This window comes from Flavobacterium sp. (assembly GCF_027483985.1).
GTDB lineage: Bacteria > Bacteroidota > Bacteroidia > Flavobacteriales > Flavobacteriaceae > Flavobacterium.
On sequence record NZ_JAIXTJ010000024.1, the window covers coordinates 1 to 57,671 of the forward strand.

Consider the following 57,671-nt stretch of genomic DNA (forward strand, 5'->3'; position numbering starts at 1 on the left):
GTAAGCAAATTTGAAGATTTTCTTACAAGTAGAGGAGCAAAGATGGTATCTAAAGAGGATTGGGGCTTAAAAAAATTAGCTTACGAAATCCAAAACAAAAAAAGTGGTTTTTACCATTTGTTTGAATTCCAAGTAGCTCCAGAAGTATTAATCGCTTTTGAAACTGAATTTAGACGTGACGAAAGAGTGATGCGTTTCTTAACTGTAAGTTTAGATAAACACGCAATATCTTGGGCAGAAAGAAGAAGAGAAAAACTTAAAGTAGCAAAAGCTTAATTATGGCAACATTACAACAATCAGCTTCAGGAAAAAAAGACGGAGATATCAGATATTTAACGCCTTTAAACATAGAAACTAACAAACAAAAAAAGTATTGTCGTTTCAAAAAATCAGGAATCAAATACATCGATTATAAAGATGCTGATTTCTTATTAAAATTCGTTAACGAGCAAGGTAAAATTTTACCAAGACGTTTAACAGGAACTTCATTGAAGTATCAAAGAAAAGTGTCTGTAGCTGTGAAAAGAGCTCGTCACTTAGCTTTAATGCCATATGTAGCAGATTTATTAAAATAATTTAAAAAACAAAGTTGTTGGTTTCTCGTAAAAAAGAACCTAACTTCTATAATAAGGACAACAACATGGAACTTATATTAAAACAAGACGTTCAAAACGTAGGATTTAAAGATGATATCGTAACAGTTAAAGCTGGATACGGACGTAACTTTTTAATTCCACAAGGATTTGCTACTTTGGCTACACCTTCTGCTAAGAAAGTATTAGCTGAAAACCTAAAGCAAAAAGCACACAAAGAAGCTAAAGTTATTGCTGATGCTAACAAAGTTGCTGATGCATTAAAAGCTCTTGAAATCAAAATATCTTCTAAAGCTGGTGGTGAAAAATTATTTGGTTCTGTTACCAATATCGACATCGCTGCTGCATTAGAAGCTGCAGGACAAACTATTGATAGAAAATTTATCACTAGTGGTGTTGTAAAAAGAACAGGTAAATATACTGCTTCTGTAAGATTACACAGAGATGTAGTTGTTGAATTACCATACGAAATTATAGCTGAGGTATAGTCCTAAGCTATTTTCATTCAAAAATCCCGAATCGTTTTAAAAGCGAAGTCGGGATTTTTTTTATCTTTATTTTAAATCTGAATTATTCGTATGACGTTATCTAACAAAGTTGAAGGATTGAATGTTTTATTAATTCTTGCTTCTTTAGTTCTTGCATTACTACTGCCATTTGAACTTTTCTTGTTTTCTTATGCGGTTTTAGGACCATTGCATTACTTAACTGAAATCAATTGGCTGAATAAGAATAATTATTTTATTAATAAGAGAAAATATGTTTGGGTTTTACTATTCTTTACTTTCCTTATTTCTTTTATTGTACTTTTTAGGTATTTAAAATTTGATTCCGATTTTGCACGCTATTTAAAGTATTATTCAAAGTTATTAATCAATATTTTGATTGCAACTAGTTTTTTCTTTTCTATTGGTTTAGTTCTATTTAAAGACAACAAAAGAATTGTAGTGTCATTAATTTTTGCATTACTTCTGGGCTTGCTTTTTCTTAAATTCGTGCCTTTTTCATTCCTAATTATTGGTGTTTTTCTTCCAACTATAATTCACGTTTACTTATTTACACTGCTTTTTATGGTTTCGGGTACACTAAAAAGTCGTTCAATTTTTGGAGTTGTTGCTATTGTTTTGCTAATATTAGTTCCGATTTTCATTGCTATTAATATGTTTTCATTCTCCGGTGAAACTTCTGATTTAGTAAAAAGTACTTTTTTAGAAACACGATTTAAAAATGTACTACTAGCAATTAATCAAGTTTTAAATGACGTTTATATAACTGATTTCAATTTTAATGCAGTTACAATTATAAAGATGCAAACCTTTTTAGCCTTTTCCTATACTTATCATTATCTTAATTGGTTTTCCAAAATCTCTATTATTAAATGGACAAAGGGTAGTTCTAAATCTTTTTTAGCACTTCTTTTAGTTTTATGGCTTGCTTCAATTGGTCTTTATTTGTACAACTATCGAATAGGTATTTTGACATTATATTTTTTAAGTTTATTTCACGTCATTGTTGAGTTTCCGTTAAATATTATTTCAATTAAAGCAGTCTTTTTTAATAGAAAAGGTTTCAGTTAATTTTCAAAATAATACCTTTGTCGCTTTAATTATAGCTTATTTATACACCAGTAATGAAGTACAAAAGACTAACCAAAGAACAGTTTGAAGCCTTACATCAAGAATTTGCTAATTTTCTTGCCTCACAATCTATCGATAAAAAAGAATGGGACGAAATAAAAAGTAATAAACCTGAAGTTGCCGAACAAGAATTAGATGTTTTCTCGGATTTAATTTGGGAAGGTGTTTTAACTAATGCCCAATTTTTAGAACATTTTTCTAAAAATCACATTTTCCTTTTTCATTGTCAACAAGATTTTATCCAATCAATGGTAATAAAATCATTGATTACTCATGTTGATTTTCTTACAAAAGACGGTTTACAATGGTTAAGTGAAAATCTGTTTACAGATACTGTTGAAATTCATATGGGTAAAAAGAATTATGAAACAGAACGAAATACAGCTATCTTTGATTTAATCACTCAAGGTGCTATTTTAAGTGATGGTCAATTGTATATTCAAATAAATACGATAATTCAATCTTAAATTTATGTTAATTACAAATATTTCATTATTTTAGTAGTGAAATTTTACTAGCTATTTTATGAATATTGAAAAACAACTTCAAGATCTAAGAGAAGAACTAAACGTGCACAATCACAATTATTATGTGCTTGACAATGCAACCATTTCTGATTTTGAATTTGACCAAAAATTAAAAGAACTTCAAGATTTAGAATCTAAACATCCTGAATATTTTGATGATAATTCTCCGTCACAACGTGTTGGCGGAACAATAACTAAGAATTTTCAAACGGTCGTGCACGAAAATAGAATGTATTCGCTAGATAATTCTTACTCGAAGGAAGATTTACAAGATTGGGAAGTTAAAATTCAAAAAGTTTTAGGTAACGTTAATTTACAGTTCACTTGTGAGTTAAAATACGATGGTGCTTCAATTTCAATTACCTATGAAAACGGTAAATTACTTAAAGCAGTAACTCGTGGTGATGGTTTTCAAGGTGATGATGTAACTAATAATATCAAAACTATTAAATCAATTCCATTGCAATTGAAAGGAAATTTTCCACCAAGATTTGATATTCGAGGTGAGATTATTCTTCCATTTGAAGGTTTTGAAAAAATGAATCAAGAGCTTATTGAAATTGGAGAAACACCTTATTCAAATCCAAGAAATACGGCATCAGGAAGTTTAAAATTACAAGATAGTGCCGAAGTTGCTAAACGTCCGTTAGATTGTTTGCTTTATTTTATTACTGGAAATAATTTACCATTTAATACACAATATGATGGCTTAGAAACTGCTCGAGAGTGGGGTTTCAAAGTTCCAAGTCAATCTAAATTGGCTAATAATCTTGAGGAAGTTTTTGATTTTATCAATTATTGGGATGTTCACCGTCACGATTTGCCTTATGAAACAGATGGTGTTGTTATTAAGGTCAATGATTTTAATCATCAAAACGAGTTGGGATATACTGCAAAATCGCCGCGTTGGGCCATTGCATACAAATTTAAATCAGAGCAAGTTACAACAACTTTAAACTCAATTTCTTATCAAGTTGGTCGAACAGGTGCCATTACTCCAGTTGCTAATTTAGAACCGGTGCAATTGGCAGGAACAATTGTGAAACGTGCCTCTTTGCATAATGCCGATCAAATTGAAAAATTAGATATTAGAGTAGGAGATGAAGTTTTTGTTGAAAAAGGAGGCGAAATAATTCCGAAAATTATTGGTGTTGCTAAAAGAGGTTCAGAACTAGAACCAACAAAATATATTACGCTTTGTCCAGAATGTCAATCAGAATTAATAAGAAAAGATGGCGAAGCGCAGCATTATTGTCCTAATTTTTATGGATGTCCTCCGCAAATTATAGGAAGAATTCAACATTACATTTCTAGAAAAGCAATGGATATTGAAGGTTTAGGTGGCGAAACGGTAGCGTTGTTATTCAATAATAATTTGGTCAAAGATTATTCTGATTTATATGAATTGACTGTTGATGATGTAATTCCACTAGAACGAATGGCGCAAAAAAGTGCTGAAAACTTGGTTAATGGAATTGAGAAATCTAAAGCAATTCCATTTGAAAGAGTCTTATTTGCGCTCGGAATTCGATATGTTGGCGAAACGGTTGCGAAAAAACTAGCCAAACATTATAAAACTATTGAAGCATTGAGTCAAGCGTCGATTGAAGATTTAATTCTTGTAGACGAAATCGGTGAACGAATTGCGCAAAGTGTCATTGAATTTTTCGAAAATGCAGAAAACCGAATTATTATCGAACGATTAAAATCTTTTGGTGTTCAATTTGAAGTTGTAGAAAAATTTAATCCAAAAGCGACTAATAAATTTGCAGGAAAAACATTTGTAGTTTCTGGCGTTTTTGAAAAATTTTCAAGAGATGATTTAAAAATTGCAATCGAAGATAATGGCGGAAAGGTAGGAAGTTCAATTTCATCAAAAACTGACTTTGTTGTTGCTGGTGATAATATGGGTCCAGCCAAACTCGAAAAAGCAAATCAATTAGGAATTCCAATTATTTCAGAAAATGATTTTATAAATATGATGAATGAAAATTGATAAACTAGCATTATACGGATATCTTACATTGTGTGTTGTGGCTATTTTAGCTAACTACTTTGATTCTTATGGGATTAAATTAATTTCCAAATCATTATTGATACCCGTTTTGTTTTTTTATTATATCGGAAATGTTGAAAAGCTCGATGTTTTGGCTTGCTTGTATTTGTTTTTTAATTTTTGTGGCGATTCTGTTGGTGTTTTTGAGCTAGATAATGAAGTCAACTATCTTATAATACCTTTTTTCTGTTCTAATATTGTGTTGATATTGATATTATTGAAAAAATTAAAAGATCTAAAATTCTCTATTTATAGTCTTATTCCAATTGTAATTATTATTTTGTTTCTAATTTTTCTTTGGTTTGAAGTAGTTGATATATTTACTTTTAGCCAGAATAACTTACAATTAAAAATAGGAATTTATGGCATTTCATTAATTGTGGCTGCCTTTTTAGCAGCATATGTAGTGGTCAATAAGGTGAATACGCCTAATTTGTATTTGCTATTTTGTGTTACGTGTTTATTGATTTCTGATTTATTTTACATTCTTTATAACTTTCAAGTTAAGTTGGTTGTATTAGATTCAATACATTTTTCTTGTCAAATTTTTTCTTATTTGTTTTTTGTAAAATTTATGATCAGTAAAGAAGAACTTAATTCAATTAATTTATAATCTGCTGTTTTGGAAAAATCAAACTCTTATAGATTTTTAGTTGTTCTTTTTATATTGTGTTCTAGTTTAGAAATTGTAGCTGAATTTTATCAAAATCAAGTTTTGTTAACGTTTGTCAAGCCTACTTTAATGCCGCTACTTTTTGGTATTTATTATGTTAGAACCAAAAATATTGACATCGTTTATTTTTTAGCTTTATTTTTTAACTGGCTTGCTAATATTTTATTTCTTTCAAAATCAGTTGACTTGTTAACTCTGGGTTCCCTTGTATTCTTTATAAGTAGGATTCTTATCGTTTATAAGGTTTATAAAGAAATTAAATTACCATCTATTTTTCCATTTGTTCTAGGTACCATTCCTTTTCTGTTTTTATTCATTTACTTGAATTTTTTAATTGTGAATGATGTCAATTCTCAAACTTTTATGATGACCATTTCACAAAGTATCGTGGTTTCAATAATAGGTGGAATTAGTTTAGGGAATTATATGATGAAAAATGATAAATCAAGTATTTTTCTCTTATTAAGTGCGGTATTCAATGCACTTACCATCGTCTTTTTAGGAATAAAATTCTATTACTTAGATTTATATTATTTAAAATCTATTGCTATGATTTTTTTCGTTTTAAGTCATTTTTCATTAGTGCAATTTATGATAATAACACATAAAAGTAAATTTAATTTAGTTAGTTAAAATAAGTAATTTTTTATATTTATTTAGTAACTTTACTACATGGGTGTAAGTTTAAAAAATAAAGCTTGTACAATTATTTCTCTTTTGTACTTCTTCAATGCTATCGTTGAAGTTGTAGCTGAAGCATATGCTCTTGATACCATTATTTATATAACAAAGCCATTAATACCAGGACTATTAATGGCTTTGTATTTTTATTCTTCAAAAAATGATAGCAAATTGTTTTATGTAATTATGTTTTTCTCTTTATTAACCAATTTGTTATTCATCCCAAATACTGAAACAGCTCTTTTTTATGGAGTAATTGCGTATACGATACACAGAATATTTCTGTTAGTATTGATTTTCAGAATTGTGAGAATTAAGAATTATTTGTTATTTATACTAGCAACTATCCCTTTAGGATTTATATTTTTCTTTATATTTACCTCTTCTGATGTGCCACAAAACTCTTACTATTTGATATTTTTTCACAATCTGATTGCAGCAGTTTTGGGTGGCATTGCCATCGCAACTTACATCTCAAATGACAATAGACAAAATTCTTATTTATTGATAAGTGTTTTATTATTTCTTGGCTTGCAATTGGTGATTTATATCGAAAAATATTATTTAGTCAATGCTATTACGTACTCGCTTAGACCACTCGCAATGTCATTAAACATTCTTGCGTTTTATGTTTTTTACAAATTTGTAATTTTATCAGAAAAAATTAAACTACAATAGATTTTCCTTGTGATTGAATTTCTTTGTTATTAGATAAATAAAAGTCAATACGACCTAGATTTAATCCATAACAACCAACTTGATTGATTAAAACATCTTTACCATCAAGATTTTTTTCAATTACTGGTTTATCCAAAAATGTGTGTGTGTGGCCACCAATAATTAAATCGATGTATTTAGTTTGCTTTGCTAAAATAAGATCACATACTTTATTTGGGTCTTCTTTATATTTAAAGCCGATATGCGATAGGCATATTACTAAATCGCATTTTTCTTCGTTTTTTAGAATGCGAGCTATATCAGTGGCAACCTCAATTGGGTTGTTGTAAACTGTTTCTTTGTAGAGTTTTTTATCAACTAATCCTTCAAGTTCAACACCAAGACCAAAAACACCAATTTTTATTCCATCAATGGTTTTGATTTTATAAGGTTTGACAATTCCATCTAAAACGGTATTTTTGAAATCATAATTTGCTGAAACAAAATCAAATTTAGCATTTGGTAACTGCGAGTAAAAGCCATCAATTCCGTTATCAAAATCGTGGTTTCCTAATGTTGCAATGTCATAACCCATCATGCTCATTAATTTGAATTCTAATTCTCCGCCATAATAATTGAAATAAGGCGTTCCTTGAAAAATATCTCCGGCGTCAAGCAATAAAACGTTCGGATTTTCTTTTCTAATAGCTTCTACCAAGGATGCTCTTCTTGCAACGCCACCCATATTTGGATTTCTAGGATGATCAGCAGGAAAAGGATCTATGTAACTATGAACATCGTTAGTATGCAGAATTGTGATGTGCTTTAAATCATTGCTTTTAAAACTACTTAAGGAAAGTCCAGTTAAACTTAATAATGCTGAACTTGCAACTGTTTTTTGTATAAAATCTCTTCTTTTCATTTGACTTGTCTAATTTGGGTTCAGTATTATTCTTTAATAATTCTAATATCAGTATTGATTTTTAACGTATCAACATCTTTAAAATAATCAATCATTATGTTTCTTAACTTGTAGTCAATATCATATTTTTGAATTCCTTTTTTGAAGAAATTCATATTGTCACCACCATTCGATAAATAGTCGGAAGTAACTACATAATATATTTTATCGTTTTCTAAAGGTTTGCCTTGTACAAACAATTTCGTAGCCTTTAAATCTTTGCTTACAGTAAAATTTAATCCTGCTAAAGGATGTGGTTTTTTTTCAGCGATGATATGATTGGCAAGTTCAATAATTTGTTCTCCTTTTAGCGCAACAATAATGGCACTATTTTCAAAGGGCATTACTTCATAAGCATTTCTGGCAGTAACATTTCCTTTTGGAATCATTGTTCTAATTCCGCCGTGATTTAATAAGCAAATATCAATAGTTTTATTTTCACGTTTTTGAAAAATTGGATTACTTTTTTCTAACGTAATGTCAGCCAAAAAACAACCAATGTTAGTTTGCCATTCTCCTTTCGATTTTTCGAGATTTTCAGGATTGAAAGCTAGAATTTCGCTTAAATCTTTATCGATGTGTTCTCTGAACGGTTTCACATAATTTTCAATTTCAACTTTGCCAACTTGACTCTCGCTGATGCCAATTTTTTTTGCTTCAATTTTAGTAACTTGATACTTTTGACTCGAACAAGCAACCAAGGAAATAAATGTTAATAATAAAACAAAATGTTTTAAAACAACGTTATAGTTTTTTAGATTTACCATCTCAATTATGACTAATTTTAATTAAATTTGTAACCAAGTAAAAGTACTATGTTTTTAAATAAAATAAAGGATTTTTGGACAAAAAAAATAGTTAAGAAAAGGTTATCTAATGTAAAGCATATAAATTCAGATAGTTCTATTAAAAAAGTTGGGATAGTTTTTGACGAAAGCTATTTTTATGAAAAAGAAAAAATGATTTTGCAACTAATAGAAAACGGAATTGAAGAAAAAAATATTGACTTTTTTGTGTTCAAACACCAAGTAAAAAAGAATGATTCTTTTGACTACAAAGTTTTCACCTATAAAAATAGTAATTGGAATGCTTCATTTGATGGGGTAGAAGTTAATGATTTTGTAAATGCAGATTTTGATTTACTGATTAGCTATTATGATATAGAAAAAGCTCCTTTATTATTGCTAACTAGTCTCTCGAAAGCTAAATTTAAAGTCGGATTTGCCTCAATTGACAAACGTTTGAATCATTTTATGATTGATACTAATGCTGAAAACTATAACGTTTTTATAAACGAATTATTTAAATATTTAAAAATACTAAACAAACTATAATATGCAATCACTTATTGGTACTGGAGTTGCACTTGTAACACCTTTTAAAAAAGATTATTCTGTAGATGTTGATGCGCTTTCAAAAATCGTGAATTTTCAAATTGAAAACGGAATTGATTATCTAGTTGTGCTCGGTACAACTGCAGAAAATGCAACCTTAAGCCAAGAAGAAAAGGAATTGGTTATTGCAACTGTAATTAATGCCAACAACGGTAGATTGCCACTGGTTCTAGGAGTAGGAGGAAACAATACTCGCGAAGTTGTTGAAGAATTGAAAACAAGAGATTTTTCAAATTTTTCGGCTATTTTATCAGTTTCACCTTATTATAATAAACCTACGCAAGAAGGTATTTACCAACATTTTAAGGCCATTGCTGAAGCGGCTCCAATTCCGGTAATTTTATATAACGTTCCTGGTAGAACTTCAAGTAATATGTTGCCTTCAACGGTTTTAAGATTAGCAAATGATTTCAAAAATGTTGTTGCTATAAAAGAAGCTGCAGGAGATATTGTTCAAGCAATGAAATTAATTCAAAATAAACCTGATGGATTTCACGTTATTTCAGGCGATGATATGATTACTTTACCAATGGTTTTAGCAGGTGGAAGTGGAGTTATTTCTGTAATTGGTGAAGGTTTTCCAAAACAATTTTCAGATATGGTTCGTTTAGGATTAGAAAGAAAAGTAGATGAAGCTTATAAAATTCACTACCAATTGGCAGAAGCAATTGATATGATTTTTGAACAAGGAAATCCTGCCGGAATCAAAGAAGTCTTTAAATCATTGGGATTGTCTGAGAATACCGTGCGTTTGCCATTAGTAAATGTCAATCAAGATTTGGCTGACAGATTGCATAATTTCTCCCAAAATCTATAAAAAATAACAATTGAAAAAAATCTTTCATAGTATCTAATTATTAACTAATTTTGCAGTTCGTTTTTTAAGAAGTGAATCCCTTTTAAAACCTGTATCCATAAAAATAAAAATGAAGAAAATAGTTTCTCTTATCGTGTTGGTTGTTCTTTTTTCGTCTTGTAGCGAATATCAAAAGGCTTTAAAGAACGAAGATGTTACAAAGAAGTATGATGTTGCTGCAAAAATGTACGATAAAGGTAAATATGCGAAAGCTATTCGCTTGTTTGAACAAATGGCGCCATCTTATAAAGGAAAACCTTCGGCAGAAAAATTGTTTTACATGTTTTCACAATCTTATTACAAAACAGAACAATATTATTTAGCAGGATACCAGTTTGAAAGTTTTGCTTCAAGCTATCCAAAGAGTGAAAAACAAGAAGAGGCAAAATTTTTAGGTGCTTTATGTTACTCAAAATTATCACCAGTATATAGTTTAGATCAAGTAGATACAGACAAAGCAATCGAGAAATTACAATTGTTTATTGATGAATACCCAAATTCAACGTTCTTGCCAGAAGCTAACAAAATAGCTATCGAATTAAGAAATAAATTAGAAAAAAAGGCATTTGAAAATGCTAAGCAATACAATACTATTTCCGATTTCAAAGCAGCACAAATTGCTCTAGATAATTTTATTACAGATTATCCAGGAACACCTTTTAAAGAAGATGCCTTGTATTATAAGTTAGATTCAGCCTACAAGCTAGCAATAAACAGTGTGCCTCAAAAAATGGAAGAACGATTGAATAGCGCAAAATCAGCCTACAACAGTTTGATAAAATTTAGTGCTAGTACAAAATATAAAAGTCAGGCCGATGATATGTTGGCAAGAATAAATAAAGATTTACAACAATTTTCTAAATAAATAAAAGTCATGGATTTAAAAAAGACCAGTGCGCCAGTAAACACAATAACATACAATAAAAATGTTATTGAAGAACCTACCGGGAATGTTTATGAAGCAATAACTATTATGGCTAAAAGAGCAAATCAAATTAACACTGAAATCAAAAAAGAATTGATTGAAAAGTTAGATGAATTTGCAACTTACAATGATAGCTTAGAAGAAGTCTTTGAAAACAAAGAACAAATTGAAGTTTCTAAATTTTATGAAAAACTTCCAAAACCGCACGCTCTTGCAGTTCAAGAATGGATGGATGGTAAGATTTATCATAAAGACACAAATAAATAGTAGTCGATAATGTCAGTTTTAAGCGGTAAAAAAATAATACTAGGTGTTTCTGGTGGGATTGCCGCATATAAAACCGCAGCATTAGTTCGTTTATTCATAAAAGCAGGTGCACATGTCCAAGTGATAATGACACCTGCTTCTAAGGATTTTGTAACCCCATTAACTTTATCTACACTTTCTAAAAACCCAGTTCATTCTACTTTTTATAATGAAGAAGATGAGAATGCACAATGGAACAATCACGTTGAGCTTGGTTTGTGGGCAGATTATATGGTAGTTGCGCCTGCAACCGCCAATACACTTTCTAAAATGGTAAATGGTACTTGTGATAATTTATTAATCGCAACTTATTTATCAGCAAAATGCCCTGTTTATTTTGCTCCAGCAATGGATTTAGATATGTACAAACATCCTTCTACAATTGCTTCTTTCAAGGCATTGCAACAATTTGGTAATACCATTATTCCTGCTGAATCTGGTGAACTTGCAAGCGGATTGTCAGGCGAAGGTAGAATGGCTGAACCTGAGAATATTATAGCTTTTCTAGAAGCTGATATTGAAAGCAAATTACCATTAAAAGGAAAAAAAATACTAATTACTGCTGGTCCAACATACGAAGCAATAGATCCTGTACGTTTTATAGGAAATCATTCGTCAGGAAAAATGGGTTTTGATATTGCAAATCAAGCCGCTAATCTTGGCGCAGAAGTGATTTTAGTTGCTGGTCCAACGCATTTTAAGGTTAAGAACAATCACATTAATTTGATAAGGGTCGTTTCTGCACAGCAAATGTATGAGGCTTGTCATGAGTATTACAACGATTGTGATGTAGCTATTGCAGCAGCAGCAGTTGCTGATTATAGACCGAAAAATGTTGCAGAGCAAAAGATTAAAAAGAGTGACGCTTGTTTTACTATTGAATTAGAAAAAACTAAAGATATATTAGCGTCTTTAGGAGAACTAAAGAAAAATCAATTTTTAATTGGATTTGCTTTAGAAACCGAAAATGAAATCGAAAATGCGAAGTTGAAAATTCAGAAAAAAAACTTAGATTTGATAGTTCTAAATTCGCTGCAAGATGAAGGTGCTGGTTTTGGGAAACCTACCAATAAAGTAACTTTTATAGACAAAAAATTTACTATTGAACCAATGGATTTAAAATCTAAAGAAGATGTGGCTGTAGATATTATAAATAAAATAATAAATCATTATGCGTAGTATATTAATTTTAGTTTTTATGTTTCTTTTTGCCAATGTGCACGCTCAAGAATTCAATTGCAAAGTGATTGTTAATTATGATAAAATTACTAATGTAAACGCTCAAATTTTTAAAAGTTTAGAAACTTCTCTAAATGATTTTGTAAATAAAACAGTTTGGACCGAAAAAACTTTTAAGGATAATGAAAAGATAAGTTGTTCTTATTTTATTACTGTCAATTCCTTTGAAAACAATAATTTTGAAGCAAGTATTCAAGTACAATCTTCGCGCCCGATTTATAATTCAAGTTTTTCAAGCCCAATATTGAATATTAATGATAAAGATTTTAATTTTCAATATGTAGAATTTCAAAATTTGTTTTATAATCCAAATAGTTATGATTCCAATTTAGTTTCTGTAATTGCTTTCTATAATTATATGATTCTAGGATTTGATGCTGAATCTTTCGCAATTGATAGTGGAACACCTTATTTTCAATCAGCTCAAGAAATAGTTAGTATTGCCGCACCAACTGGCGGAAAAGGTTGGTCTCAAACTGAAAAAACGCAAAACCGTTATTTTTTAGTTAACGATGTGATGTCAACAACCTTTCGACCTTTGAAAGAAGCTTTATTTCAATATCATTTTAATGGTATGGATGTAATGCACAAAGATTTAAAAACTGCAAAAGAAGAAATTGTTGCTGCAATCAATACATTATCTACAGTTCACAGTGTGCGTCCAAATGCTTATTTAACCAGAGTGTTTTTTGATGCTAAATCCGATGAGATTGTATCCATTTTTTCAGGTGGACCAAGCGTTGCTATTGACGGTTTGGTTGATAAATTATCCAAAATTTCTCCGACCAATTCTTCTAAATGGTTAAAAATAAAGTTTTAATATATAAGTTAAATCTTTACCAATGATTACATCATTATCAATCGAAAACTTTGCTTTAATTGAAAAATTATCTGTTAATTTCACAGATGGTTTTTCTGTTATTACAGGTGAAACAGGCGCTGGAAAATCAATTCTGCTTGGTGCTTTAGGCCTAGTTTTAGGAAAACGCGCCGATTTAACATCATTAAAGAATAAAGAAGAAAAGTGCATTATTGAAGCGCATTTTCAAATAAAAAACTACAATTTAAAGTCCTTCTTTTTGTCAAATGACCTTGATTATGAAGAAGAAACTATTATTAGAAGAGAAATTCTTCCGTCAGGTAAGTCGAGAGCATTTATCAATGATACTCCAGTTAACTTGAATGAATTACAAGAATTAAGCAATTATCTAATTGATATTCATTCGCAACATCAAACACAAGAACTATCAGACGATACCGTTCAATTTCAAATTATTGACTCGGTTGCTTCAAATTTTGATGTTTTAGCAGAATACACTTCAAAATTAAAAGAATATAAAAAATTCAAATCTGATTTAAAGACTAAAAAAGAATTGCTTGCAGCGGTTTTAAAAGAACAAGATTATAATTCATTTTTATTAGAAGAATTGTTTGCTGCACAACTAAAATCTGGAGAATTAGAAGAACTGGAGGCGACTTATGAAAAGTTGAATAATGTTGAATTTATTAAAGAAACCATTGTAAAATCGTTGGCTATCTCAAACGATGAGCAATTTGGAGTTTTGCAAAATTTAAAGGAGGTAAAATTATCTTTACAGAAAATTGCAGCTATATCTACGGAATACAATTTGATTTTTGAAAGAGTCAATAGTATATTAATTGAATTTGACGATGTAGAAAAGGAATTAAATCAAATTTCAGAAACTATTTTTTCAGATCCAGATACCTTAGATGCAACCAATCAAAAATTGCAATTGATTTATTCTTTATTAAAAAAACATCAAGTTAATTCAATTGAGGAATTGTTAGTAATTCAAAATGATTTGGATAACAAAGTATTGTCGGTTTCAAATTTAGAATCAGATATAGTAACTATTGAAAATCAAATCAGTTTAGTCGAAAATGAATTGAATATTTTAGCAAAAAATATTAGTGAAAATCGAAGTAAAGCAATACCGGTTTTAACTAGTAAGTTGGCAGTAATATTAGAGAATTTAGGAATGCCAAATGCTAGATTTAATATTCAGTTAGAAAATAAAGACGAGTTTTATAGTAACGGAAAAGATGAAATAACATTTTTATTTTCAGCCAATAAAGGTTCTGAATTTGGTTTACTTAAAAAAGTGGCTTCTGGCGGTGAAATGTCGCGAATAATGTTAGCCGTTAAAGCAATTTTATCGCAGTTTTCAAAATTACCGACCATAATATTTGATGAAATTGATACAGGTGTGTCTGGCGAAATCGCTCACAAAATGGCCGAAATTATGAAACAAATGAGTTTGAATATGCAAGTTTTTGCAATAACTCATTTGCCACAAATTGCAAGCAAAGGAAAAGATCACTTCAAGGTGTTTAAAGTAATTAAAGACAATCAAACGCATTCTGAATTAAAGTTGTTATCCAATGAGGAACGAATTAATGAAATTGCTCAAATGCTATCGGGTTCAGTCATTTCAGATTCAGCCTTAATTCACGCCAAGGAATTGCTTAACTAAAAATATAGAATTACATTTGTTCTATCAAAAACAAACTTAAAATAAACAATCAAAGCTATAGATTATGATTATAGAACCAAGAATGAGAGGATTTATTTGTTTGACAGCTCATCCAAAGGGTTGCGAGCAAAATATTAAAAATCAAATTGAGTATGTAAAATCAAAAGGAAAGATTGAAGGTGCTAAACGTGTATTAGTAATAGGTGCTTCAACCGGATTTGGTATGGCATCAAGAATATCTAGTGCTTTTGGATGTGATGCTGCTACAATTGGTGTTTTCTTTGAAAAACCTGCTACTGCTGGTAAAACTGCCTCGCCAGGTTGGTATAATTCTGCAGCATTTGAACAAGAAGCTCATAAAGCTGGTTTGTATGCTAAAAGTATCAATGGTGATGCCTTTTCAAAAGAGGTCAAACAACAAACCATTGATTTAATCAAAAGTGATTTAGGTCAAATTGATTTAGTTATTTATAGTTTAGCTTCACCAGTTCGAATGCATCCTGAAACAGGAGTATTGCATCGTTCTACATTAAAACCAATTGGTGCTACTTTTACAAATAAAACGGTTGATTTTCATACAGGTAATGTTACTCAAGTTTCAATCGAACCTGCCAATCAAGATGATATTGATAATACGGTCGTAGTTATGGGCGGCGAAGATTGGTCAATGTGGATAAATGACCTTAAAAACGAAGGATTATTAGCTGAAGGCGCAACAACAATCGCTTATTCATATATCGGACCATCAGTTACAGAAGCGGTTTACAGAAAAGGAACAATCGGTAGAGCTAAAGACCATTTAGAAGCAACTGCATTTACAATTACAGATGATCTTAAAGATATTGCTGGTAAAGCCTATGTATCGGTTAATAAAGCATTGGTAACTCAAGCAAGTTCTGCAATTCCAGTGATTCCATTATATATTTCTTTACTTTATAAAATAATGAAGGCTGAAGGAATTCACGAAGGTTGTATCGAACAAATTCAAAGGCTTTACAGTCAAAGATTATATTCAGGAAATGCAATTCCAACAGATGAAAATGGAAGAATCAGAATTGATGATTGGGAAATGCGAGATGATGTACAACAGCAAGTTGCAACTTTATGGGAGCAAGCTACAACAGAATCTCTAGTAGAAATAGGAGATTTAGCAGGATACAAACAAGACTTCCTAAATTTATTTGGATTTGGATTTGAAGGCGTAGATTATGATGCTGATACAAATGAATTGGTTTCGGTGCCAAGTATAAATTAATAATGTTAAATTTTAATAGATTTAAAAGCTCATCAGTATAGATGAGCTTTTTTTGTTTATTTTTATACACTTAAAACTAACTAACAATTACAAAATGAAGAAAAATTACTTTTTAGTAGCATTATTTTTTTGTTTGTTCCAGTTAAGTTATAGTCAGATTTCGACTCAATATACTTTTACGCAAAGTAATTCGAGTTATACTGCAATAACTGGCGGAACATTACTTGGGTCAGCAACCACAGATGACCAAAGATTTTTAGATCCTGCTGTTCCACTTGGATCAGCAAATTTTACTGGTGTGGGTTTGCCTATCGGTTTTAATTTTGATTTCAATGGTGCTGTTTATAATCGTTTTGGAATCAATGCCAACGGATGGATATCTCTTGGGTCGTCTGCTTTGACACCTTCTGTAGATATGAATAGTACTTCGTCTTATGAACCTATTTCGTCAACAACTACAACGGTATCTAATCCTCTTGTAGCAAGAATCTCGGCATTTACAAGAGATTTATCTTCTCAAAATGGTGGTTCTATCAGATATGAACTTACAGGAGTAGCTCCTAACAGAGTTTTGGTTGTTCAGTGGACAAACTATTCTAAGTTTTTAGCAACCGGAGATTCATATAATTTTCAAATTAAATTATATGAAACATCTAATAAAGTTGAGATTGTATATGGATCAATGATTAATAATGCAACTTCAACAGAAGCACAGTGTGGTTTAAGAGCAAATCCTAACAATGTTGCTAGTAATTTTGTAAATAGAACAACAGCAGTTGATTGGTTGGGAACTACAGCAGGTTCTGCTGCAACAAACACTGTTTTATTGTCAAATACTATTTTTCCTCCTTCTGGTTTGGTGTTTGCATGGGCACCACCAGCGTGCGCAGGAACTCCAACTCCAGGAAATACTTTATCTAGTACAGCCTCATCTTGTAATGGTGTAAGTTTTGATCTTTCTTTACAAAATACAACATTAGGTTCGGGTGTAACTTATCAGTGGCAAACTTCATCTGATGGCGTAACTTTTGCTAACGCAGCAGGTGCATCAAACTTTTCAGTTTATTCAACAACTCAAAGTGCGGTTACTTATTACAGATGTATCGTAACTTGCACCACATCTACTTTAACAGAGACTAGTACTCCTGTGATGGTTGGCTTAAATACGCCTTCAAATTGTTATTGTACGCCAACTTATACAACAGGTAAAACCGAAGGAGATTTAATCTCAAATATAGTAATTACAGGTACTACTTTGTCAAATAATTCTGGTACAGCTCCTTCGAATCCAGCATTTACTTATTTTACAGGTCAACCAAATTACACTGGTACACTACAAGCAGGATCATCTTATAACGTTAACGTTTCAGTAGGAACTTTTGGTGGTCAAAACGTTGCTGTTTGGATTGATTATAATGACGATGGAGTTTTTGCAACTTCAGAAAGAGTTGGTTTTACTTCAGCGTCAATTGCTGGTAATGGTTCTGCTACGTTTCCAATTTCTTTGGCTTGTAATCCACCTTTAGGTACTCATAGAATGCGAGTTAGAGATGTGTATAACGTATCTGGAGTAAATATTGATCCTTGTCTTAATTATGGTTGGGGTGAAACTGAAGATTATAATGTAACCGTTTCTGCTGCAGTAGCTTGTCCTCAACCAACAAATCTATTGGTTTCAAATGTTAGCAGTACTTCTGCTACTTTAGGATGGACAGCAGGTTGTGTTGAAACTGCGTGGAATATTTATGTAACTCCAGCAGGAAGTCCAGTTCCAGCTAGTCCAACTTATTTTAGTACAGTGAATCCATATGTAGTAAACGGATTAACTCCAGGAACGGCATATGATTTTTATGTAGGCGCTGATTGTACAACTAATGGTGTAAGTCTTTTAACCGGACCATTCTACTTTGTTACTTCTCCTGTAAATGATAATTGTTCAGGTGCAATAGCTTTAACAGTTGGTAATGTTTTTGGTACTAATCCAGTAGTAGGAACTAATGCAGCAGCTACAAACTCAAATCCACCAGCTCCAGGATGCGCAAGTTTCTTAGGTGGTGATGTTTGGTATTCAGTAACTGTTCCTGCATCGGGATCAATAACTCTTGAAACAAATCCTGCAACAGGAAGTCCAATTACTGATACTGGATTAGCTGTTTATTCAGGAAGTTGTTCAAATTTAGTATTAGTAGAATGTGATGATGACGATAGTACTAACGGAAATTTCTCACTTGTATCGTTAACAGGTAGAACTCCAGGTGAAATATTATATTTTAATGTTTGGGAATATTCAAATGACGCTGTTGGACAATTCCAAGTTTCAGCTTATGATTGTCCTTCAACGACTCCAGCTCCAACTGGTGATGCAGTTCAAAATTTCTGTGGTTCAGCAACAGTAGGCGATTTATTTGCAGACGGAACAAATATCAAATGGTACGCAACAGCAACAGGAGGAACTGAATTATTAGCAACAGAAAATTTATTATCTGGAACCTATTATGCCTCTCAAACAGTAAATTGTGAAAGCTTTTCTAGATTAGCAGTTTCTGTTACTGTTTCACCATTTCCAGTAGCTAATGCAGCTTCATTAACTGTTTGTAGTAATGGTTCAAGTTCAGCGGTTTTCAATTTAACAACTGCCAACCCATCGATTAATTCTGGAACTTCATTTACTTTTAGTTACCATATCGATTCTTTCGAAGCCGAAATTAATGCAAATCCAATTCCAAATCCTACTGCATTTGTAGGAACAAATGGTCAAATTATTTTTGTTAGAGTACAAAATACCGAAGGTTGCTACAGTATAGCCGAATTAACCTTAAATATTACAACGGTTGCAGCTCCAACTGGTGATAGCAATCAAACTTTTTGTGGTCCTGATACATTACAAGATTTAACGGTAACTTTTACAGGTACTGATATTGCTTGGTATACAACTGCAACTGGAGGAAGTCCAATATTGGCTAGTACAGTTTTAGTGTCTGGAACAACCTATTATGCTTCACAATTTGATAATTCTTGTGAAAGTACAGATAGATTAGCAGTTACTGTTACAGAGGTTTGTCCGTTTGCAGGTTGTTTATCTAGTCCAAATGGTCAATGGCCAGGAGCAACTTTTACTCCAGCTTGTGCAGGAACAGCTCAGTCAATAACTACAATAGGTTATGCAGGTGAATATTCTAAAGTAAATGTAATTAATGGTACGCAATATACTTTTGCAAGTTCTATTGCATCAGATGTTATCACAATTTCTGATGAAAATGGCACTGTAGCTTATACATTTGGTACAGGTTCTGTAGTTTGGACTTCGACAATAACAGGTGTGATTAGATTTTATACACACGTAGATAATACTTGTGCTGCAAATAGTATTAGTAGAACAAGATCTGTGTTATGTGGAACTCCACCACCAGCTCCTTCAAATGATAACTGTATTGCACCAAATACATTAACTGTAGGAGGTATTTATACTGATAATGATGTTGATGGAACTACCTTTGGTGCAACTGCGTCAACTCAACCAAACCCAACAACTTGTTTTGGATTTAGTGGTGGTGACGTTTGGTATACTGTAGTTGTTCCTGCAAGTGGAAATCTTACAATTGAAACTAGTGCTCCTATTGCTGGAGGAACTGGAGTTGATACTGTGGTTACTGCTTATACTGGAGATTGTGCAGTGTTAACACAAATAGGTTGCGACGATGATGGTGCTACTGAAACAGCAGTAGGATTTACATTACTTTCATTAACAGGTCAAACACCTGGTAATACTATTTATTTGAGAGTTTATGAGTATAACAATGACGCACCTGGTGCTTTCTCAATTTCGGCTTATGATGCTTCGTTATCTGCAAGCGGTTTTGATAACTCAAGTTTCTCATTCTATCCAAATCCAGTTAAAGATGTTTTAAATTTATCATACTCTAATACTATAGATACGGTTCAAATTTTCAATATTATCGGACAAGAAGTTATTGCTAAATCTATCAATGCTACACAAGCTACAGTAGATATGGCTAATCTTCCATCTGGAGCTTATTTGGTAAGATTGACATCAGATAGTCAAGTAAAAACCATTAAAGTGATTAAAGAATAAATTTATTTTATTTTTCATATGTAAAAAGTCCTGCTTCGGCGGGACTTTTCTTTTTTAGAAAGAGTATATTTGTCGAAAATTTTTTGAATGTATTTTTCAATTATTATTCCAGTCTATAACAGACCCGACGAAATAAACGAACTGCTAGAAAGTTTACTTAATTCGACCTACAAAAACGATTATGAAATTGTAATTGTTGAAGACGGTTCATCTATAACTTGTGAAGAAGTGCTTCATAAATTTGCAAATAGACTATCAATTTCCTACTATTTCAAATCTAATTCAGGTCCAGGAGATTCAAGAAATTTCGGAATGAAAAAAGCAAAAGGTGATTATTATATCATTTTTGATTCCGATTGTATTATTCCACCCAACTATTTATCTGAAGTAGAAAAGCATCTGAAATCTGATTATGTTGATTGTTTTGGCGGTCCAGATAAAGCATTGAAATCATTTTCGAATATCCAAAAAGCGATCAACTTTTCGATGACTTCTTTTTTAACAACTGGTGGAATTCGCGGTGGATCTGAAAAAATTGATAAATTTCAACCAAGAAGTTTCAATATGGGACTTTCTAAAAAAGCATTTGATGCCTCAAAAGGTTTTGGAAATATTCATCCTGGAGAAGATCCGGATTTATCCATAAGATTATGGAAATTAGGATACCAAACTAGACTTTTTTCATCCGCATTTGTTTATCACAAACGAAGAATCGACTGGGATAAATTTACGCTACAAGTTTCAAAATTTGGTAAAGCAAGACCAATCTTAAATCATTGGTATCCCGAATATAGCAAAATCACTTATTGGTTTCCATCCTTATTTGTTATTGGATTTACTTTTTCGATTTTTCTGCTCGTATTTTTATTTGATTGGGGATTAAAATTCTATTTTCTTTATTTTGTTATAATTTTTATTGTTTCAAGTATTCAAAATAGAAATCCTTTAATTGGTTTATTATCATTGGTAGCTGTATGGAAACAATTCTTCGGCTATGGTATCGGATTTTTACAATCGTTTATCAAAATCAATTTGTTAAGAAAAAAACCACAAGATGCTTTCCCTGAGTTGTTTTTCAAAATAAATACTAACGATTCTGAAATAGAAAGAGAGGTGTTGTTTGAAAAACAAAATCAAATTCCGATCCAACAATCGGTTGAAAAAGTGATTGAAAAGATTGTAGCTCCAATCAATAAAATTGTTGAACCAACTCCATCAAAATCTAAAATAATAGGATTAACTGGTGGCATTGGAAGCGGAAAAACAACTGTTGCAAAGTATCTTATTTCAAAAGGAATTCCGGTTTATATATCTGATTTAGAAGCCAAAAAAGTTATGGAATTTCCTCAAATTATTAATCAAATTACACAAACATTTGGTAATGAATTGATTACTTCAAGTCAAACACTTGATAGAGAAAAACTCGCTTCTATTGTATTTAATGCTCCCGAAAAGTTAAAACAATTGAATGCTATCGTTCATCCTGCTGTGAAAAAGCATTTTGACAATTGGATTTTAGCCAATCAAATTCATCCAATTTTAGTTAAAGAAGCTGCTATATTATTTGAAAGCGGTAGCTACAAAGATTGCGATAAAATCATCACTGTTTCTGCTCCTTTAGAGTTAAGAATCGAGCGCGTGTTAAAACGTGATGCAACTACAAGAGAAAAAGTGCTTCAAAGAATAAATAATCAATTATCTGACGAAGAGCGAATTGCAAGAAGTAATTTCGTAATTAAAAACGAAAATTTTGAGGATACCAAAAAACAAGTTGACGAAATAGTCAATTTTTTGAAAAATAAATAATATTTCACCTCTGTGTTAATGTTTGGTTAATACATCAACAGAATATATGTTAAAATGCTAATTTTGTTGTGATGAATAAGTTTGTTTTTCGCCTGTTAGTATTGTTAATGAGTTTATCCTTACTCGGGATAATTCTAGTGCAAGTTTATTGGTTTAATAATTCGCTAGAAAACAACGAAGAACAATTTAAATTTCACGTAAAGCAAGTTTTAGGAAATGTTGCAAAAAAACTCCAAGATAAAGAGCGTTATGCTTTTTATAAAAAAAATGGACGTTTTAAGCAAAATGCCACAAAAGCTCCAAAAACCGACGATTTATTAGAATACGGTTATTACGAAAGAAATGCCAAAACGAATAAAACAATTATTTATTCTAACAGCATAATCGCGGAAGATTACGATATTTTTTCAACGCTCTTTGACACAAAAATTGATAGTTTTAAAGTAAAAAATTATTCGGCTAAAAGAAAAACTAAGGTTTATAACAACAATTCATTTGACAATTCAGGAATTCAAAACACGCTTACGCCTGATTTAACCATCGAGAAAGCAGGTGATTTGAAAATACTTGAAGAAGCACAATTTGAAATCGCATATAAAGATGTTGTTGCTAATTATCCGATTAACGAACGCGTTTCTAAAGAGCAGTTAAACGAATTATTAGACAAAGAATTAAAGGAATACGGAATCAACACACCTTACGAATTTAACGTTTACAGCAACGGATTAGCTACTAAAATTAAATCGGAACATTTTAATTTTGATAAATATGCAACTTATTCCATTCCTGTCTTCATTGATAATGATGGAAATAATAAGTACATGTTATTAGTAACTTTTCCTCAAAAAAAGAAATTCCTATTTTCAGATATTCTTGCTATTACCTTGTTGTCAGTAATTTTTACTTTAATAATCATAATTGCTTATGCTAATGCATTGCATCAGTTAATAAAACAACGTCACATTTCTGAAATCAAAACCGATTTCATTAACAACATGACGCACGAATTTAAAACACCAATTGCAACTATCAATTTGGCTCTCGATGCAATCAAGAATCCGAAAGTGATTGATGATAAAGAAAAAATTTATCGTTATCTACAAATGATTCGAGATGAAAATAAACGAATGCATGCACAAGTAGAGAATGTGTTACGAATTTCTAAGTTGGAGAAAAAAGAATTAGAAATTAATAAAGAGCCATTAAATGTTCAAGATATTATTGAAGATGCGGTTGATCACGTTAATTTAATTGTTGAAGATAGACAAGGAACGATAACAACACATTTTGAAGCTAATAGAACAACAGCATTGCTAAACGACGTACATTTTACTAACGTAATTGTTAATATTTTGGACAATGCTATAAAATATTCACCAGATGCGCCCGTTATAGATATACGAACGGAGAACATTAAAGACTTTGTATTAATTAAGGTTAAAGATAATGGTGCCGGAATGAGTAAAGTGGCTCAAAAACGAATTTTTGAAAAGTTCTATCGAGAGCACACTGGTGATATTCACAACGTCAAAGGCCACGGTTTAGGTCTAGCTTATGTAAAAAGAATTGTAGAAGACCACAACGGTCAGATTTTTGTTGAAAGCGAAAAAGGAAAAGGAAGTACATTTATTATTAAAGTCCCATTGATAAATTAAAATAAACATGGAAAAAGAAACTAAAAAAATATTATTAGTCGAAGATGATCAAAATTTTGGTGCCATCCTAAAAGACTATTTGATGCTAAACGATTTTGATGTTGTTTTAGCCAAAAACGGAATGGAAGGTTTTGAAAAATTTAAAAAAGATACTTACGACTTGTGTATTCTTGACGTAATGATGCCTTATAAAGATGGTTATACCTTAGCTAAAGAAATTCGTGAAAAAAACAAAGAAGTGCCAATCGTTTTCTTAACAGCCAAAACTATGAAAGAAGACGTATTAAAAGGATATAAAGTTGGTGCCGATGATTACTTGAATAAACCTTTTGATTCTGAGGTTTTATTGATGAAAATCAAAGCCATTATGCAAAGAAAATCATCTGAAACCAAAGCTGAAAATGTTCAGTTTGAATTCCAAATTGGTAAGTTTCATTTGAATTCTAAATTACGTTTCTTGAACTATCCTGGTAACGAGCCAATAAAATTATCTCCAAAAGAAAATGAATTGCTAAAAATGTTAGCACTTTATGTCGAAGATTTAATGCCGAGAGAATTAGCGTTAACCAAAATCTGGAGAGACGATAATTACTTTACATCAAGAAGTATGGACGTATATATCGCAAAACTAAGAAAATATCTTAAAGACGATGCCAACGTTGAAATCTTAAACATTCACGGCGAAGGATTTAGATTAGTAGTAAAAAAATAAATGAATAAGCTCCAAGAAATTGGGGCTTTTTTTTTAGAAGCTATTTCCTGCTATCCATTACAATCTTTTGTAAACAAGTCTTTTTTTCTAAGCTGTAAAAGGAGCTTCTATGGTCGCTCTTTTACAACAAGAAAAAAATAGACTTCTTTTACAAAAGGATTTCCATTACTATCAGGGCTAGGGTTTTAGCTGTAAATTGAAATTTTGATTTACATTTCAAGTTCCAATCCAAAACAAACTTTTCCTTCTTTGGTAATAGTAAAGATGTTTTCGTTCCTTGCAATCGAAATGGTTTCATTTAGCGAAACTTCTTTTAAGTAATTCATTTCAAAAGCAGTTAATTCTTGTCTTAAAAGTTTTTTAGAATCTATATAATCTAAACACCATTCAAGATATTTCATACTGTTAGCGTGATTTACAATATCTAAATCAGATAATACGACGGTTCGCTCTGCAATTTTTTCGAATTCTTGTTGCAAATCAATTTTAGCATAACTTTTTTCGGTAGCGCTATTATTTGGATATTTTTCAAAATGCTCGTGTGGCAAAGCCAAAGCTTCAGGGCGACGTGTTTTGGTATTAAAAACAGCCCAAAAGGTTTCGCATCCTACAATCTTTTCATCGCCAATATATAATTCTAAACAACGCGTAGAACGGGAATTTTCTAATGATTTTATCCAAGTTTTAACCTTCACTTTATCTTTCCATTTCGGCAAACGCTTAATTTCAACTCGCATTTTACTCAAAACCCAAGCTTGATGAAATTCTTGCATATCGCTAAAACTTATTCCTCCAACTTCCGAATGTGTTGCTGCTGTCAATTGAAATAAATTGCACAATTCAGTATATTTCAAATAGCCATTAGGATAACATTGCAGAAAATTGATTTCCCAATCTTTAGTTAGAATAGAGGTGAAGTTAGGTGAAATTGGCATGGAAGTATTAAGTATTAAGATTTGAGTATTAAGTATTAAGACTTAAAGTGTTGATTTATATGATTAATTATTTCTGTTCTATCAGTTAAATAATCAAACCAAACTGCATTTTCGGTTCGTTTAAACCAAGTTAATTGACGTTTTGAAAAGCGCCTCGTATTTTTTTTGATTTCTTCGATGGCATTCTTGAGCAGTCCGGAATCTTCACTATTTGAATCAAACAAATCGAATAATTCTCTGTAGCCAACAGTTTGTAAGGCATTTAAATTCTTATTTGGAAACAACCTTTCAGCTTCTGCAAGCAAACCTTCGTTTATCATTATATCAACTCTTTGATTGATTCTGTCGTACATTATTGATCTTTCTGCTTCTAATCCGATTATGATAGGAGTGAAGTTTCTTTTGTTTTTTTCTTTATTTAAAAATGAGGAATACTGTTTTCCTGTTCCAATGCAAACCTCCACAAAACGCATCATTCGTTGCGGATTTTGTAATGTTTGCGGATTAGTGTCTATAATAAAATTATAATAATCAGAATCTAATTCTTTTAACTGATTTTGGAGATAATCGATTCCTTTTTCTTCATAATTCAATCGAACTTCCTCACGAAATTTAGAATCAATTTCAGGAAAGCTATCAAATCCTTTCAAAACAGCATCAACATACAAACCTGATCCACCAACCATAATTTGGATGTTGTTTTTCAAGAATAGTTCATCCAATTTAACAATTGCTTCTTTCTCAAAATCGCCAACGGTATAATTTTCAAAAATGGATTTGTTTTGAATAAAATGATGGGTTGCACTAGCTAATTCGACATCATTTGGAACGGCAGTACCAATTCGCATTTCCTTAAAAAATTGACGGCTATCACACGAAATTATATCGCAACCAAAATGTTGAGCCAAAGCAATACTCAAGGAAGTTTTTCCTATGGCGGTCGGTCCGATGATGGTAATTAAATAATTCAAAAGGTCTATTTTCTTTATTCTTTTCTCTATTTTCTTTTTAAAACTTCAAAACCTTCAAGACCTTATTTTTTCTCAAATAACCTTGAATTATTGTTCGAGTATCACGATTATTTTGCATCGGAATTATAATGTTTTTTAAAACTTCAACATTCGTAATTTGATAATTCAAATCATAAAAACAATAGCCTTTATAAATTCCGTTTTCAATTAAAACAGCACTTCGTTCGTCAACTCTTCGACCTCTATCAATAATGATCATATTGTTGTTTTCAAATGACATATTGTTAATAAAATCTTCTACTCGTTCGTTATACTCTTCAGGTGATTCTATTCCCAAACAAGCGCCGTTGCATTCTTTTATTTTGTGTTGAAAACATCCATTTTGAGTTTCATATAATCCGTTCAATTTCTGACATAAATTATATTTTTCAGTGATTCTAAACAATGCATTTTTTCCTTCTTGAAGTGTTGTAAATGCAGTAATTTCTTTCTTTCTTCCATCGGCTTTTTGAAGACGTAAATTCAAATAACCATTGTCATCTAAAACTTCATACAAAGCATATTGAAAAATACTTTTGCGCTGTGCACGATTGTAAATAGGTTTGTTGATTTTAATTTCTTCACTTTCTTTCAAAAGCGCAATCAATTCGCTTCCAGTTTCTTCGTGAGTGACTGCAAAAACTTCTAGTTGAATCTTTTTACACTTATTAGTTTTTCCGGTAAAATGTTGATTAACACGTTTTTTTATGTTTTTACTTTTTCCGATGTAGATCAAATCACCTTTTTCATTGTGGATGTAGTATATTCCTGTTTTGTAAGGCAAACTTTCAACAATGTCAAGTAATTTTGGTGCTAAACCACTTTTAATTTCGGCTTTTATTGAACTTATTAAAATTTCTTTTTCAGTATCTTTTGATAACAATAATTTGAACAGTTTAACGGTTGCCAAAGCATCTCCACTAGCTCGATGTCTGTCGGTTACTGGAATTCCGAGTGCACGAACCAATTTACCTAAACTATAAGATTCCATTCCGGGAATAAGTTTTTTAGATAATTCAACCGTACAAAGTGTTGGACGAATAAAATCGTAACCCAATCTAGTAAATTCGGTTCGTAAAATACGATAATCAAATGAAGAATTGTGAGCCACAACAATACAATCTTGAGTGATTTCTATAATACGTTTTGCAACTTCATAAAACTTTGGAGCCGAACGCAACATAGCATTATTGATTCCAGTTAACTTAACCACAAAAGGTTGAATTTCCTTTTCAGGATTCACCAAACTGATAAATTGATCCACGACTTCGCGACCATCATATTTGTAGATGGCGATTTCGGTAATTCCTTCTTCGTTGAATTGACCTCCAGTGGTTTCTATGTCGAGTATGCAGTACAAAATAGTATTCAGTATTCAGTGTTCAGTTAATTATTCAAAAATCAAAAATCGTTGTTCTGCAATCGTTAATCATTTTCTGTTCCCAAAGATACTACTTCCAATTCGAACCATAGTGCTTCCACATTCAATTGCTAACTGATAATCGCCAGACATTCCCATTGAGATAATGGAGACGCGATTAATCGCGTCTTTACCGATAGTTTCTTTATTTATTTTATCGAAAATTGTTTTTAATTTTTGAAATTCTTTTTTGATTTGGTCTTGATTTTCTGTGAAGGTTGCCATTCCCATTAAACCAATAATTCTTATGTTTTTCAGGTTTTTGAATTCTTCTGAAGATAGAATCTCTGTTAATTCCTTTTCATCCAATCCAAATTTACTTTCTTCTTCGGCAATAAAAATTTGAAGCAAACAATCAATAACACGATTGTTTTTTTGAGCTTCTTTGTTGATTTCGTGCAATAATTTCAAGCTATCAACTCCGTGAATCAAATTTACAAATGGAGCAATAAGTTTTACTTTTCGTGATTGCAAATGACCAATAAAATGCCATTGAATATCTTTTGGAAGTGCTTCGTGTTTTTCAACTAATTCTTGTACATAATTTTCTCCAAAAACTCGTTGTCCAGCATTATAAGCTTCCATCAAATCGGCAACAGGTTTGGTTTTAGAAACCGCAACTAGCGTGACGTGATTTGGAAGTTGGGATTTTATATCGAGTAGGTTTTGTTGTATCATTGCCATTTTCTTTCGTAAAAAATATTATTTATTTTAAGAGATATTCTATCAACCCAATTATTAAAACTTTGACAAAAGCTAAAATAGGTTATATCATTATCCTTTTTTAAACTTGAATAGTTTGTAAAAACAGTATAACTATTATCATTGTATCTGTTTTTAACTCTTATACTTTTGATTTTATCATTTTCATAATATAATTCTACAAATACATATTCAACACTCTTTTTATATGATATTGTTTCATATTCATAAGTAGCTTTAATTAGCTGTGGTTTTCGAATAGGATAATTAGAATCAACTGGTGCAATTGTTTCTTCATTTATTGTATCTAGATTAGAAATTTTATAGATCTTTAAAAGAGCTTCAGTTCTAACTTTTATGCTTTTAGTGCGACTAACAGCGATATCTCTTTCAATTTCAAATTTCTCTTCTATATTTTTTTTTGATTTTAAGCAAATGCTATCAATCTGTTCAATAGTGAGCGATTTGTTTTGTGAAAAAGATGTAACTGTAATTAAAAAGAATAGAAGTAATTTTCTCATTTTAAATTTTGTTATAACTATTTTTCAGTACTTCTTACTTGGTAATTTGTACTTCGTACTTATAGTTCATAAACCATCAATCCACTACGAAATTTAGGTTCAATATAAGTTGATTTTGGAGGCATAATTAAATTGTTGTCTGCCAAAGCTTTAATTTCTGATATATCACTTGGAAATAACATAAATCCTACTTCAAATTCGCCTTCATCTACTAATTCTTTTATCGTAAGAATAGATTGCTTTCCTGGAATATATTCTATTCTTTCATCGTTTCTTAAATCTTCAATTCCTAAAATAGGTTGTAATACTTTATCGTATAAAACTTGTGCGTCAAGATTTTCTAAAAGTGAGGAATTGTTATTTTCCAATTTATAAAAAAGCGCATAAAAAGCACCATCTAAATACATTCCGAATTCAAATTTTCCTTGTGGTTTCCACAATTCTTGCTCTTTGGTTTTGATGATGAAATGTTCTGACAATTTTAAAATAAAATCCTCTTTCGAATGACCATTCAAATCACGAATGATTCGGTTGAACTCATAAATTTTGACATTACTTTCAGCAATTAAAAAACTCATAAAGTAATTCAAATTCTGATTTCCCAAATGATTATTTTCATCAAATAATAATTCAGCCGAAGCCGAACGATGATGCCCATCGGCAATATATAACTCAGGAATATTTTGAAATTGAGTTTCTAACCAAGCTATTTCAGAATCAGTAGCAATTTTCCAAAGTGTGTGTTTTTCTTTATTTGTTGTCGCAAAGTGATAAATGGGTTGTTCTTTTTTCTTTTCAGAAATCCAAGAATTTATTTCCGATTTGTCTGGATACGTTATCAAAACTGGTTCGGTATTAAAACCTGTTTGATGCAAATAATCTTTGAATAATTCTACACGATATTGCAACGTATCTTCGTGTTTTTTAATTACATTATTTTTATAGTCTTCAATCGAAGTTCCACAGACAATACCAGTAAACGATTGAGTTTTCGTCTGAATTTCATACAAAAAGAAAGCTGCGTTTTCATCTTCAAGAAAAACACCATCGTTTTTAAAGTCTTGATATTTATGAGCAACACCTTTAAAACGTTTGTCCAAAGTAATCTTCTGCGAATGAACATACGCAGGATTAATCACGTGCAAAAACGAATACGGATTGAAATCCAACCACGAAGCCAATTCCGCCGGCGAATAATCATCATAATTACGACAAGTTACCAACCCAACTTTATCTGGAGTTGGACGCACGGCTTTGAAAGGGATTATTTTGCTCATTTTGAGTGAATAGTGATTAGTGAATAGTGATTAGCAAATACTATTTACTAATCACTTTTTACTCTTTACTTTGAAAATTGCTTTGCAATTTTCTCTGCTTTTTTACTTTCCGAATAATCGTAGAAACCTTCACCCGATTTTACTCCGAGTTTTCCGGCCATTACCATATTTACTAAAAGTGGACAAGGAGCATATTTTGGATTTTTGAATCCGTCATACATTACGTTTAAAATAGAAAGACAAACGTCTAAACCAATAAAATCTGCTAATTGCAATGGTCCCATTGGATGTGCCATTCCTAATTTCATTACGGTATCAATTTCAGAAACTCCCGCTACACCATTATATAACGTTTCGATTGATTCGTTAATCATTGGCATAAGGATTCTGTTGGCTACAAATCCAGGATAATCGTTTACTTCAGTAGGCGTTTTACCTAATTTTACAGATAAATCCATAATGATTTTGGTTACTTCATCTGAAGTTGAATAACCACGAATGATTTCAACCAATTTCATAATCGGCACCGGATTCATAAAATGCATTCCGATTACGCGCTCTGGATGAACAACTTGAGCTGCAATTTGAGTAATCGAAATAGATGATGTATTTGTTGCCAAAATCACGTTATGATCACAGACTTCACTCAATTGTTTGAAGATATTTAGTTTCAACGTTACATTTTCTGTGGCTGCTTCAACTACTAAATCGGTTCCAACAACACCATCTTTTATGTCGGTATAAGTTATAATATTTCCAATAGTTTTGTGTTTGTCATCTTCAGTGATTGATCCTTTAGCAACCATTCTGTCAAGATTAGAAGCTATTGTTGCCATTCCTTTTTCTAAAGATTTCTCAGAAATATCGATTAATTTTACGGTAAAACCGCTTTGTGCAAAAGTGTGAGCAATTCCGTTGCCCATCGTTCCTGCGCCTATTACAGCTATTGTTTTCATTATGTTTGTTTAGTTTGTATGTTTTAATATTTCAATTTCTCGTCTAATTTCAGTTAATAATTGCTCTTCTGTTGGAAGGTATAATTGGTATTGACTTGCTAAAATAGAATTGTTGTTTTCTGGTAATGAGTATTTTACGACGGCATTATTTTTATCTGCGCAAAGTAAAATTCCAATTGTTGGTTTTTCGTGAGCTACTTTTTCAACTCGGTCGAAATAGTTCACATACATTTGAAGTTGACCTAAATCTTCATGTGTTAATTTGTGTGTTTTAATTTCAAATAAAACGAAACATTGCAATAATCGATTATAAAAAACTAAATCTATAAAAAACTCATCTCCATCTAGATGGATTCGTTTTTGCCTTGCTACAAATGAAAATCCGTTTCCAAGTTCTAAAAGAAAATCTTGCAGATTGGTGATTATTGCTTCCTCAAAATCTTTTTCATAATAGGCACTTTCACGCTTTAATCCTAAAAATTCTAAAACTAAAGGATCTTTTATAATTTGATTTGGATTGGTTGGAATGACTTCATTTCGAGCAACTGCTAAAACACTTTCTTTATCATTACTCAGCAGTAATCGTTCAAATAAATGACTGTTTATTTGTCGTTCCATTTGACGAACCGACCAATTATTTTTTGCGGTTTCTGCTATGTAATATTCCCTTTTATCTTCATTATCAATGCGTATGAGTGTTCTATAATGTGTCCAACTCAATTGTGTACGCAGTGAGTCCACAATTGGGAATGTTCTATAAAATTGGCGATAGCGATGAAGTTCCCTATATGAAAATCCACTTCCAAATTCAGGTTGAAGTTGCTCTGATAAATATTTTATTAAATAATTACCGTATTCTGCTCGGTCTTTTCCTTGTTGTTCTTCGTTAAAAATTCGTTCGCCAATATGCCAATACATAACCGTTCGATGATGATCTACCGTACGAATTGCGCCTTCTTTTGCCTTTGCAATTAAAGATTTAATTTCATGTATTAGATTTTGACTTAACTCCATAATTATCTACTTTCCATAGAATCAATAATCATGTAAGCAACTCTCAAAGCCTCAGTTCCATCTTCTAGTGTTACAATTGGAGCTGTATTATTATTTATTGCATCTGCAAAAGTTTCTAATTCATCTAAAATAGCATTATTTGGAGAAACATCAGGATTATTGAAATAGATTTGTTTCTTTTCGCCTTCTGCATTTTGAAGAATCATATCAAAGTCACCAGGTACTTCTGGAGCGTCTTTCATTTTTACCACTTCACAGATTTTATCTAAATAGTCTACCGAAATGTAAGCGTCTTTTTGAAAGAAACGTGATTTACGCATGTTCTTCATCGAAATTCTACTTGAAGTTATGTTGGCAACACAACCGTTTTCAAATTCAATTCGTGCATTGGCAATATCTGGAGATTGACTCAAAACAGAAACGCCACTTGCGTGAACGGCTTTAACTTTAGATTTTACCACACTTAAAATTGCATCAATATCGTGAATCATCAAATCTAAAACCACTGGAACATCAGTGCCACGAGGATTAAATTCAGCCAAACGATGCGTTTCGATAAACATCGGATTTTCAATTTGGTCTTTAACAGCAATGAATGCGGGATTGAAGCGTTCAACGTGTCCAACTTGACCTTTAACATTATATTCTTTAGATAACGCAATAATTTCTTCAGCTTCTTCAACCGTTGTAGCAATTGGCTTTTCTATAAAAACGTGTTTGCCACTTTTAATTGAAACTTTAGCACATTTATAATGAGAAAGAGTAGGAGTAACAATGTCAATAACATCAACCGCGTGAATTAATTTGGCAATGGTATCAAATTGTTTATATCCAAATTCGGCTGCAATTTTGGCACCGTTTTCTTGATTTTCATCATAAAAACCAACCAATTCATATTTATCAGATTGATTTAACAATCGTAAGTGTATTTTTCCGAGATGACCTGCACCTAAAACGCCAACTTTAAGCATAAAATAAAATTTTATCAAAAGTACACTTTTAGTTTAAAGTTTAAAAGTATGCCTTGAAATTATTTCAAGGTTAATAAGTTTAAAATTTTTTGAAAAATGGAACTTGTTTTTTGGCTTTTTTCAATCTATTTTTACAGAAATAAATACAATAAAGCATCGCTTTGTTTCTCAAAATAATATGAAAGATACAAACAAACATCAAGGACTTCGAAATCAATTAGCTAAAGTTTTACACGAAAAAGGAATCACCGATAAAAACGTCTTGGAAGCCATCAAAATAATTCCAAGGCACTTGTTTTTGAATTCCAGTTTTGAGGATTTTGCCTATCAAGATAAAGCGTTTCCTATTGGCGCTGGACAAACGATTTCTCAACCTTATACCGTTGCTTTTCAAAGTCAATTATTAGAAGTTAAAAAAGGTGACAAAATTCTTGAAATCGGAACAGGTTCAGGATATCAAACTGCCGTTTTGTGTGTGATGGGAGCAACTGTTTATACCGTTGAACGACAAAATGAATTGTTTAAAACAACTTCTTTATTATTGCCAAAACTAGGAATTCGACCTAAGCACATTTCTTTTGGCGATGGTTACAAAGGTCTGCCAAATCACGCGCCATTTGATAGTATAATCGTAACTGCTGGTGCTCCAATTATCCCAAAACCTTTAATGGCGCAGCTAAAGATTGGTGGAAAATTAGTAATTCCTGTTGGTGAGAAAGAGCAAATTATGACATTATTAATTCGTAAAAACGAAACTCAATTTGAAAAGCATGAATTTGGTGATTTTAAATTTGTTCCGCTTTTAGAAAATAAGAATTAATTTACAACATATTACAAGAATTGCTATATTGTACCAAAATTAAAATCAACCTAATTAATGAAAAAACTAGTTGCCATTTGTATCTTGTTTGTAAATGTAATAGTCGCACAAACATCTGAAAAAAAAGTATGGGATTTATTGCTAGCTAACAAAAGAGAAGAGGCTAGAAAACTTTTTGATAAAGAGTTAAAAGCCAAGATAAGTATTAATGTTGACTACCTAATTCTTGATGCAATGTTGCAGTATGAGATGGGAAAATTAGCGTTTGATGATCAAATTTTAAAACAATTTATTGCCACTTGCAAGGAAAAAAATTATCTGTATCCAATTTGGTACAAACCTTATATGATGGATAATTCAACTACCAATGGATTTAATGACTATACTTATAAAAAGATAGATTTATTAGCAGCTTCTGAGGTTTTTGGTAATGATCCTTTAGTTATTTATTTCAAAGCTGTTTGTGATAGAAAAAGAAAAAACACACAAGGATTTACCGATAATATTAAAAAATTAAATGCTATTGAAGATTGGCAATATTGTGGTGTTTTTGAAAATCTTAACGATAGTGGTTTAGAAACCGAATATGAACCAGAAGTTTACGCCAATAATGATAAATTATTTGACGCCAATAGCAACGGAAAAATTGGTTGGTATATTCCGGTGGATAAACAAAATGAAGGATATCATTTTTATACTAACGAAGCAGAGTATGGTGATGGAATTATCTACTCTCAAGTATTTATTGATAGTCCTTCAGATAAAGAAGTTTTCTTAAATTTTGGCACCAGTTCTTCTATAAAAATATTTGTAAATGATGCCGAAATTTATTCCAATAATATGTCGGAGCATACGGATCTTAATGCTTTTAAGTTAAAGTTTAAATTGCTAAAAGGTACCAATCGTTTATTGGTGAAATTTTCAACTAGTGGCGGCAATGATAACTTTTTTGTCTCTTTAACTGATGAGGCCAACAAGAAAATTTCTGATTTGGTAATTACTAATAAATTTAAAACATACAATAAATCAACGTTAGAGCAATTAAATGTGGTTGAATTAAATCCGTCATTTGAAGAGTATTTCAAAGATTTAATTGCTAAAAATCCTAGCAATGTACTTTATAAAATAATGCTTTTTGAAGCTTATTCTAATAACAGTAAAAATGATTTAGCGAATGATATTATTGAAGAATTGATTAAAGAATATCCAAAATCTTCTCTTATTCAGGTGTTGCAAATGACCAATTATGCAAACAAAAAAGAAGAACAAAAGGTTGAAGAAATTGCAAAAAATATGGAAGTTAATGATGAAAATTATTACTACAATATTTTAAAGAAAATTCAAGACCAAGAATGGATGCGCTCAACTAACATCGTTGAATTAGAAAAATATCGTGAGAAAACTAATTTAGTACAATCAGAAATGGTTACTACTTTATTTGATTTCATTCTAGCTTCAAGAAAGTCAGATGTAAATCAAATGCTTCAAAAAATTGAAGAATTATTTGCTAAATCAGATAATAATGAATTTTATGTTACGACATTTTCAGGTATTTACGAAAAACTGAAAAATGACAAGTCTAAAACAATCAAGATGTTGGAAGACTTAGTTAATCAAAAAGAAAATCTACTTGCTTTAAATCAATTAAAACGTTACTACGATGATGCTGATAGAAAAGATGATGTTGAAAAAATCACTCGAGAATCTAGCCAAAAATATTCCTATTCAAATGGTTTAAGAGCTGATTATATTGAACTTTTAGTAGATGATAAAAAGTATACTGAAGCTTTAGTAGAGGTTGATAAAGGGTTGGCAAATTTTCCCTATTCTTATTCCTTGATGGAAAAGAAAGGAACTATTTATAACAATTTAAATAATCTTAAGGAAGCCGAAAAATTTATCCGTCAGTCTTTGTCTCATAATTCAGGAAATAGCGAATTAAGAAAAAAACTTTATGATATCACTAAAACACCCGACGAAATTGAAGAAGTCGCTACAAAAGATATATATAAAGTAATAAAGCAAAGAAGAAATTCGACACTTAAAGGTGATTTTGGTGTAACAACTTTGTTGGACGAATACATCGTTAATATTTTACCAGAAGGCGGAAGAAAAGCTAAAATTACCTTTTTATACGAAATAACATCTGAAAAAGGAATTGAAGAATTAAAAGAATACAATGTTGAATCATATAACAATACCGTTTTAAAATCTGAAATTGTAAAGCAAGATGGTTCGATTGTTCCAGCAGAAGAAGGAGATGGAACATTAGTGTTTACTGATCTAAAAGTGGGTGACGTAATTTATATCCAATACGAACGTTACGAAAACTCTTATGGTAGATTCTACAAGGATTTTGATTTGTCGTGTTATTTCAACAGTTATTATCCTGCAGTAGAAGCAGTTTTCGGATTGATTTATCCTCCAGGAACTGAGTATATTTCTGATTTTATTAATGGTACAGTTCCAGCAACAACTAGAAAGGTTAATAATAAAACCTACATGATGTGGAAAAAAACTAACGTTCCAGCAATGGCTCTTAGTGAGGCTTATGCGCCAAATTTTAGTGATTTAACCAATACAATAAGAATCAGTACGATTAAGTCTTGGAAAGAAATTTCTAATTGGTATTCTGATTTAGTGAAGAAAAATTTAAAATTAGATAAAATCACCAAGAAGACTTTCGCCGAAATTTTTCCGAATGGTGTTGCAGGAATTTCTCAAGAAGAAATCGCAAAAAAAATATATTCTTACATTGAAAATAACATCAAGTACAGCTCATTAGATTTTAGACAAAGTGGCTATGTTCCGCAAAAACCTTCTAAAACTATAACTACTAAATTGGGAGATTGTAAAGACGTTTCAACATTATTTGTGGCGTTATCACAGTTAGCTGGAATGAAAGCCAATCTTGTTTTAGTTACAACTAATGACAATGGATTTACATCAATGTTATTGCCATCTAATGATTTCAATCATTGCATTGTTAAAGTAACTATCGATAATAAAGATTATTTCCTTGAGTTAACGGATAAATACCTTCCATTCAAGGCATTGCCAAGTAGTTTATATAAAGCAAATGCACTAGTAATTTCATTTGATAAAGCTGAAAATGAAAAGTCTAAAATTATTGCAATTCCGTTTGATAACGCATTAAAAAATATATCAAATTCTAAAACTTCAGTAACTATTGATGATAAAGCTAAGAGTTTCGTAAATACTTTTAATGTGAGCGGAGCAAATAAATCTTATTACAACGAAATGTTCTCAGATGCCACAACCGAAGATGTTCGTAAAAAACGAATAGAAGAAGATTATAATTCTAAATTAAAGAAAGTAGTTTCAGTTCAATCTTCTAAAGTTTTGAAAAATGAGACTTATGATAATGACATAACTTTTGAAACACAATTTTCAATTGCAGAACGAATTCAAACTGTAGGAAATTTAAAAATTACCGATGTACCATTTTTAGACAAAGTATATACGAGAGATATTATTGCTTTGGAATCTAGAAAATATGATATCGATTATTTTTCATATGAAACAAGTAATGAATATAACTCAGAAGTGGTTTTAAATATTCCGCAAGACAAAAAATTCACAGAAATTCCAGAAGGAAAAACATATACGTTCAAAGGTCATAAATATCAAATAACTTTTGAATTGCTGAAACCAAATGAGTTGAAAGTGGTAAGAACAGTAACCCTAAATTGGGATAAAATTGCAACTACTGATTATCTTGATTATAAAAAATATGTTGAAGATGTAATCGCAGCAGAAGAACAAATCGTAGGATTTAAATAAAAACCAAAAACCCATTCAAAATAGAATGGGTTTTTTTATTTGCTGATGATATTTAAATAGCGTTCTAAACATTCTTTTTCAGTTTTTGCTATGAACAACAAGAAATCTTCTTTGTTGTTTTTGGTTTGTGCTACTTCTAGTGATTGATAATAATTCATTCTTGTTTCATAATCTCCTTTAATGTTGGCTATTACATAACCGTTTTGCAGTAAAATTAAGTTCATTATTAAACGAGAAGTTCTTCCATTTCCATCAATAAATGGGTGAATGGTTACTAAGCGTTCGTGCATCTCTGCTGCCAAAATTACAGGATGAACTTTAGTTTTATTATCTTCATACCAAAGGAAATAATCTTCCATATCTTTTGGAACACTTAAAGGTTGTGGCGGCATATGACTACTGCCTTTTATCATTACTTGAACACGTCTATAGCGTCCAGCATCTTCTGGAATTATACCACGTAATATTAAATTATGAACCGATAGCAACTCTCTTTCGTTTAACGGAAAGTTACGTTCCATTAATTGTTTTATATAGGCAATAGCTTCCGTATGATTGATAGCTTCTAAATGCTCTCGCATACTTTTGCCAGAGATGGTCAGCCCTTCATTGATGACCAAATCGGTTTCTCTTAAGGTTAGTGTGTTTCCTTCTATTCTATTGCTTTCAAATGTATATTCTAACTCGAGAGCTTGTGCAATTCTAAAACTATCAAAGGCTCGATAATGATCTAGTTGTTTTTTTATGGTATCAATTTCATCTAGAATTTTTTGTAAATCTTTTGATAAAGGATTTCTCTTAAATGATGCTAAATATTTTAATTCTTCCTCGGCAACGAGCATCGCTTTTAATGCAAATTCTCTATCGTCGCCAATTTCATAAAGTATTTTTTGTTTTAACCAAGCTACCATTAAAGTTTCATAATCAATATCTAAAATCGTCGATAATTTTTTGATTTGCTCTTTTGTGGGTTTTCTTGCTCCACTTTCGAATTTACTAATCAACGCTTGATCAATACCCATTAGTTGTGCCAACTCACGTGTTTTAATACCTTTTTGTTCTCTAGCGTTCTTTAAAATAGCATTCATCTTCAATGACTTTTATTGTCGTGACAAATTTAGTCATTTTTTTCTGTAAAAAAAAAGTTCTTAAAAACTTTTTTTAATTCGATCAATATCACGTTTAGTATCTTGCTCTTTAAGAGATTCTCTTTTATCGTAAGTTTTCTTTCCTCGACATAGTCCGATTTCGAGTTTAGCCAAACCTTTTTCGTTAGTGAATAAACGCAAAGGAATGATAGTTAGTCCTTTGGTATCAACGCTTTTTTCAAGTGATTTAAGTTCTCTTCGATTAAGTAGTAGCTTTCTTTCGCTTCTAGCTTTATGATTGAATTGATTACCAAAAGTATATTCTTCGATTGATGTATTAATTGCAAAAAGTTCGCTAGCATCATTAAATTCACAAAAGCTTTCGGTAATATTAGCTTTTCCTAATCGAATGGATTTTATTTCTGTACCTGTCAATACTATTCCAGCCGAATAAGTTTCAATTATTTCATAGTCGAATTTGGCTCTTTTGTTAAGTATGTTTGCAGTTTTAATCATAGAATGCAAATGTAGTAACAATTTTATTAAACTAAAAGGATTTATGAATCATCGAAATGATAAAATTTTAATCCAACATTTTTAAAATCTATCCAAAAAATTATTATATTCGTAAAACCAACCTTAAAAAACTAAAGAGTATGACAAAAAATTTTCTAAAAATTATTATTTTATCAGTATTTGTTTTTGCCTCTTGTTCTAAAGAGGATTCATTTGATGAAATTACCGTTGATGCAGCACAAAAAAATCCGTTAACAGCGCAACAAGTAAATGCTCAAATTGATGAAGCTATTGCTACAAAAGGAACTTTTAGCTGGAAAAATGCCTCTAATCACTTACTTTGGAGTGCCGCTTTCAGAGGAAATCATATTGTTACAATAGGTTTTGGTAATTCTGAAAAAGATTTTGATAGAAGTAAATCTACTAATAACGCTGCAACACAAGCTACAATTTTAAATTTAATTGCGCATTATGAAGGTAAGTCTAAAGAAGATGTTTTGCTTTCAAGTGATACTTTTTTAAACTTGGTTGATGTTTATATCGAAAAGCAAGAAACCATTATTGCTTTAAGAAAAACTGCTAAAATTAGATATGTTGAACCTGGTGATTACAAATATTTTGAAACGGCTCAACAAAAAGTTTCTTTGTCTTCGTCAAGTTCGTCAAGTTCTTCAGGATGCGGATTTGAATCATCAACTTTAAGTGCCTCTGATTTTACAACGGTTACTCCAGGTGCAAAAGTGCCTTGGTCATTCTATCAGCACAATATTCCAACAGCTTGGAATGTTTCTACAGGAAGAGGTGTTACAATTGGAATTATTGATACAGGTGTTTCTCCAAGTCAAACTTTGTTAGGAAGTAATTTTAATGACGGACTTTCAACCGGAAGAACCATTCAAAAATTCGGAACATATGTCGATTCTGTTTGGCCTTGGAGCACTGGAACTGATGGACCAAATGATCAATGTGGTCACGGAACGAGTATGTCATCTGTAGCTGCTGCACCAAGAAACGATAATGGATTACCAGTTGGAGTTGCTTATAATTCTAATTTAATTGTTTACAGAGCAGCTTCGAATGTTGTTTTAGATGGTTATCACGAACAAAATGGTGTAAAAAATGCTTTTACTGCTTTAGGAAATAATACAAACGTAAAAATTATTTCAATGTCGTTAGGACATATTTTTTCGTCAGGAAAAATTGAAGATGGTGTGAGATATGCCTACAGTAAAGGAAAGTTAATTTTTTGTGCAGGCGGAACTTCGACAAGTTTTACCAATTTTGTTGGAGTAATTTTTCCAGCGTGGATGCCAGAAACTGTTGCTGTAACTGGTGTTAAAGAAGGCACATCTAATCAAAAATGTGATGTTTGTCATTCTGGCGGAAAAATTGAATTTACTGTTCAGATGCAACGTGCTGCTTCTGGAAACACTGTGCCTGTTACAAGTTATTATGATAATCAAAGTGACTACGTTGGCGGTTCATCTGTAGCAACTGCAACTACAGCAGGAATTGCCGCTTTAGTTTGGTCTAAAAACCCATCTTGGACAAGAGATCAAGTTTTAAACAAGATGCGTCAATCGGCTACTTATTTCCCTACAAGAAATTCTGATTATGGTTATGGTAACGTAAATGCTGCTTTGGCTGTTCAATAATAATCAATTCAAAAATATAAACCATCAAAAGAAATTTTGATGGTTTTTTTATCCAATCAATATTAATACTACTTTTGCGCTATGGAAAAATCAAAAGATCCTCTTCACGGTGTTACGTTAAAAGTTATTGTCGAACAATTAGTCGAATTTTATGGTTTCGACACCTTAGCCGAATTTATCAATATTAATTGTTTTAAAGACAATCCGAGCGTGAAATCTAGCCTGACTTTTTTGAGAAAAACAGATTGGGCAAGAAAAAAAGTAGAAGAATTATACATAAGAACATTACCTAAATTAAAAACCCTTTAAATTGCTTTAAAGGGTTTTTAATTATTAGTTTTCTGCTAAGCCACGCCATTTCTTTATTTTTGAGGAAAGAAGTAGCATAATAATAAGTACAAATAGAATATTTAAATACAAGAAAATAATCGAGTTATCTCTAAGGAATTTTATCGTTGGATAGTATTCACTTAACTCATAGGGCACATTATCTTTATAGGTTAAAGTTCTTAAAAACTCTATATACAGAAAGTAAATTAAGGGCAAAATTCCCGGAACTGACCACAGAACGACATTCACAACTACTCCAGAAATACTTTTATTTTTCTTCTTCGATAATATATAAATAAAATAAATTACGGCTAAAACGACAGTAATAATTACAAGAGTTGGAAAGGTGTAATCCCATTTAATAATCAAACTAATGATTCCAAATAGAATTCCTAATATACCTAAACTTACAGCTGCAACCATCCAATTTTTTATAGAAGTCACCCTAAACGAAAATACCAACAACGATAATCCGATAGCGAGATAAAGTATGATTAATAATGTATCAAAATTTATACTTGGAGTATTCCAAGAATCAGCAATTTTATCATAATTATAATGCAGTTTAGCCTCAGGAACATAGTATTTGTAGTATTCAAATTGTTGGTCTTTAATAGTAACTATATATTTATTCACGCTATCAAAAACGCTTCCGTTGGTGTAATTACTTGGATAATAAACTTCACTTTCATTATTTTTTCCAATCAAATTGTACTTTTCAAAATTGGGATGATCATAGATCAAATCAAACCATTTATAGGCATCAATATTGGCTTTTAGGTTGTGTTCTTTTGCAATTTTAAGATAGCTTTTAAAGAGATTTTTAATAGAATCTTTTTGCTGATTTACTAACCAAGTTTTGATTGTTTTTTTACGTAAAGAATCGCTTTCAAAATCAAAAAAAGTGTAACTATTGACGTTCTTGTTCAACAATGATAAATAGTTGTATTTTTTTCCGTTGAAGTAAATAAAGTTGTTTTTTGATGCATTTGAGTCGTCTGGTATTACAGTTGCTATTCCAGCTTCGTCATATTCATCATTTCTGTAGTTATTTGAAAACGATCCATCAATAAAAAAGGAACCTTTACTAAGAATTTCACATCGTTCTTTAGCTTCTTTTTCTGAATAATAACTTCGAACTCTAGTTTCTTTACCATAATAAAAAGAATAGGTAAACAAGCAAGTTAAAAAACTGATAAACAATATTATAAACCATTCTTTAAGTAATGAAAAGTTGGTTTTGGGATAAAATGACTTAAACGAGTTATTCTTCAAATAAAAGAGCAACCAAAGGATGATTATTAAGATAGATAAGAAACTACTAAAGAAAATTATCAAACCATCATTGTCGTAATTATAATTGTTTTCATCTTCGCTAAAGTTCAATTTTCCTTCAACATATCCGATAAAAAAGAAGATAATATTTACTGCAATAAGTATAATCGACACAGGAACAACTCTCGTATTCCAAAGTAAAGGATATTTTATCAGTAACTGTTTTTGAATATTTTTAAACATAATTTTTAGATTTAGGATACAAAAAAGCGACGTGTTGAATTGGAAATATTTCTTAAGTATTGCAACGGAATTTTTTGGTTAATGACAACCTTCATAAAGTCATAAATACTAACTTCTTCTGGAAAATTGATGATATACGTTCCGCCATTATATTGCAAAGAAATCATATTTAATTTATCAAATGTTTCTCCCAATTGACTCTGATTCCATTCGCTTTCAAATTCGATAACCAAATTGTTTTCGATAACAGTATCCTCTTCATTAGTTGCATTTTCAATAAGATTTTTTTGTTTACCATATTTCAAGAAAATAACTTGATCGGATGTTTTTTCAACTTCATATAACTGTTGTGAACTCAAGACAATTCCAATAGGCCTGAATGGTGATTTTGCTATCGCTTTGAAATCTTCTAAAACGGTTTGCTGTGCAAGAATATCTAAATTCGCTAACGGTTCGTCGATGAGTAAGATTTTCGGTTTTCTTAATAACATTCGAGCCAATTCAAAACGCATTTTATAGCCCGATGATAAACTAGACCAACTGTGTTTTCTGTATTTTCTTAAACCCAAACGAGCAATGATTAATTCAACAATCAATTCATTTTCTTCAGGTTTGTAGCCATAATTTGTCGCAGTGAATTGCAAGTTTTCAAACATTGAGCCATACCAAGAATCAGTGCGCTGCGGAATGTAAACCAATTTTGTTCTCAAATCATAATTATCGTCGAATTGAAAATTATAGTTTATTGTTCCGCTTGACGGACATAATTCACCGCACAAACTTCTTAACAAAGTTGTTTTTCCGTTACCGTTTTCGCCTACCAATCCTAAAATTTGACCTTGATACAATTCCATTTTAATTGGTCCGAGACCAAAACTTGATGCACCGTAACTTTTTACTAAATCGGAAGTTGAAACCAATAATTCTTTAGCAGGAATTGGTTTTGTTACCAAACTAGTGTGCAAATCAGACAAAATGTCTTTAAATTTTTCTTTCTTGGCTTCAATATTACTTTCATTATGATCTAACCAAACAAGAAAATCATTCGTTTTTTTGTAATGGTTAACATCTTCGGTATCAAGAGTTAAATCGATAACTCTCTTGGTGAGAATGGTAAAGTCTTCAAACTTTAAAAAGTCTTGCAACTCCTGAAATTGTTTTTCAAATTCGTTCATATGTTATTTTTTGAAATTTCTTTTTAGTAGTGAATAAATTACAGAATCCCAATATTTTCCATTCCACAATTCATTTTCTTGAATGTGAGCTTCTTTTATAAATCCATTTTTTAATAAAACTCTCTCCGAAGCTACGTTTTCAGGATCGATAACTGCTTCTATTGAATGCATATTGAGGTCTTCAAAGCCATATTCTAAAACTACTTTGATCGCTTCTGTGACAATTCCTCGTCCGTTATACTCGGGTAAAATCATATAACCAATTTCGCAACGATGATTTTCGGGTTGAATACGGTAATGTCCTATAATGCCAATCAATTTTGGGTTGCCTTTTAATGTAATTGCCCAATTGATACCTTCATTATTGTCGATTTTATCATCGATCATTTTCAAATGCTCCATTGCTTCTTCTTCGGTTGAAATCAATGGTCGTGGAATATACTTCATTGTGCCAGGATTGCCACGAAGCTCTAGTATTTCTTTGACATCAGTTGCAGCAACTCTTCTCAAATAAAGTCGCTCAGTTTCAAGATTTTTAAACGGATGAAAATTGATTTCTAACATTATTTAAAGAATTTCTATTTGGAATTGAAAAGATTTAGTTTCGTTGACTGCTACAAATTGTATGCCTTCTTTTTCAATGAGTTTACCGCTAGCATCAACGACATCAGAATATCCTAACCAAGGTTCGATGCAAATAAAAGGTGCATTGGGCTTAGTCCAAATGCCGAGATTTTGAAAATCATCAAAAGCTATTTTTAATTTTGGATTATTTTTTTCTAAAATGGTAATGCTTTTAGATTGTAATTTTTTAAAAATCAGTGCATCATTTTCAAATGTAGCATAGGTTAAAGGTAATTTTTTATTATCCAATTCAATTTCAAATGTTGTATCTGATAACAAATCATTTTCTAGAGTAAAACAAGTCAAAGTTTCTTGATGTTCAAATGCTAAAGAATATTTTTCAAATGAATTGGGTAATGCAAAAGCAGGATGAGCACCAATTGAAAACGGAATTTTTTTAGTGTCGTTGTTTATTATTTTATATTCAACTACTAATTTATTACCTTTTAGAATATAAATTAGATGCAATTCAAATTCAAAAGGATATACTTTTTTTGTTGCATCGGTTGCTTGTAGCGAATAGGTGACACTAGTTTGAGTTTGTTCGATAACCGAAAAATTATGATCTCTAGCAAAACCGTGACGCGATAATTCATATTTTTTATCTTCATATTCAAATGCATTATTTTTTAAAGTTCCAACTATTGGAAATAAAACCGGTGAATGTTTTCCCCAAAAGTTAGGATTACCTTCCCAAATGTATTCGGTATTATTTTGAATATTAGTCAGTGAAATCAGTTCTGCGCCATCACTTTTAATTGTAGCAGAAAGTATTGAATTAGAAAGTACAGTTTTCATTAAATAAACAAGTTTTACTTTTTCGACTACGTAAATGTATTTTATTATTTTAAATTACGCCATTTTTAGATAAGAAATGATTTACAAAGGAGATAAATTGATTAAATCTAGTAACAATTTGATTTTTTAACATACAAATAGGAATGCTTTTGAACTGTAACAAGTTTTTTTTGCCTTAATTTGTTTTACTAATTTTAATTTTATGAAATATTTCTTTTTTAAAGTAGCAGTCGTCGGAACTTTTGTTTTTAGTTTCAATACTGCCGTTGCTCAACAAGTTCCTGCAACTGGCAACTACAATTACAACGAAGCGTTTGGTAATAATTTTTATACCAAAAATGCCACTGAAACTCGCTCAGCAAGCGGACAACCTGGTCCAAAATATTGGCAAAACAGAGCTGATTACACAATTACCGCTTCTTTAGACGAAAGAACTAATGAAATAAAGGGTTCAGAAGTTGTAACTTACACCAACAATAGTCCAGATAAACTGAGTTTTTTATGGTTAAATCTTGATCAAAATTTATTTAAAAAAGACTCAAGAGGAAACGCTATCATTCCACTAAAAGGAAGTAGAAATGGTGCAAAAGGGCAAGCTTTTGATGGTGGATTTAAAATTAATTCTATTAAAGTTGTCACAACTGTAGCCGGAAAGGTTTCAGAAAAAGAAGCTAAGTTTACGGTTACTGATACAAGAATGCAAGTAGATTTACCGCAAAGTTTAAATGCTAATGGCGCTTCTGTAAAATTAAAAATTGATTTTTCATTCGTATCGCCAGAATATGGTTCAGATAGAATGGGCGTTTTAGAGACTAAAAACGGAAAAATCTTTACGATGGCACAATGGTATCCAAGAATGTGTGTCTATGACGATGTTCGTGGTTGGAATACAAGACCATATTTGGGCGCAGGTGAGTTTTATTTAGAATATGGTGATTTTGATGTTTCAATTACAGCTCCAGCCTCGCACATTGTGGTTGGTTCGGGTGAATTGTTAAATCAAAATGAAGTATATACTGCAGAACAACAAAAGCGTTGGACTGCTGCAAAAGCTAGCGACAAAACAGTAATGATTAGAACAGCTGATGAGGTTAAAAATCCGGCTTCAAGACCAGCAGGAAAAGCCACTTTAACTTGGAAATTTAAAATCAAAAACTCACGTGATTTTTCTTGGGCTTCTTCACCAGCTTTTATTGTTGATGCAGCTAAAATCAATCTTCCTAGCGGAAAAAAATCGGTTGCTATTTCAGCTTATCCTGAAGAAAGTAACGGAAATAATGGTTGGGAACGTTCTACAGAATATACTAAAGCTTCGATTGAAAATTACTCTAAAAGATGGTTTGAATATCCTTATCCTGCAGCAACCAATGTAGCTGGAAATGAAGGTGGAATGGAATATCCAGGAATTGTTTTTTGCAGCTGGGAATCAAGAGGTGCTGATTTATGGGGTGTAACTGATCACGAGTTCGGACACATTTGGTTTCCGATGATTGTTGGTTCTAATGAGCGATTATTTGCTTGGATGGACGAAGGATTTAACACTTTTATTAATGGATTGAGTTCTCAAGATTTTAATAATGGTGAATACAAACAGCCAGTTACAGATATGCATCAAGCATCATTTGTATTAACTAACCCTGAAATGGAACCAGTTATTGCGGCACCAGATAATTTAAAAGAAGTTAATTTAGGAATTTTAGCTTATTATAAACCAGGTTCAGGTTTAGAAATGTTGCGTAATTCTATTGTTGGACCAGAGCGTTTTGACAAAGCTTTTAGAACATACATCGAGCGATGGGCATACAAACATCCGCAGCCAGATGACTTTTTTAGAACATTTGAAAATGTAACCGGAGAAGATTTAGGTTGGTTTTGGAGAGGTTGGATTATGAACAATTGGGCATTAGATCAAGCTATCACAAAGGTAAAATATGTTAAAGGTGATGCTAAAAATGGTGCAACGGTAACTATCCAAAATTTAGAAAAAATGCCGATGCCTGTTGTTTTAGAAATGAAAACTAAATCGGGTAAAACGTCAAGAAAAGCATTGCCTGTAGAAATTTGGCAGCGCAATAATACGTGGACTTTTAATGTTGATACTAACGAAGAATTAGAATCAATAACTATAGATCCTGACAAAGCTTTTCCTGATGTTAATGAAGAAAATAATGTTTGGACCGATGTCAAGAATGGAGTAGAGAAGAGCAAAGGTCTTGATGTTTATGTTGGTGATTATTCAAGTACTAAAATTCCATTAAAAATCAACTTTACTGAAGAAGATGATAGTTTGGTTATTAATTCACCAGGACAACCATCAACACCTCTTGATGATAAAGGAAATGGTAAATTTACTCTTGAGCAAGCAGGTTTAACTATTCAATTCAATACTGCTAAAAATGGTTTTACATTGTCAATTAGTGGTCAGTCATTTGAATTCACTAAAGACAAATAAGCTTAAAATATTTTCATAAAAAAAAGGTACGTTTTGCGTACCTTTTTTCGTTTTTATTTCTTCCCTTTCTTAATAATCAAGGCACTTATCAATGAAAAAATAATTCCAATAGGAAAAATTTCAAAATAGGTCATTCCTATTACGAATAAAGGATTTTTGTAAGATTCTTTCATTTGATTTAGTTCCTCAATCTTTATTTGTAAATCGTTGGTGTTCAAACCACTTGATTGCAATTTTTTAATTTCAGATGCCGAAATTTTATCCATATAATCTGGGTAGAAATTATTTAATTCTATAAGCCATACTACAACATAGATTGTTGCTATTATAAAAGCTATCAATGTGCCAATAGTGAAGGCTTTACCAAATGTTATTGAACCATTGTTTATGGTATCACGATAGTGTTTCATCCCAACAAATGTAAAGATGAAACCAATAAACATTCCTGTGAATCCCAAAATATAACTTAAAGTCGGATCGTCAGGATTTTTAGAATGAATATAGACACTTAATCCTGAAAATACAGCTACAATTAGTCCGCCAATAATTCCGTTTTTTAAAATAATTTTTTTCATATAATAGTTTTTTGGTTGGTTATTCAAAATTACATTTTTTTTTGTATAATCATCAATCTTGTTGACTCATCACGTTGATTGGAATCGTATAATAAACTTCTACGGCTTTATCATTCATTTTCGCTGGATTGAATTTTTTATTTTTCCCGATGCGATTGATAACATTTATTGCTTCCATATCAAATTCAAAATATCCTGACGTTTTGTTAATTCGAATCGCTTCAACAATTCCTTCTTTATTTATTCTAAAACTTACCAATATTTTAAATAGGCTATTTTCAATGATACGTATTTCAGGAACTGCGTAATTGTTCATTATTGCTTTATAAATAATTTGATAACTGCACGCTTCAATACCCAATGGCGAATCTTTACAGGCATCTATTGTTGGTCCAATTTCGAAAATAGGTTTTACAGTGTCGTTTATCTTATTATTTGTAGTGTTTTCTATCACTTTTTCAACTTTTTTCTCTTCTACAAAAGAGCGATAGAGCTGATCAATTTTCACAAATCGTTCGCTAACAAAATTAGAAATTAAAAGAGCATCTTCCTTCGATTTAATTAGTGGATAAAATTGTTCGTTGTTTTTTCGTAGTTGAAGATAATAATCACATAGATTCAAATTATGGATTCTTTTAATGGAATCAATTTTGTGATCTCTTATATGACTCGATACTGGTTGTTCGATTTGAGAGATTTCCAGTAAGTAGTTTTCGATTTTGTCAAGAATAACGCCGTGTGTTTTGTATACTTCTATCAAAGGTTTTTTACATTTTGCTAAAATCAGCTTATCATTATTAGTTTGTGCGCTAAGGTTTTTTGAGCCTAATAAAATCAGAAGTAGGATTATTTTTTTCATATTATTTTTTTTAATCTTGGTAAAATTTAACGCCATTATTTCCTATTGGACAACGCTTACTCTCTTTTTTGAAATATTATAAATTAAAAGAATATTCATCTAAAGTTTTAAATTCAGTACTCACAGAATCGTATTTGGGTTCAATGATCACTTGGCCAATTTTATCGGCGTAACCCCAAAGATTTCTTTTTCTATACGGAACATTGTAAGATTGTGAAAAACCAAAACTTATAACGAGAAGCAATATTAAGTATAAATTTTTATTCATTTTAAATATTATTTCAAGCGTTCTAAAACACCTTTTCGTTTTACAATATTCTTATAATCCCATTGAATTGTCGTCGATTTTTGAAGCCATCGTTCTACTTCAGTAATGTTAATTTCGGCAACAGATGTATAGGTTTTAGAAGCATCTTTGAATTTTCCGGAACCTAATTTTAGTTCTTGTTCTTCAAAACTTGCTCCGCTCCAAAACATCAGTCGTACTCCGTTTTTCAATTTGTCGTAACCCACAATAGGGTTTCCGTTTTCAAACCACACAGGATGTGCGTGCCATAGTTTATTTTCAAAATCGAAAAGCTTACCGTGAATGATTTCTAGCAGTTTGTTGCAAATAGCTTGGTCTTCTTCTGTTTTAGAATTGTTATAATTGATAATGTCTTGATGAATCATAATTTTATAAGCTTTGTCCAAAGGTTAATAAATTTTTATCAGGATCAAGTATAGAAAATTCTCTTTGTTGCCAAGGTTTGTTTTCCAATTGTCCGTTGGAATGTATCCACACTTTTGCGTCTAAAAAGGTTTGGTAAACAGTGTCAATAGAATTGGTTCTTATGTAAACTTGTCCATAATTTTCATCTGGATTTAAGTTTTTAAATTCAAAAAAGTGAAGCTGGATTTGGTCTTTTTGCACCATTAAATAGCCATCATAATTTGGACTTCCAAACAATTGAAATCCTAATTTATTTAAGTAAAAATCCATCGTAATTTTTTTATCACGCATCGGAAGTTTTGGGTTGATGTTGGTTAGCATATTTTACTTTTTATAAAGTTCATTTAAATCAAAAGATGTGATTGCTCCATTTTTTGTTGCCTCAATTTTCTTTACTTTTTTGATGTATTCTAATGTGTCATATTCAGTAGAAAGAATTATTTTTCCTGTAGTATCTATCAGACCAAATTTTTTATTTTTTTCAACCTTTATGCCACCAAACATCGAAGTTATAATATCATAATCAAAATCGGTTAGGAACTTTCTATTTACATAAAGTGCACTTTTATTATTTTTTGTTATAACCAACAGCAATCCTTCGTTGCTATAATTGGGTAAATAGGTAATGGAATCATTTTCTAATGGCAATATTACCACACCAGTATGATCCACAATTCCGAATTTACCATTTTCGGAAACTATCATTTCTTTGTCGTCAAGAACTTGAATATAATCATAAATCATTTTGGTTTCTTCCCATTTTGCAATGTCAAAAATTACTTTTTTTCCGTTTCGTTCGAGAAGTAATTTGGTGAGAACATTTTTATAGTTAAAGAAATTGATTTTGTCATAAATTAAAGGTAATTTTTCTTCAAAATTATTGTTGACTAACGTATACTTATCACCAATTCTTACTTTAAAGCAATCTAAAACGGCATCGAAACTTTGATTGAAATTGACTTCGACTTTGTCATAATTTTTGCTAATTTTTTTACCTTTTCTATCAATAAAATAAAAGTTTTTGTTTTCTTGAGCCAGAATTCCCATTTTGTAAATCCGCAAACTTTTGAATTTGAATGGTGCTATAACTTTATTCTTAGGGTTGATGATTCCAAACAAACTATCCTTTTTATAAATAGCAATTTCATTATCGACATAACTCACATAATTCTCTTTATCAATTTTATAAAGTAACGGATTGACAACATTATCACCGTTGGACTTCCATAATTTAACTCTAGAAAATTTGTTATCAAAATAGGGTTTGTCTTTCTTGACACTAAGTAACGTTCTATCTTGAAATGAATTATTGGATTTGGAATAGTCAACCGATAAATAATATTCTACAGGAGTTTTGTAGGTTCGTTCAGATCTCGGTGAACCAGTTCCATATCCAGTTCCATTGCCACTTTCACCTACTTCTGGATATTCTTTTGGCTCTATTCTTTTTGTAAAATGTAAGGAAACCGTATAAGTTGCAGTTCCTGAACCTTCATCATAGGTTTGAAAATAAGGTTCGTCATAAATCAAGGAACTAAACACAAATACTTTTTTGTCCTCAAATATTTTGAACATCGGAAAAAGTTTGGCTGTAGGTTTATTATTCAGCAAAGCCATAACCGATTTTTGCAAAAGGTCATACATTTCTTTTTCGTCAGTATTCATTTCAGCAATAGAACGAAATTCATTTTTTTGTTGTGAAAAACAATAAAATTTTATCAAAAAGACCGCAATAAATAAAGCTGTTTTTTTCATTTTAATAGAATTCATAAATTATAATATCGCCATATGAACCTATTATTTTAAGACTATTTTCGGTGTATTCCCAACGTTTTTCAGAACTTGGTTTGTATGGGTTTTCTATGCCAATTTTGGAGTATTCAGTAACTTTTTCTAATCTATTTTTTGTATCATAGTGGTAGGTTGTTTTTTTAGAAAATTTAGCACTAGAACCTTGCGTTTCTTGTTGGATTAAATTACCATTTTTGTAGTCATAAGTGGTCGTTCTGATCAAATTTTCTTTAGGAGCTGAATTGAAATGAGTCGTAATATGTTTACTAACAACATTGTTCGTATAGATTAATTCTTCTTTCAAATAAGGTTTTTCGTCGTGGTACTGAAACCGTTCCGTTAAATTGTTTTTACTATCATATTGATAGGTGATGTGTCTAATTTTTGTACCACTTCTAATTAACTGATTTTTATTGTTATATACAGCAGAATCTTTTAAAAAACTATTTTCTCTAACCGGTTTATTCGGATAAAAAATTTGGCTCGAATGGTGAATTGCAATAAGATTTTTGTTCTTGTCGTAAGTATAAATATCCGTTTCAATATTTTTAGTCGGACCTTGAGTTTGTGTCAGTTCTTTTTTGACTATTAGATTTTTGTCATAGAAATAGAGTTCTGTTGCGTTTGATTTTTTGATTTCAACAATAGCATTATTATCATAAACCAATGTGGTTTCAAAGTTACTTTTTCTAGTTTTATTGGTTTTGTTGTCTTGATAATTCGTTTCATTTGTAAATGAAATTACCCTATTTTTTGAGTCCAAAATAGCTTTATAAAGTTCCGTTTGGTTAACATCTTCGTAGAGTGCGACCGCATTTTGATTGGCTTCTCTAATTAATGTTTCAGAATTTAATCGATTTAAAGCTTCCGAATTAGCTTCAGATGTAGTGCTTTTTTCAACTAAAACACCATTACTATAATTGTATAGAATTGTTTTTTTTATCGGGAAATCTACAATGATTTCTTTAATTATGTTTCCTTCTTCATCAAATTCAGTTGTTTTTTTATCAATGATAGATTTTTTTACTTTTTTACGATAGGATTTTAAGTAGTTTAAGTTGTTTTCAGGAAGCTTTAATTCGGGTAAAATAATTTTAGGTTCAGGTGATTGAAATTGACCAAAACTAATCGTTGAAAAGAATAAAAGGAACCAAAAAACAATTGATTTCATAAGTAGCAACAAAAAATAAATGTATAAAAAAAAACAGAGACCACAAAATGCAATCTCTGTTTCTAGTAAAAAACTTAAAATAACTATTCACACCAAACGGTCAATACAACTTCAATAGTGTTTTCTTCATTTAAAAGACTATCTGATAAAGTAACTGTGTTTGAACTTGTTCCACAGAAGTAATCTTGAAAAGAACCAAAAGTATAGGTTCCAGGAGGCAAATTGTAAAAGCAATTCCCATAGCCATAATCTTGATCATTCGGATTTCCTGGATAATAATAAGCTCCAGTTGTTAAGTTTTGAGCATAAAAACCAGCGTTATAAGTGGTAGCATTACCATTATTATCAATAGGAGTAATACATACGTTATAAGTTTTAATACTAATTTTTATCGCTTCAATTGCAGTAATTATTGCACCTGATTTATTAAATTGTCTTGATAACGCAGTTCTAATTGGTTGAATGTAGCTTAATGCCAAAGTATAATTATTTGCAGTGATTGCAGTCTTTATTTGTGCAGTCAAATCCATAATGATATCATTTTGGTTCACTAATTCATTAGCGTTATTTACAATCGACGTTGTTGAAAATGGAATTGATGAATTTGTTTGCGCATAAGCTACATAGGATTGAATTTCATCTGAATTATTTAGAACGGAATTCACGTGATAATTCATTTTGTCTTCAAATAAAATGGCATTCGGATTGTTTAAAATAGCTAATTGTTTTACCAACTGATTTACCGCTTTTCTAGCAACAACGACTTCCTGTTGTACATTCTCTGCTGATTGAATTGCGGAGTTCAAATTTTGTTCTGCTACAGATTGAGCAAACGTTTGTCCAAAGACTAAAAATGTTAATGAAAACACGTAAAACATAATTTTTTTCATAATGAAAAGTTTTTGATTAATACTTTGTCAAAGTTATGATGACTTTATTGTTTTTAGTCCAATTTTAAATTATCTATACGTTAATAATCAATGGTTTAGGTGTTTTATATTTGTTGTTTTATAAATGTTTGAATAATGTATTTTTAATGTAGAAAAGGTATTTTTGAAATTTTATGTAGTTTATAATCCTATGATTTTGCTGTAAAGAACTTCCATTATAAACTCTTTTTTTTCATCTGTTTTCCTTTCTATAATTTAAGTTTTCAAATTAATTCTGTTAATGTGATGATGTTACAAATCATAAGATTTTATGTGTAATACTTTCTGTGTGTAAAAAACCAAACTTTGTAATAAGTTTTAAATTAGTTTGGAGTTGCAATAAAGAAACCGCAAAAAATTACACAAAAAAGCAAACAGAATGTAGAGTAGTGAAGAGGATTTTGTAGTCGGTTATCCAAACAAATAATAGGAATATAGTAACAAGAACACGAGTAGGAACTTCTATTCAAATCTATAATTAAAAAAGACTAACTATGTCAATTACAACAGCATTAACTTGGCGATATGCCACCAAAAAAATGAACGGAATTAAGATTCCGAACGAAAAACTAGAAATTATTTTAAATGCTATTGCTCTTGCCCCATCGTCGTTTGGACTGCAGCCGTATTCTGTTTTTGTTATTGAAGACATAGCGTTGCTTGAAAAGATAAAACCTATTGCTAGCAATCAATCTCAAATTACTGACGCTTCTGCATTGTTGGTTTTTGCCGCTTGGGACAAATTATCGCAACAACATATTGACGATTATTTTGCAAGGATAGCCAAGGTCAGAGATGTCTCTTTAGATAGTTTGCAATCTATGAAAGAACATATTGAAACACAGTTACAAAATACTGATGTCGATAATTTTATTTGGAATGCAAAGCAAACCTATATTGCATTAGGATTTGCTTTAGTTGCTGCTGCCGAAGAATATGTTGACAGCACACCAATGGAAGGATTTGATAAAAAAGCATTAGACGAACTTTTACAATTAAAAGAAAAAGGATTAGCAAGCACAGTCATTCTTCCATTAGGATATCGCGATACTGCCAATGATTATCTAGCGAAACTCAAAAAAGTAAGACGTGAAAAAGACCAACTTTTCATTCGATTGTAATTACATTTAGTAAATAAATAGTTATGAAATATAATAGTTATCCTTTTTTGGGAATGGACATAATTTGGTGGATACTATGGGTTGTAGTTCTTTTTTGGATTTTTGCAACGCCTTATGCTATTCCTGGTGAACGAAGAAGAAAAGATTCAGCTTTAGATATTTTGAACAAACAACTCGCTTTAGGTAAAATTAAACTTGAAGAATACGAGCAAAAGAAAAAGTTGATTGAAAAATAGTTTTAGTTTTTTATTGGTTAACTGCTCTAGAAATGGAGCAGTTTTTTTATTTAGCTATAATAAATTCTAAAAAAGTGAGTCCATAAAATAATCTTTTACAGACTCACTTTTGATTTAGAAGTTTTGAATGAAACAGATTTAGATTTAAGATAGTATCTCAATCATTTACATTTTTTAAGTATAAAATCTAAACCTGTTATTTTTGTCCGTGTAAATTACTTAGGAAATCTTTTGTTGAAACAGGTTTTCTGCCAAGCAACACTTCTAAATCAGAACTTTCAAGGTCTAATTCGCCTTCCGCTTGAGCTTTTGCAAAACTTGAAAATATTCCGATTACCTCTGCTGGCATTCCGTAATTACTCATTGTTTTTTCATATGCATCAACTGTCGGCGAATTGTAGCTAATCGTCACGCCTGTAACATCTGAAATTATCTGTGCCATATCTTGATAAGAAACCGCTTCAGAGTTTGTAAAATTATATTCTTTTCCAGTATGTCCCGAAGTTGCGAGTATTGTTGCTGCCGCTTCGGCCATTTCTGAACGCAAAACAGCACTAACTTTACCATTTTCTGCAGGTACATAAATTGCTCCAGTTTCTACTACTTTTTCACCAATAAAACCAGGCAGAAAATCCATATAAAGATTATTTTTTAAAATAGTATAAGCAATGCCGCTTTCTTTGATCCATTTTTCTGTTTGAATATGCGATTGTGCTACAATCCAAAGTGGTGAAGTTTCGGTTTCATTTTTACGTTGAAAACTTGTGTAAACTAAGTGTTTAACATTTGCTTCTTTAGCAGCATTAATCACGTTTTGATGCTGAGAAAGTCGTTGCATCACATCGCTTCCTGATACTAATAGAAGTTTTTCTACATTCTTAAAAGCGCTCACAAGCGAATCATAATCGTCATAATCACCAATGGCAACGCCTACACCAATTTTTTTGAATGCATCAGCTGCAGTTTCGTTTCTTACTAAGGCTTTAATGGTAGTTGCTTCGATTCCTTTTTCGATTAAAAAGTTGATGGTTGCAGTACCAAAATGACCAGATGCTCCTGTTACTAAAATCATTTTTTTGTTATTTTTAAATTTATATTTACTTTTGTTACACAAAGTAACTAATAATAGTTTTAAAAAGTAACTCGTTACCTTTTGGTAACTGTAAAATAAGTGGTAACAAAATGGTAACTAAAGAAAAAAATAGCGATATAATTCAATGTCCAGTGGCAGCAATGCTTGAATTAATTGGTGGAAAATGGAAACCAATTTTATTGTATTGTCTTCGATCTGGCACGCGTAGATTTGGCGAAATTGCTGCGCGAATACCTTCGATTTCTAGAAAAGTATTAACCGATCAATTAAGAGAACTCGAAGAAGATAACTTGATAATTAGAAAACAATTTAATGAAATTCCGCCCAGAGTTGAATATTCTTTATCAGAACTAGGTTTAAGTATGACTCCAATTCTTTCAGAAATGGAAAAGTGGGGAAATGAAAACATACTTAATAAACGTTCTTAAAAATTGGTATTAACAAGTTGTTTTTTAGGTTGTTGAAGTATAATATTTTGAAGTAAATATATTATTCAATTCTAAAATTAATGGGCAAAGCAAATTCTGTTTGTACAAATTCACCTTCAAATTTTGTAGGTTTCCATTTTGGCATTTCATTTACAATTCTTAAAGCTTCATTGTCTAATTGTTTATGAACACTTTTGATAATTTTTGCATTTGTAATTGAGCCATCGGTATCAATGATGAAACTTACATAAACGACTCCTTGAATGTCATTGTTTAAGGCTTCTTTTGGATAGACCAAGGTTTGACCTATAAACTTGTATAATTCGGGTAAACCACCATTATATTCAGCCAATTCTTGATAAGAGCAATATTGTATTTTATTTCCGTGTTCATCAAAGCATTCACCATTTTGCCATTCACCATTTTGCCAAAGTTCCAGTCGTTTTAATTTACCATTTTTATGGAAAACTTTGAATTCGCCATTGAGTTTATTTTCAGTATAAAAGCAGTTTATTTTTTTCTCACCGCTGTTATACCATTCCTCGTAGATTCCGTTTTTAATTGGTAAAGTTGCGCTTACATTATTTTTGTTATTTGCACTTGGTTTGTCATAAACTTCATAGGCGGCCATCAAATTCTCGGTATGCAA

Annotated in this window: 56 protein-coding genes and 1 pseudogene (1 of these 57 running past the window's edge); 30 read left to right on the top strand and 27 right to left on the bottom strand. The window is 31.1% G+C overall.

The features are described from left to right. The 9 genes from rpsF to Q0050_RS05720 all read left to right on the top strand — a co-directional run. On the top strand, positions 1-276 hold a 276-nt coding region (gene rpsF, locus Q0050_RS05680; RefSeq protein WP_298393189.1), incomplete at its 5' end, for a 30S ribosomal protein S6. 2 nt (positions 277-278) lie between these two features. Further along, on the top strand, positions 279-575 hold the full coding sequence (gene rpsR, locus Q0050_RS05685; protein ID WP_066077030.1) for a 30S ribosomal protein S18: 297 nt from the start codon (positions 279-281) through the stop codon (positions 573-575). Between the two features lie 65 nt (positions 576-640). Then, the gene (gene rplI / locus Q0050_RS05690) at positions 641-1,081 is read left to right on the top strand and encodes a 50S ribosomal protein L9 (RefSeq protein WP_298393198.1); all 441 of its coding nucleotides are present in this window, start codon (positions 641-643) and stop codon (positions 1,079-1,081) included. A 90-nt stretch (positions 1,082-1,171) separates the two neighbouring features. Next, complete coding sequence (locus Q0050_RS05695) at positions 1,172-2,170, top strand: hypothetical protein (RefSeq protein WP_298393200.1); 999 nt, start codon at positions 1,172-1,174, stop codon at positions 2,168-2,170. A gap of 53 nt (positions 2,171-2,223) precedes the next feature. Continuing rightward, positions 2,224-2,697 carry a DUF6495 family protein gene (locus tag Q0050_RS05700; protein ID WP_298393203.1) on the top strand — a complete coding sequence of 158 codons (474 nt, stop codon included), beginning with the start codon at positions 2,224-2,226 and terminating at the stop codon, positions 2,695-2,697. Between the two features lie 58 nt (positions 2,698-2,755). Continuing rightward, positions 2,756-4,753 (top strand): NAD-dependent DNA ligase LigA, encoded by a 1,998-nt coding sequence (ligA, locus tag Q0050_RS05705; RefSeq protein ID WP_298393205.1) that lies wholly within the window; start codon positions 2,756-2,758, stop codon positions 4,751-4,753. Further along, the gene (locus tag Q0050_RS05710) at positions 4,743-5,426 is read left to right on the top strand and encodes a hypothetical protein (RefSeq protein WP_298393206.1); all 684 of its coding nucleotides are present in this window, start codon (positions 4,743-4,745) and stop codon (positions 5,424-5,426) included. Before ligA ends, Q0050_RS05710 begins: the two co-directional genes overlap by 11 nt. A gap of 9 nt (positions 5,427-5,435) precedes the next feature. Beyond that, on the top strand, positions 5,436-6,119 hold the full coding sequence (locus tag Q0050_RS05715) for a hypothetical protein (protein WP_298393208.1): 684 nt from the start codon (positions 5,436-5,438) through the stop codon (positions 6,117-6,119). A gap of 39 nt (positions 6,120-6,158) precedes the next feature. Continuing rightward, on the top strand, positions 6,159-6,845 hold the full coding sequence (locus Q0050_RS05720; protein WP_298393210.1) for a hypothetical protein: 687 nt from the start codon (positions 6,159-6,161) through the stop codon (positions 6,843-6,845). On the opposite strand, the gene Q0050_RS05725 is transcribed toward Q0050_RS05720, so the two are convergent. Together Q0050_RS05725 and Q0050_RS05730 are read right to left on the bottom strand one after the other, a co-directional pair. Then, on the bottom strand, positions 6,832-7,746 hold the full coding sequence (locus tag Q0050_RS05725) for a bifunctional UDP-sugar hydrolase/5'-nucleotidase (protein ID WP_298393212.1): 915 nt from the start codon (positions 7,744-7,746) through the stop codon (positions 6,832-6,834). The two genes, Q0050_RS05720 and Q0050_RS05725, sit on opposite strands and share 14 nt — an antisense overlap. A 26-nt stretch (positions 7,747-7,772) precedes the next feature. Then, entirely contained in the window at positions 7,773-8,552 is a 780-nt protein-coding gene (locus tag Q0050_RS05730; protein WP_298393214.1) for a 5'-nucleotidase C-terminal domain-containing protein, read from the bottom strand. A gap of 192 nt (positions 8,553-8,744) precedes the next feature. Between Q0050_RS05730 and Q0050_RS05735 the strand changes: the two genes are divergently transcribed. The 13 genes and pseudogenes from Q0050_RS05735 (at position 8,745) to Q0050_RS05795 (ending at position 24,521) form a co-directional block, all read left to right on the top strand. Continuing rightward, positions 8,745-9,119 (top strand): hypothetical protein, encoded by a 375-nt coding sequence (locus Q0050_RS05735; RefSeq protein ID WP_298393216.1) that lies wholly within the window; start codon positions 8,745-8,747, stop codon positions 9,117-9,119. Between the two features lies 1 nt (position 9,120). Then, positions 9,121-9,996, top strand: coding sequence for a 4-hydroxy-tetrahydrodipicolinate synthase (gene dapA / locus Q0050_RS05740; protein WP_298393218.1), 876 nt, complete (start codon positions 9,121-9,123; stop codon positions 9,994-9,996). A 109-nt stretch (positions 9,997-10,105) separates the two neighbouring features. Further along, positions 10,106-10,900 carry an outer membrane protein assembly factor BamD gene (locus Q0050_RS05745; protein ID WP_298393220.1) on the top strand — a complete coding sequence of 265 codons (795 nt, stop codon included), beginning with the start codon at positions 10,106-10,108 and terminating at the stop codon, positions 10,898-10,900. Positions 10,901-10,909: 9 nt separating this feature from the next. Then, the gene (locus tag Q0050_RS05750; protein WP_298393221.1) at positions 10,910-11,227 is read left to right on the top strand and encodes a DNA-directed RNA polymerase subunit omega; all 318 of its coding nucleotides are present in this window, start codon (positions 10,910-10,912) and stop codon (positions 11,225-11,227) included. Positions 11,228-11,236: 9 nt separating this feature from the next. After that, positions 11,237-12,445: a bifunctional phosphopantothenoylcysteine decarboxylase/phosphopantothenate--cysteine ligase CoaBC gene (gene coaBC, locus Q0050_RS05755; RefSeq protein WP_298393223.1), complete on the top strand. Its 1,209-nt coding sequence runs from the start codon at positions 11,237-11,239 to the stop codon at positions 12,443-12,445. Then, positions 12,438-13,325 carry a DUF4835 family protein gene (locus Q0050_RS05760; protein WP_298393225.1) on the top strand — a complete coding sequence of 296 codons (888 nt, stop codon included), beginning with the start codon at positions 12,438-12,440 and terminating at the stop codon, positions 13,323-13,325. Before coaBC ends, Q0050_RS05760 begins: the two co-directional genes overlap by 8 nt. Positions 13,326-13,347: 22 nt before the next feature. Further along, complete coding sequence (recN, locus tag Q0050_RS05765) at positions 13,348-15,000, top strand: DNA repair protein RecN (RefSeq protein WP_298393227.1); 1,653 nt, start codon at positions 13,348-13,350, stop codon at positions 14,998-15,000. Between the two features lie 64 nt (positions 15,001-15,064). Continuing rightward, positions 15,065-16,255: an enoyl-ACP reductase FabV gene (gene fabV, locus Q0050_RS05770; protein WP_298393230.1), complete on the top strand. Its 1,191-nt coding sequence runs from the start codon at positions 15,065-15,067 to the stop codon at positions 16,253-16,255. 94 nt (positions 16,256-16,349) lie between these two features. Beyond that, positions 16,350-20,348, top strand: coding sequence for a GEVED domain-containing protein (locus Q0050_RS05775; RefSeq protein ID WP_298393232.1), 3,999 nt, complete (start codon positions 16,350-16,352; stop codon positions 20,346-20,348). Between the two features lie 87 nt (positions 20,349-20,435). After that, positions 20,436-21,431, top strand: a pseudogene (locus Q0050_RS05780) (glycosyltransferase family 2 protein); the annotation flags it as partial. An 81-nt stretch (positions 21,432-21,512) separates the two neighbouring features. Further along, positions 21,513-22,154, top strand: coding sequence for a dephospho-CoA kinase (gene coaE, locus Q0050_RS05785; protein WP_298393752.1), 642 nt, complete (start codon positions 21,513-21,515; stop codon positions 22,152-22,154). A 71-nt stretch (positions 22,155-22,225) separates the two neighbouring features. After that, a complete protein-coding gene (locus Q0050_RS05790) occupies positions 22,226-23,809 on the top strand; it encodes a sensor histidine kinase KdpD (protein WP_298393234.1) in 1,584 nt (527 codons plus the stop codon). Positions 23,810-23,816: 7 nt separating this feature from the next. After that, positions 23,817-24,521: a response regulator transcription factor gene (locus tag Q0050_RS05795; protein WP_298393236.1), complete on the top strand. Its 705-nt coding sequence runs from the start codon at positions 23,817-23,819 to the stop codon at positions 24,519-24,521. A gap of 209 nt (positions 24,522-24,730) precedes the next feature. On the opposite strand, the gene Q0050_RS05800 is transcribed toward Q0050_RS05795, so the two are convergent. The 9 genes from Q0050_RS05800 to Q0050_RS05840 form a co-directional block, all read right to left on the bottom strand. Beyond that, positions 24,731-25,456: an acyl-ACP thioesterase domain-containing protein gene (locus Q0050_RS05800; RefSeq protein WP_298393238.1), complete on the bottom strand. Its 726-nt coding sequence runs from the start codon at positions 25,454-25,456 to the stop codon at positions 24,731-24,733. A gap of 35 nt (positions 25,457-25,491) precedes the next feature. Then, a complete protein-coding gene (miaA, locus tag Q0050_RS05805; protein ID WP_298393240.1) occupies positions 25,492-26,427 on the bottom strand; it encodes a tRNA (adenosine(37)-N6)-dimethylallyltransferase MiaA in 936 nt (311 codons plus the stop codon). A gap of 37 nt (positions 26,428-26,464) precedes the next feature. Continuing rightward, positions 26,465-27,826, bottom strand: a complete 1,362-nt coding sequence (locus Q0050_RS05810; protein WP_298393242.1) for an exonuclease domain-containing protein — start codon at positions 27,824-27,826, stop codon at positions 26,465-26,467. A 69-nt stretch (positions 27,827-27,895) separates the two neighbouring features. Beyond that, on the bottom strand, positions 27,896-28,570 hold the full coding sequence (locus Q0050_RS05815; protein ID WP_298393244.1) for a YggS family pyridoxal phosphate-dependent enzyme: 675 nt from the start codon (positions 28,568-28,570) through the stop codon (positions 27,896-27,898). Further along, complete coding sequence (locus tag Q0050_RS05820) at positions 28,561-29,109, bottom strand: hypothetical protein (RefSeq protein WP_298393246.1); 549 nt, start codon at positions 29,107-29,109, stop codon at positions 28,561-28,563. Before Q0050_RS05820 ends, Q0050_RS05815 begins: the two co-directional genes overlap by 10 nt. Positions 29,110-29,168: 59 nt before the next feature. Then, positions 29,169-30,386: a DUF1015 domain-containing protein gene (locus Q0050_RS05825; protein WP_298393248.1), complete on the bottom strand. Its 1,218-nt coding sequence runs from the start codon at positions 30,384-30,386 to the stop codon at positions 29,169-29,171. Positions 30,387-30,451: 65 nt separating this feature from the next. Next, positions 30,452-31,342 (bottom strand): 3-hydroxyacyl-CoA dehydrogenase family protein, encoded by an 891-nt coding sequence (locus Q0050_RS05830; protein WP_298393250.1) that lies wholly within the window; start codon positions 31,340-31,342, stop codon positions 30,452-30,454. Between the two features lie 9 nt (positions 31,343-31,351). Beyond that, positions 31,352-32,356, bottom strand: coding sequence for a PDDEXK nuclease domain-containing protein (locus Q0050_RS05835; protein ID WP_298393251.1), 1,005 nt, complete (start codon positions 32,354-32,356; stop codon positions 31,352-31,354). Between the two features lie 2 nt (positions 32,357-32,358). After that, positions 32,359-33,327, bottom strand: a complete 969-nt coding sequence (locus Q0050_RS05840; protein ID WP_298393254.1) for a Gfo/Idh/MocA family oxidoreductase — start codon at positions 33,325-33,327, stop codon at positions 32,359-32,361. 178 nt (positions 33,328-33,505) lie between these two features. Between Q0050_RS05840 and Q0050_RS05845 the strand changes: the two genes are divergently transcribed. Beyond that, positions 33,506-34,147: a protein-L-isoaspartate(D-aspartate) O-methyltransferase gene (locus tag Q0050_RS05845; RefSeq protein WP_298393257.1), complete on the top strand. Its 642-nt coding sequence runs from the start codon at positions 33,506-33,508 to the stop codon at positions 34,145-34,147. Positions 34,148-34,204: 57 nt separating this feature from the next. Next, positions 34,205-37,951, top strand: coding sequence for a transglutaminase domain-containing protein (locus Q0050_RS05850; protein ID WP_298393259.1), 3,747 nt, complete (start codon positions 34,205-34,207; stop codon positions 37,949-37,951). 35 nt (positions 37,952-37,986) lie between these two features. On the opposite strand, the gene Q0050_RS05855 is transcribed toward Q0050_RS05850, so the two are convergent. Continuing rightward, positions 37,987-39,039, bottom strand: a complete 1,053-nt coding sequence (locus tag Q0050_RS05855; protein WP_298393261.1) for a Fic family protein — start codon at positions 39,037-39,039, stop codon at positions 37,987-37,989. Positions 39,040-39,099: 60 nt separating this feature from the next. Beyond that, the gene (gene smpB / locus Q0050_RS05860; RefSeq protein WP_298393263.1) at positions 39,100-39,555 is read right to left on the bottom strand and encodes an SsrA-binding protein SmpB; all 456 of its coding nucleotides are present in this window, start codon (positions 39,553-39,555) and stop codon (positions 39,100-39,102) included. 140 nt (positions 39,556-39,695) lie between these two features. On the opposite strand from smpB, the gene Q0050_RS05865 reads away from it, so the two are divergent. Together Q0050_RS05865 and Q0050_RS05870 are read left to right on the top strand one after the other, a co-directional pair. After that, positions 39,696-41,210, top strand: a complete 1,515-nt coding sequence (locus Q0050_RS05865) for a S8 family serine peptidase (RefSeq protein WP_298393264.1) — start codon at positions 39,696-39,698, stop codon at positions 41,208-41,210. A gap of 81 nt (positions 41,211-41,291) precedes the next feature. Beyond that, positions 41,292-41,519, top strand: a complete 228-nt coding sequence (locus tag Q0050_RS05870; protein WP_298393266.1) for a VF530 family protein — start codon at positions 41,292-41,294, stop codon at positions 41,517-41,519. A gap of 24 nt (positions 41,520-41,543) precedes the next feature. On the opposite strand, the gene Q0050_RS05875 is transcribed toward Q0050_RS05870, so the two are convergent. From Q0050_RS05875 to Q0050_RS05890, 4 genes are read right to left on the bottom strand one after another with little or no spacing between them, the layout of a single operon-like run. Beyond that, positions 41,544-43,058, bottom strand: a complete 1,515-nt coding sequence (locus Q0050_RS05875) for a hypothetical protein (RefSeq protein WP_298393267.1) — start codon at positions 43,056-43,058, stop codon at positions 41,544-41,546. 11 nt (positions 43,059-43,069) lie between these two features. Further along, positions 43,070-44,233, bottom strand: a complete 1,164-nt coding sequence (locus tag Q0050_RS05880; RefSeq protein WP_298393269.1) for an ATP-binding cassette domain-containing protein — start codon at positions 44,231-44,233, stop codon at positions 43,070-43,072. Positions 44,234-44,236: 3 nt separating this feature from the next. Next, on the bottom strand, positions 44,237-44,797 hold the full coding sequence (locus Q0050_RS05885) for a GNAT family protein (protein WP_298393271.1): 561 nt from the start codon (positions 44,795-44,797) through the stop codon (positions 44,237-44,239). Between the two features lie 3 nt (positions 44,798-44,800). Further along, complete coding sequence (locus Q0050_RS05890) at positions 44,801-45,655, bottom strand: aldose 1-epimerase family protein (protein ID WP_298393273.1); 855 nt, start codon at positions 45,653-45,655, stop codon at positions 44,801-44,803. Between the two features lie 202 nt (positions 45,656-45,857). Here Q0050_RS05890 and Q0050_RS05895 point away from each other — a divergent pair, with 202 nt between their 5' ends. Then, positions 45,858-48,107, top strand: a complete 2,250-nt coding sequence (locus tag Q0050_RS05895; protein WP_298393274.1) for a M1 family metallopeptidase — start codon at positions 45,858-45,860, stop codon at positions 48,105-48,107. Between the two features lie 53 nt (positions 48,108-48,160). On the opposite strand, the gene Q0050_RS05900 is transcribed toward Q0050_RS05895, so the two are convergent. The 8 genes from Q0050_RS05900 to Q0050_RS05935 all read right to left on the bottom strand — a co-directional run bounded on the left by Q0050_RS05900 (position 48,161) and on the right by Q0050_RS05935 (position 54,105). Next, positions 48,161-48,682 carry a DUF4199 domain-containing protein gene (locus Q0050_RS05900; protein WP_298393275.1) on the bottom strand — a complete coding sequence of 174 codons (522 nt, stop codon included), beginning with the start codon at positions 48,680-48,682 and terminating at the stop codon, positions 48,161-48,163. Positions 48,683-48,734: 52 nt separating this feature from the next. Beyond that, entirely contained in the window at positions 48,735-49,541 is an 807-nt protein-coding gene (locus tag Q0050_RS05905) for an energy transducer TonB (protein WP_298393276.1), read from the bottom strand. A 76-nt stretch (positions 49,542-49,617) separates the two neighbouring features. Continuing rightward, on the bottom strand, positions 49,618-49,809 hold the full coding sequence (locus Q0050_RS05910) for a WG repeat-containing protein (RefSeq protein WP_298393277.1): 192 nt from the start codon (positions 49,807-49,809) through the stop codon (positions 49,618-49,620). Between the two features lie 8 nt (positions 49,810-49,817). Continuing rightward, a complete protein-coding gene (locus Q0050_RS05915; protein WP_298393279.1) occupies positions 49,818-50,213 on the bottom strand; it encodes a DUF1801 domain-containing protein in 396 nt (131 codons plus the stop codon). Between the two features lie 4 nt (positions 50,214-50,217). After that, positions 50,218-50,574, bottom strand: a complete 357-nt coding sequence (locus Q0050_RS05920) for a VOC family protein (protein ID WP_298393281.1) — start codon at positions 50,572-50,574, stop codon at positions 50,218-50,220. Positions 50,575-50,577: 3 nt separating this feature from the next. Further along, positions 50,578-52,008 (bottom strand): WG repeat-containing protein, encoded by a 1,431-nt coding sequence (locus Q0050_RS05925; protein ID WP_298393283.1) that lies wholly within the window; start codon positions 52,006-52,008, stop codon positions 50,578-50,580. 1 nt (position 52,009) lies between these two features. Beyond that, positions 52,010-53,215: a hypothetical protein gene (locus Q0050_RS05930; protein ID WP_298393285.1), complete on the bottom strand. Its 1,206-nt coding sequence runs from the start codon at positions 53,213-53,215 to the stop codon at positions 52,010-52,012. An 83-nt stretch (positions 53,216-53,298) separates the two neighbouring features. Beyond that, a complete protein-coding gene (locus Q0050_RS05935; RefSeq protein ID WP_298393287.1) occupies positions 53,299-54,105 on the bottom strand; it encodes a hypothetical protein in 807 nt (268 codons plus the stop codon). Between the two features lie 533 nt (positions 54,106-54,638). Here Q0050_RS05935 and Q0050_RS05940 point away from each other — a divergent pair. Together Q0050_RS05940 and Q0050_RS05945 are read left to right on the top strand one after the other, a co-directional pair. Next, positions 54,639-55,265 (top strand): NAD(P)H-dependent oxidoreductase, encoded by a 627-nt coding sequence (locus Q0050_RS05940; protein ID WP_298393289.1) that lies wholly within the window; start codon positions 54,639-54,641, stop codon positions 55,263-55,265. Between the two features lie 23 nt (positions 55,266-55,288). Continuing rightward, positions 55,289-55,501 (top strand): SHOCT domain-containing protein, encoded by a 213-nt coding sequence (locus Q0050_RS05945; RefSeq protein WP_298393291.1) that lies wholly within the window; start codon positions 55,289-55,291, stop codon positions 55,499-55,501. Between the two features lie 196 nt (positions 55,502-55,697). Here Q0050_RS05945 and Q0050_RS05950 read toward each other — a convergent pair whose 3' ends face one another. Continuing rightward, the gene (locus tag Q0050_RS05950; protein ID WP_298393293.1) at positions 55,698-56,573 is read right to left on the bottom strand and encodes an SDR family oxidoreductase; all 876 of its coding nucleotides are present in this window, start codon (positions 56,571-56,573) and stop codon (positions 55,698-55,700) included. A 110-nt stretch (positions 56,574-56,683) separates the two neighbouring features. Between Q0050_RS05950 and Q0050_RS05955 the strand changes: the two genes are divergently transcribed. Continuing rightward, on the top strand, positions 56,684-57,022 hold the full coding sequence (locus tag Q0050_RS05955; protein ID WP_298393295.1) for a helix-turn-helix domain-containing protein: 339 nt from the start codon (positions 56,684-56,686) through the stop codon (positions 57,020-57,022). A 61-nt stretch (positions 57,023-57,083) separates the two neighbouring features. Here Q0050_RS05955 and Q0050_RS05960 read toward each other — a convergent pair whose 3' ends face one another. Beyond that, on the bottom strand, positions 57,084-57,671 hold the 3' portion of the coding sequence (locus Q0050_RS05960) for an energy transducer TonB (protein ID WP_298393297.1). It continues 204 nt past the right edge of the window; 588 of the gene's 792 nt are visible here — the last part of the coding sequence; its start codon lies off the right edge, out of view — the gene reads right to left on this strand; the stop codon is at positions 57,084-57,086.

What these genes read in the sequence shown, in the direction of transcription:
- Q0050_RS05950 (WP_298393293.1), bottom strand. Translation starts at nt 56,573, where the DNA reads ATGATTTTAGTAACAGGAGCATCTGGTCATTTTGGTACTGCAACCATC.
- rpsR (WP_066077030.1), top strand. Translation starts at nt 279, where the DNA reads ATGGCAACATTACAACAATCAGCTTCAGGAAAAAAAGACGGAGATATC.
- Q0050_RS05835 (WP_298393251.1), bottom strand. Translation starts at nt 32,356, where the DNA reads ATGGAGTTAAGTCAAAATCTAATACATGAAATTAAATCTTTAATTGCA.
- Q0050_RS05945 (WP_298393291.1), top strand. Translation starts at nt 55,289, where the DNA reads ATGAAATATAATAGTTATCCTTTTTTGGGAATGGACATAATTTGGTGG.
- Q0050_RS05815 (WP_298393244.1), bottom strand. Translation starts at nt 28,570, where the DNA reads ATGGCAATGATACAACAAAACCTACTCGATATAAAATCCCAACTTCCA.
- Q0050_RS05750 (WP_298393221.1), top strand. Translation starts at nt 10,910, where the DNA reads ATGGATTTAAAAAAGACCAGTGCGCCAGTAAACACAATAACATACAAT.
- Q0050_RS05730 (WP_298393214.1), bottom strand. Translation starts at nt 8,552, where the DNA reads ATGGTAAATCTAAAAAACTATAACGTTGTTTTAAAACATTTTGTTTTA.
- Q0050_RS05830 (WP_298393250.1), bottom strand. Translation starts at nt 31,342, where the DNA reads ATGAAAACAATAGCTGTAATAGGCGCAGGAACGATGGGCAACGGAATT.
- Q0050_RS05885 (WP_298393271.1), bottom strand. Translation starts at nt 44,797, where the DNA reads ATGTTAGAAATCAATTTTCATCCGTTTAAAAATCTTGAAACTGAGCGA.
- Q0050_RS05840 (WP_298393254.1), bottom strand. Translation starts at nt 33,327, where the DNA reads ATGCTTAAAGTTGGCGTTTTAGGTGCAGGTCATCTCGGAAAAATACAC.
- coaBC (WP_298393223.1), top strand. Translation starts at nt 11,237, where the DNA reads ATGTCAGTTTTAAGCGGTAAAAAAATAATACTAGGTGTTTCTGGTGGG.
- Q0050_RS05800 (WP_298393238.1), bottom strand. Translation starts at nt 25,456, where the DNA reads ATGCCAATTTCACCTAACTTCACCTCTATTCTAACTAAAGATTGGGAA.
- Q0050_RS05745 (WP_298393220.1), top strand. Translation starts at nt 10,106, where the DNA reads ATGAAGAAAATAGTTTCTCTTATCGTGTTGGTTGTTCTTTTTTCGTCT.
- Q0050_RS05850 (WP_298393259.1), top strand. Translation starts at nt 34,205, where the DNA reads ATGAAAAAACTAGTTGCCATTTGTATCTTGTTTGTAAATGTAATAGTC.
- Q0050_RS05925 (WP_298393283.1), bottom strand. Translation starts at nt 52,008, where the DNA reads ATGAAAAAAACAGCTTTATTTATTGCGGTCTTTTTGATAAAATTTTAT.
- smpB (WP_298393263.1), bottom strand. Translation starts at nt 39,555, where the DNA reads ATGATTAAAACTGCAAACATACTTAACAAAAGAGCCAAATTCGACTAT.
- recN (WP_298393227.1), top strand. Translation starts at nt 13,348, where the DNA reads ATGATTACATCATTATCAATCGAAAACTTTGCTTTAATTGAAAAATTA.
- Q0050_RS05820 (WP_298393246.1), bottom strand. Translation starts at nt 29,109, where the DNA reads ATGAGAAAATTACTTCTATTCTTTTTAATTACAGTTACATCTTTTTCA.
- Q0050_RS05720 (WP_298393210.1), top strand. Translation starts at nt 6,159, where the DNA reads ATGGGTGTAAGTTTAAAAAATAAAGCTTGTACAATTATTTCTCTTTTG.
- fabV (WP_298393230.1), top strand. Translation starts at nt 15,065, where the DNA reads ATGATTATAGAACCAAGAATGAGAGGATTTATTTGTTTGACAGCTCAT.
- Q0050_RS05920 (WP_298393281.1), bottom strand. Translation starts at nt 50,574, where the DNA reads ATGCTAACCAACATCAACCCAAAACTTCCGATGCGTGATAAAAAAATT.
- Q0050_RS05900 (WP_298393275.1), bottom strand. Translation starts at nt 48,682, where the DNA reads ATGAAAAAAATTATTTTAAAAAACGGAATTATTGGCGGACTAATTGTA.
- Q0050_RS05725 (WP_298393212.1), bottom strand. Translation starts at nt 7,746, where the DNA reads ATGAAAAGAAGAGATTTTATACAAAAAACAGTTGCAAGTTCAGCATTA.
- Q0050_RS05710 (WP_298393206.1), top strand. Translation starts at nt 4,743, where the DNA reads ATGAAAATTGATAAACTAGCATTATACGGATATCTTACATTGTGTGTT.
- Q0050_RS05875 (WP_298393267.1), bottom strand. Translation starts at nt 43,058, where the DNA reads ATGTTTAAAAATATTCAAAAACAGTTACTGATAAAATATCCTTTACTT.
- Q0050_RS05700 (WP_298393203.1), top strand. Translation starts at nt 2,224, where the DNA reads ATGAAGTACAAAAGACTAACCAAAGAACAGTTTGAAGCCTTACATCAA.
- Q0050_RS05735 (WP_298393216.1), top strand. Translation starts at nt 8,745, where the DNA reads ATGATTTTGCAACTAATAGAAAACGGAATTGAAGAAAAAAATATTGAC.
- Q0050_RS05795 (WP_298393236.1), top strand. Translation starts at nt 23,817, where the DNA reads ATGGAAAAAGAAACTAAAAAAATATTATTAGTCGAAGATGATCAAAAT.
- Q0050_RS05930 (WP_298393285.1), bottom strand. Translation starts at nt 53,215, where the DNA reads ATGAAATCAATTGTTTTTTGGTTCCTTTTATTCTTTTCAACGATTAGT.
- Q0050_RS05895 (WP_298393274.1), top strand. Translation starts at nt 45,858, where the DNA reads ATGAAATATTTCTTTTTTAAAGTAGCAGTCGTCGGAACTTTTGTTTTT.
- Q0050_RS05790 (WP_298393234.1), top strand. Translation starts at nt 22,226, where the DNA reads ATGAATAAGTTTGTTTTTCGCCTGTTAGTATTGTTAATGAGTTTATCC.
- Q0050_RS05890 (WP_298393273.1), bottom strand. Translation starts at nt 45,655, where the DNA reads ATGAAAACTGTACTTTCTAATTCAATACTTTCTGCTACAATTAAAAGT.
- Q0050_RS05915 (WP_298393279.1), bottom strand. Translation starts at nt 50,213, where the DNA reads ATGATTCATCAAGACATTATCAATTATAACAATTCTAAAACAGAAGAA.
- Q0050_RS05760 (WP_298393225.1), top strand. Translation starts at nt 12,438, where the DNA reads ATGCGTAGTATATTAATTTTAGTTTTTATGTTTCTTTTTGCCAATGTG.
- Q0050_RS05845 (WP_298393257.1), top strand. Translation starts at nt 33,506, where the DNA reads ATGAAAGATACAAACAAACATCAAGGACTTCGAAATCAATTAGCTAAA.
- Q0050_RS05935 (WP_298393287.1), bottom strand. Translation starts at nt 54,105, where the DNA reads ATGAAAAAAATTATGTTTTACGTGTTTTCATTAACATTTTTAGTCTTT.
- Q0050_RS05870 (WP_298393266.1), top strand. Translation starts at nt 41,292, where the DNA reads ATGGAAAAATCAAAAGATCCTCTTCACGGTGTTACGTTAAAAGTTATT.
- Q0050_RS05905 (WP_298393276.1), bottom strand. Translation starts at nt 49,541, where the DNA reads ATGAAAAAAATAATCCTACTTCTGATTTTATTAGGCTCAAAAAACCTT.
- Q0050_RS05910 (WP_298393277.1), bottom strand. Translation starts at nt 49,809, where the DNA reads ATGAATAAAAATTTATACTTAATATTGCTTCTCGTTATAAGTTTTGGT.
- dapA (WP_298393218.1), top strand. Translation starts at nt 9,121, where the DNA reads ATGCAATCACTTATTGGTACTGGAGTTGCACTTGTAACACCTTTTAAA.
- Q0050_RS05825 (WP_298393248.1), bottom strand. Translation starts at nt 30,386, where the DNA reads ATGAGCAAAATAATCCCTTTCAAAGCCGTGCGTCCAACTCCAGATAAA.
- ligA (WP_298393205.1), top strand. Translation starts at nt 2,756, where the DNA reads ATGAATATTGAAAAACAACTTCAAGATCTAAGAGAAGAACTAAACGTG.
- Q0050_RS05880 (WP_298393269.1), bottom strand. Translation starts at nt 44,233, where the DNA reads ATGAACGAATTTGAAAAACAATTTCAGGAGTTGCAAGACTTTTTAAAG.
- Q0050_RS05940 (WP_298393289.1), top strand. Translation starts at nt 54,639, where the DNA reads ATGTCAATTACAACAGCATTAACTTGGCGATATGCCACCAAAAAAATG.
- rplI (WP_298393198.1), top strand. Translation starts at nt 641, where the DNA reads ATGGAACTTATATTAAAACAAGACGTTCAAAACGTAGGATTTAAAGAT.
- Q0050_RS05865 (WP_298393264.1), top strand. Translation starts at nt 39,696, where the DNA reads ATGACAAAAAATTTTCTAAAAATTATTATTTTATCAGTATTTGTTTTT.
- Q0050_RS05955 (WP_298393295.1), top strand. Translation starts at nt 56,684, where the DNA reads ATGGTAACTAAAGAAAAAAATAGCGATATAATTCAATGTCCAGTGGCA.
- Q0050_RS05775 (WP_298393232.1), top strand. Translation starts at nt 16,350, where the DNA reads ATGAAGAAAAATTACTTTTTAGTAGCATTATTTTTTTGTTTGTTCCAG.
- Q0050_RS05695 (WP_298393200.1), top strand. Translation starts at nt 1,172, where the DNA reads ATGACGTTATCTAACAAAGTTGAAGGATTGAATGTTTTATTAATTCTT.
- Q0050_RS05855 (WP_298393261.1), bottom strand. Translation starts at nt 39,039, where the DNA reads ATGAATGCTATTTTAAAGAACGCTAGAGAACAAAAAGGTATTAAAACA.